Source organism: Aromatoleum diolicum (genome assembly GCF_012910955.1).
Taxonomy (GTDB): domain Bacteria; phylum Pseudomonadota; class Gammaproteobacteria; order Burkholderiales; family Rhodocyclaceae; genus Aromatoleum; species Aromatoleum diolicum.
This window is the reverse complement of the sequence record NZ_WTVQ01000024.1, coordinates 1-57,671: the sequence shown is the minus strand read 5'-3', so window position 1 is coordinate 57,671 and position 57,671 is coordinate 1. Positions and strand designations below refer to the sequence as shown.

Here is a 57,671-nt window from a genome sequence, read left to right as displayed (position 1 = left end):
GCTTGGCGGGCGCAGCGTCGCGGCCGGGCGATCGGCGACGCACTGGCCGGACTCTGCATCGCACCGCTGAGCCGCGGGCGACTGATGGCGAGCCTGCTCGTCGCGATGCTTCGCAACCGGCCGATATGAGCATTCTCGCCGAGCCGCTGCAGGTCACGGTGCTGATCTGCACTTACAACCGGGTCGAACTGTTGTCCCGGGTCATCGCGTCGCTCAATGCCGCGGAACGCCCTGCAAATGCGCACGTCCGCCTGTTCGTCGTCGCGAATGCGTGCACCGACGGCACCCATGACTATCTCGCCGGCTACCGCGAAGGCCGCGAAGGGGCCGGACTGTTGCCGCTCGACTGGATCGCCGAGCCGACGCCCGGAAAATCGCACGCGCTCAACCGCGCGTTGCCGATGCTCGACGATCCGGTGGTTGCCTTTGTCGACGACGACCATCGCGTCGACGCCGGATACCTTGCCGGATTGGTCGACGCTGCCCGCCGCTGGCCCGACGCGGATCTGATCTGCGGCCGCATCCTGCCCGACTGGGACGGCAGCGAGCCGGCCTGGGTGCATGATGAAGGCCCTTACCGCATCTATCCGCTACCGGTACCGCGCTACGATCAGGGTAAAACACCGATGCGGGTGGATATCGATGGGGGCATCCCCGGCGGGGGAAACCTCGTCGCACGCCGCGACGTCTTGCGGACGACCGGGCCGTTCCTGACCGAGTTGGGCCCCACTGGACATGATCTGGGTGGCGCCGAGGATCTCGAATGGGTCCGCCGCGCGATGCGGGGCGGGGCCGTCCTGCATTACGCCCCTCAGATCGTTCAGTATCACTACGTCGATGGCGAGCGCCTGACCCTGTCGTATCTGATGCGCAAGGGCTTTCAGCGCTCGAAATCGGTGATGCGCTTCCGCCGCACCGAAGGCGGGGTGCCGCTCTACATGTGGCGCAAGGTCGGCGCCTATGCGCTGCGCAGCGGGCTGGCGCTGCGCGCGCAGGCAACGCGCTTTTACCTGGTGCGGCTCGCATCCTCGCTCGGCGAGATGAGCGGCATGCGCGAGGCCGAGTCCCGCCGCCGCCGCCGCGCACGCCTGTCGCGCTTGCCAGCTCAAAACAGGGTGGGGCTGGCAGGCCTGGTCGGTGCCGGCGCGTTCGGCCTCGCGGGCAAGCTGGCGGACTCGCGCTTCGACGATGCAATCGTGCCCGCGGTCATCGTCGCAATCTTGCTGACGCTGGCGCTGCTGGTGAAATCGATCATCGACTTCTCGCAGGCCGGTCCGCGGATGCGCGACGAAATCATGCGCAGGTATCGATCCCACGTGCCGTTCGCAATGCTTCGACTGGGCTTCTGGACGTTTGCGGTCGGACTGTTTTTCGCCCTTCCCGGTTCGCTCCTCGCGGTGGCTGCAGCCGATGCGTTTGCGGTCCGTCATGTCCCCTGGCTCGGGGCTGCGGCCGGCGCATTCAGCCTTGCACTTGCAAGTACATATGTCGTGTGCCGGACCCTCGTCCATAACCCGGGACTGATTGTCGCCTCATGGCAGTATCGCAGCGTTCGCCTGCACCGCTTGTGGGCGCACTTGTCGGTGCGCGGACTGCAGCGCGCCACCACCCTTGGCGCCATCCTCATCGGCCTGTTCTGCTGCGCGCTCGCACTGGCGCTCGCTCGCGGCGGAGCACCGGCCATGGCCGCCGCGCTCGCGAGCGTGATCATCGGCTACGCGGGGGTCATTGTGTTCGCGCTGTGGGAACCCACGGCGCCGGTGCGGCCGGGGCCACGCAACGGCGCCCCGAACCTGCTGCTGATTGGTTCGGATACGCTGCGCGCCGACCGGGTCGGTGCGCAGCGCAACGGCCGGCCCCTGACACCGAATATCGACGCGCTCGCACAACGCGGCACCCGCTTCGGCGCCTGCTATGTGCCTTGCGCGCGCACCGCGCCGAGCCTGATCTCGATGCTGACCGGCACTTGGCCACACACCCACGGCATACGCGACAACTTCGTCTCGGACGAGGAAACCAAACTCGATCTTCCCGCCTTGCCGAGCATCCTCGGCGCACTCGGCTATCGCACCGCGGCGGTGTCGGATTGGTGCGGCGCCGACCTCGGCAAGTTCTCACTCGGCTTCGACATTCTCGATCTGCCCGACGACCAGTGGAACCTGAAATACCTCATCCGCCAGGGGCCGAAGGATATTCGCCTGTTTCTTTCTCTCTTTCTGCATAACCGCATCGGCCGGTTGCTCCTCCCCGAGTTGTATTACCTCGGCGGCGTGCCGCAAACCACTCAACTCGGCCAGCGTGCACGCCGCATGGTTTCCCGCCTCGCGGCAACCGGAGAGCCTTTCCTGCTGAACCTGTTCTATTCGACGACCCATCCGCCGTTCGCGTCCGAATACCCCTATTACTTGCGCCACGCAGATCCGGGCTACACGGGGGAATCCAAGTTCGCAATGGCGCGGCTGACCGAACCGTTCGAAATCATCCGCCGCCAGGGCGAGCCGCGCGAAGAATTCGATCTCGACCAGATTCTCGATCTCTACGACGGATGTGTCGCGCAGTTCGACGAAGAAGTCGGCAGGACGATTCGCCACCTCGAGGCGAGCGGCCTGATCGAAAATACGATCATCGTGCTGTACAGCGACCACGGCATGGAATTCTTCGAGCATGGCACCTGGGGCCAAGGGAACTCCGCACTCGGCGACTTCAGCGCACGCATCCCGTTGATCATCGCCGACCCCCGGCAACCGGGCGGGCAACGCGTGGATCAGGTCGTACGCACGATCGACCTCGTCCCGACGTTGCTCGACTTGCTCCAGGCGCCATCGGTGAAGTGCGACGGTCGTTCGGTCGTCCCCGCGATGCTCGATCCCGCATTCGACCTGAAACTGAAGGCGTTCAACGAGACCGGCATCTGGATCACACCGATGCCGGGCCTGCCGCCTGAGCACCTGAGCTATCCGGACCTGCTACAACTGCTCGACGTGCCAGACGATGCCAGCGGCACGCTGGCGATCAAGTCCGAATACCGCGACATTGTCTTGCTCGCCAAGGACCGGATGGTGCGTGACGGGCGCTGGAAGCTCGTCTACCAACCGCTGGAATCGGGCAAGCGGCTGGCGCTCTACGATGTCGAAGCGGATCCGGGATGCACTCGCGATCTTGTCGTCGATCACCCGATGGAGGTCGCGCGCTTGTGGGCGGAACTGCGCGAGTGGATGGAAAAGGACCCCGTTTTGCGACGACGCGGGCATGCGAACTGAGCGTGCTTCGCCAACGCTGCGTTCGCGGCACGGAATAGCATTACTTCAGTTCGAGCTTGACGACGTTCGACGGACGACTGAGGTTGCGGTCGCTATCCCATGAGCAGATCGCCACATAGTAGGTACCCGGCTTCAGGCTCTCGAGCGTTGGCTGGGTCGGCGCGCCAAACGCTTCGTGCGGGAGGAGTTCCCGGAAAGTGAAGGTCTCGACGCTGCCGGCCGCAGCGGGGACCGGTTCGCCCGCGACGTGCTCGGCCATCCAGAACGCATCCACCTTGTCCCATTCGGGATCCTGACGTTGCGTCGCGTCACTCTCGGCAGTGAAATTGCTGCGGTCGATGCGCGCGTCGAGTTTCACTTTTTTCTGGCGCGCGAGGATCACCGATTCAACCTGGGTAACCACCCGTTGTTTTTCTGCGGCACGCTGCGGATGATCAGTCGGTGCAAATTCGACGATCGGCTTGTCGCTGTACTTGACGAAGTAACGCGCTGCCCTGCCGGTCGGCCCGTCATCCCGCGGCGCCGTCCATTTGAGCGTGACACCGCTACGGCCAGCCTGAACGACCCGCAGATCCGTAATCGGCTCCGGCGCACTCGTGGAACGCTTGGCAACATTGTCGCGCTCCCACGCAATCACCTGTTCGAAGCGGGTATCTGACCACTTGTCGCCCGGCCCATTGACGATCGCGTCGTATCGGCGACGCATCTCGGGCCATCCGGTGTAGTGGTACAGGTATGGGAATGCCTGCAGCAGGTGATCGTGACGGCTCGGCGTTACGGTGTTCTCACTCTCCCCGAGATATTGCGACGGCATTGACGTCCAGTTGTTGATCATCCCGAGCCGAGGATAGAAGATCACATGGCGGGAGAAATAATCAGCCTGCCCCCACAGGCCATCGAGGATGCGCTCGTCGTCGTAGGTCTTGTAGGCCTCGTGCAACGCCAGCACGCCCTGCGCCTCCATCCAGGTCTGTGCGCTGGAGATCGACATCTGGCTGCTCCTGAGGAATTCGAGCATCTTCCCCATGACCTGCTCCTCGCGCTTGATGCTCGTCAGTTGCCCATGGCGGTGGCGCAGCACGGCGAGCATGCGGCGCACCTGCCAGCGCGCAAATTCGTCGAAAACCGGGCTGCCGGTGGCGTGAAAACCGGCGAGGTTGGTGTACAGCATCCACGTGTAGACGCGGGAATAGTGTCCGCGCCACAAGGCATCGGGATTCGTGTCGAAGAAGGTCGTATTGCCCAGTGGCTGCATCCGCCCCTTGAAAAGATGCACGTGCTGGAAATTGATGTCCCAGTTCACAAAGCCGTGGATGGCGTCGAGCGTGCGGCGGTCGCCGGTGAGGTAGTAGTACTCGAACAGGCGAAACAGCGCGTAATGCTCCATGTCCGGCAGGACCTTGTAGCCGTTCAGGTAGCTCCACCCGCCCGCCTGCTTCTTCTCGGGACCGCGCGGGGTCTTCACCTCCTTCTGCCGCTCGCTCTGCCACGTGTAGAACTCCTTCGGCCCGAAGCCGGAGAGGAGGTTCCACTCTTCGAGGGCGCGATCGACCGTTGCCAGGCGCTGCGCACCGTCACCGAAACGGATCACGTTGTCGCGATAGGCCCAACCAGGGTTCTGGGAGATGCTCCAGCGACCGTAGGCAAGGTTTTTTTCCAGTTCCGACAACAGGCCAGTGGCCAGGAAAGCGAGCCAGCCTGAACTCAGGCTGTCGTGATGACCGCCTGAGTTGTAGCTGCTGTTTTCCCCGTGCCTGCGGATTCCAACCCCATTGGGCGTCCAGTGGCCGTCGTTCAACTTGCTGCGGGGCATCTCCGCGCGAACTCGTGCAATCTCCAGATACCAGGTTTCGGTATCCGAATACCATGCGGGCGGCGCGTACGCGAACAAGGGATATTCGAATGCCTCGGCAACGTCCGCAACCCGCGCCGTGCGTGCGTCCGCGCGATGGAAGTAGTAAAGAACGTCATGGATATTACGGCGGCCGAAATCGAGGTCGTACTCCGGCCGGAGTCCGTCGTGCGGCTCCGTGTGACCGGGGCTGTCCGCCTGCAGCACGACCTGCACACGCCCAGGCGACAGCGCAATCGCTCGCGGCGCATGCTCCCACAGGTAACGCATGGCCACGGCCAGCCCGCGCGTGGCGTCCGAGATATCGAGGAAACGCCCGCGTTTACCCGATGCAAACAGGTTTTCGACTGAACCGTCGCGACCGATGCCGGCCTGGTATCCCCCTTCGGTGGTCACGGTGCGCCCGTGCTTGACGACGCCTTGCGCGCCCCCCTGATACAACCACGCCTGCTGGGTACCGGAAAGCGTAGTCGATCCGATGGCCGGCGCCCCCGACTCCGCCTGAACACCACCCCCGGTCACAATCGGCGTACCTTCGAGGCGAAGCGAGTGTGCAAGGCCCGCCTCACGGAACATGTGGTTGTACAGCGGCTGCTTGCGATCCGAGTTCTCGACGGCATGCTCGACCTTGACGAAGCTTTGGCCGCGGAAGAAATGCAATCGCGTCGTGTAGTTATAAATGCCCTCGCGCACGATGCCTTTGCCGGTCTTTCCGGGTAGATGGCGCCCGCGGACGAGAACCACGGTGCGCAACGGACCATGGGTCTCGACCACGACCTCGTTCGGCGGACCGGACCGATAGACGTGCTCCGCGATGTCGACCTTCTCAACGCTTTGTGTCTTGTCCCAGCCGTGCGTATTCCATGCCGAACCGGCGTTGTGCTCCATGCGACCGACCTCGCCCGAGCGCAGCCATGGACCGTCGTCCGGCTGCGCGCGAAGGATCTCGCGATCATCAATGCTCACCGACTTGAACAGCGAACCGTCTTTGGTCGAAACCTGCGCGGCCAACGGCCCGGTCTGAATGGTGATAGTGTCGCCGTCCTCGCGCAGCCTGACAGGATCGGCAATCACCTGTTCGGATCGGCGGTTCTGAAGATAGACGACGGCTTTTCCGCCTGCCGGCAGGCTGATCTGGAAATCGAGCAAGACCCAGCGAATCGACTTGTCGCGCGCCCAATGCCGACTAAGCACCTCCGCCTGGAGCGGAAGCTCCCGTCCGCTCGCGTCGACCAGGCGCAATCCGGCGACGTCCTGAACCACGCCATAAGGCAGCGGAACGCCAGTCGTGACCGGCCAATTACGCCGCTCGACACCTGAGTTGTCCTTGATCGTCAGCGGCACCGAAAATTGCCCGTCGCGCGACTCGTCCGCGCGCCCGGCCGCCTCCGGCGCCGCCGTAGCGCCGTGCCCGGAAAGCAGAACGCACAGCAGCAGTCCCGCCACAAAGCGCAACAAGGGGCTCATCGCAACCTCACACTTTTCGCAACCAGCCTATGATTTGCGGGTCCACCATCCTGCTCGAACACGAGCACAAACCCCTCCTGCCCGGCAGCCAGCGCCGGATTCGCGACCGGCAAGTCAGTCTCGTGCAGCAGCAACAGCTTCTCGGGATCATCGAGACGCCCCCCCGCCGGCGACAGACGCGAGCCCAGGATGCGGCCGCGGTAGGGCGGCTTGGCGGCCCCCGTCTCGCGGGCAGCCACGAGAAACGCACCGTCGCCGAATGCCGCAACAACCGGCCCGTCGATCTGGATACGCGTCGAGAACAGGGTCATGACCTGGCGAGGATTCCAGCTGGACGCGCGCACTTCCGGTTCAGTATTCGGATTCGCGAGGGCGGAGGCCGTCTTTGCGCCAAAAACCGCCCCGACCGATATTAGTCGGCCCCGACCGATATCGCCCCACCCGGTATACAGGGCGCTCCCCGCCAGATCGCTTGCGAATCGCCCCCCTTCCCTACCCAACGCAGCGGAGGGTGCACGCTCGATGTCCAGTACTTCAAGGTCAGGCCCGTTCAGCCGAAGACTGGCAAAGTAAAGGGTGATGGTGCCGCCCGATTCACCGAGGCTCCACTTGCGTTCGTCCTTCCACGACATCACCCAGCGATTACCGAAGCTGGCGATCGACAGATCGCCGCCGTGCAAGGTTTCGCCGCGGAATGCCAGCGCAAGCGGCGTCCCGGCCTTGCCTGACGCGCCGACGAACGCACCGTGGACCTCGTAGTAGCGACCCGCATAATGTTGCCAGACTACGAGCGCACCGGCCGGGGCGGTGGCGATTGCGGGACTCGCCTGATTCGCCCCGCCACCTGCGACGAGAAATCCGCCCTCATCGCGCACGGTTCCGTCGATACCGACACGCGCGGCATAGACGTCCCAGTCGCGACCATTGCGCAAGTCGTGCCACGCAACGATAAAGACGCCGTTCGCGAACACCACCTTCGGGCGTTCCTGGCTACCCTTTGCCACGCACACCGGAATCGGCTGCCCCAAAGGGCGCCCGAGGCCATCGAGTCGCAGCGCAAAGATGTCCGACTCCTGCTGCTCGTAGTAATTTTTCCCCTGCTGCCAGACGAGCAGGAAGTTTCCACTGCCGTCGGACACGAGTTCCGGACTCACCGCAGGTCTTGCGTCGGGGACCGGCAACACACGGAATTCCGGGGTCGCCGCGCCCTGCGCGGCGGGGGCACAAGCGAGCAAGGTGGCCACCGCCCAGGAGCAGCTCCGGGCAGTCACGGCGATCCCCGCGCGGGTTCGCGCCGCAGCCGAAAGATGCGCGTGCCGAGCAAACCATGGCCTTCGACGAACTGCGTCATCCCAGTCCAGAAATTGATCGATCCATACAGGTTGCCTTCGGCATCGCGCCCGATGAGATGACTCACCATCAGGCCCGTGAGTTCGCCTTCCGGTCGCAGACGACCACCCGCGCCGGCTTTCACGACTGCCGGACCACGACTGCGATTCGGATGCACCGAGGCAATACCCCAGCGACCGTTGTTCATCAGGGTCGCGGTTGTCCCCGTACCGTCGGCAGGCACACGCCGGATGTCGTATTCGTCGCCGCCACACACATAGACAGCGGAACCGTCAGGCTGCACGGCAAGACTACTCGGCGTATCGAAGAATGCCTCACGCGGCGGACCGTCGCCGATTGACAGGCGAGTCCGCGTTTCGACGAAACGTCCCGCCAGATGCACAGCCGCGTCGTCAGGATCGATGCGTACGACAAAGTGGGGGGTACGGGAAACGAAATACACGGAACCGCGCGAATCGGCATCGCCCATCATGACATTCAGCTTGGGCGCGACATTCGTTTTGGGTGCCATGGTGGCGGGCCAGGGCCCCACATAGCGGATAGTTCGGCCGTCCGGGCTGACCCTGAAGTAGCCTCCATCGTCGGCGACGGTTACCTGTCCGGACGTGGTGACCGCGACGGAAATAGTGCCGCGAAACATCACCTCCTGCGGCGCCGCAGTATCCCCGGGCTTCATCCGGCGTTTTCCTCCGCCGGCCCAGGTATCGACCTGCCATTTGCCATCGCGCTTGTGGAGCCTCCGGATACGCCGATTGCCACCGTCCGAAACAAACACACCATTCGGACCGCAGGCAAGATTGTGCGCGCCATAGTAGGACTTGAAGCCGAGACGAAACTGCGCCTCGTGAGCCGGGCCGTCGCGGTACCCGGGCTGCCCGGTTCCGGCGACGCGGCTGCGCATCCCCTCGGCAGTGACGACGTCGATGAACTGACCGCTGGAGAGAAACAATCTGCCCATCTGGTCTGCGCACATTGAGTGGACATCACCACCCGCCTGCGCAACCGGCCCGCCATCCGGCCCTTCACCGAGCACCTTTGTGAAATCCTCGACAACCCAACGCTCCTGCCGCCAATCGGCGACCGCAGGCGGCACGTGCAGCACGAGCGCGGCCAGCGATATTCGGTTCAACCACGTTAGCGCCGTTCGGGGCATCCATGCTCTCCGGATCTGTACCATGCGGAACTCTGTCGGCGCCCGGTGGCGAAAACGTCGAACCTCGCGGCCGGCGGCCAGCCACCACACCCCAACTATTTCGCCGGCTGATCCTTCGCGCCGTTGAACGACTCGCGCCACTTGCGCTGAATGTCTTCGGGCGGACAAAAACGACAGCCGGTCTCCGGGATCGGTGATCCACCCGGTTCCGCGATGGTGGACGTGGCCGATGTGCCTTCGGCGGTCGGGACAAGCGCCGTGCCACCGGGGGTTCCCGCATCCTGCGGCGCGGGGGCTGGAGGCAAGGTGTCGGACGGGAGCGACTCCGCTTTCCTTGCCGGTTCGGGAAACGGCTCCTTGCCGCCCAATGCGAGATACGCCTTCTTCAGCGACTGCGAACCTGGAACGTACCCCAAGCCGGCCGTTGCGACATCGAGCGCCTCCTTGCCGAGCCCGCTTTCCTTATGCATGTCGATCAGGGCGAGATACGCCGGTTCGTACTCGGGATTGAAGGCAATCGCGTCATTGAAAAGGCGGCTCGCCTCGCCCGCCTCCTTCAACTGGAGATGGACCTTGCCGAGTTCGACGTATATCTGCGGACGCATCCAGAACCGGGGTTCGGTTCCCTTGATAACGTATTTGTAATTGTTTTTTGCGAGCCCCAGGTTGTACGACCGATCCTTCGGGTCGCGTGCCTGTCGGGCCCGATTGACGAAATTCACCGCGAAGCAGTAATGATGAATGTGCAGATAGTTGCCCTTACCGAGTTGCGCCGCCGAGGCGACGTTTTTCCCACCCGACCCCTTTTCAAGTCGGTCCGCACAGAAAGGCGGCAGCATTCTGACTTCAGCCGGCGTGGGTGCGAATTGCTCTAAAGCCCACGCAAAAATGGGGCAGATGACGAGGCCCGCGATCAACAAGCGTTTCATTGCAACTCTCCTCAGCTTTCGTTCTGCCCTAGTGCCAGCGTACGCGCCGCGACGGCGTCCCAGCTCAACAAGTCGCGGGCTCGAGCAAGTCCCGCTGTTCCGAAGGCTTCGCGCCGGCCTTCATCGTGCAGGATCTCGGAAAGTGCCGCGGTCAGCGCCGCCTGCGACTCGCCATCGATGCGCAAACCCGTAATACCCTCCAGCACGGCGGAACCGGTACCACCGGCTTGGCCAGCGATAGCCATCTTGCCGCAAGCGGCCGCTTCGATGAAGACGATGCCGAAGCCCTCGGTATCGCCCGCGATATCGCGATTGGCGAGGACGAACAGATCGCACGCGTTGTACCAACGCGGCAGATCCTCGATCGGCACATGGCCGAGACGATGCACGCGACCCTCAACCCCGAACTGCCTGGCGAGGTCCGCCAGGTAGTCACCGTCCTCACCAATGCCGATGATCGCGTAATGCACGTCGAGACCGGCCGCAACGAGCTCCGGCAAACAGCGGATCACCGTATCGAAACCCTTGCGACGCTGCAGCCGCCCGACCGATAACAGCAGCTTCGCGCCCGGCCCGAGCCCCAATTGATCGCGCAAGTCCTGCGCCGGAAGACCAGGGCGGAAGCGCCGAACGTCGACGCCGGGGTGAATGACCGAAATCCGCGCCGCATCGACTCCCATGCTGGTCAGCGCGTCACGCGTAAAATCACTGTTGGCGATGACGCGGTCGGCATGGCGCAACGCGAAACACATCGCCCGGTATTTTTTCCCGTGCCCCCAACCGGTCAACTCCTCGCCGTGCGCATAGATGGCGAATGTGCGACCGGTGATGCGCGCCACCATCCAGCCCACCAGCCCCTCCGGCAATGCGCGTCCGGCGTGAATCGCATCGAAGCGATAACGCAGCGCCAGCACCAGCGACTTGATGAACAACTTGACGTACATTCCGAGCGATTCCGGCCGCAACCAGGCTACGCGTCGCAAGTCCAGGCGATGAACCGAATTCGGGTGCGTGGCATCGTACTCGGCCGCCCCCGGCACCGCCGCGGTGACGATGTGGATCTCCTTGCCTCCGAGTCGTCGGTAGACTTCATCGAACCACACGGCGGTGCCGCCCTTCGTCGGAAGGAACAGCTCGGTGATCACGAGGTAGCGCTGGCTCATCGGCGGATCCATTCGCTCAGGTTTGATCAAGTCTAACAACTCTCTGCCGCGTAAGGATGCCCAGGCCCCACTCTGTGGCACGCAGTGGCAACATCAGTCCGGTCGCCTTCAGCAGACGGGCGCTCGCAAGCTCTGCGCGCAGCCGGCAAAGCCACACCCGGATGCGGACGGGCAGGCGCCGCGCAAGCAAACGCGAGGCCGGATCCGCAAGATGGCGGGCAAGCTCCGCTGTCGACATGAAGCACAGATCAGGATGGCGCGACTGCGCTCCCCTCAGTGCGCTTTCGAGCTCCTCGAGCGCCATGCGCACACGATCGGGCCCGTCGATGAAACTTTCACGATGCGTCTCCAGTAGCGTCGGCCGCGCCTGAGCCGAGCGCCTCGCGACAGCCTGCCACACTCGCTCGGCACGGTGACCACGAATTGGTTCGAAATAGTCGTTCCGCACGACGTATGTCATGCCCCCCGCGCCGCGTTGCCCGTTACGGATGCGTCGTGTCGCGGCGGCCAGCCCCCCGCCCTCGCGCCGCTGCTCGAAGCGACAACCGGGCGTGACGACACAGCGCACGCCGCTCGCCGCCCACGCCCGTTCGACGGTCTCGTCCCAAACGAAGGTGTTCGGCACGGCAACCTCGGGCGCCTCGCCGAAGATCCGCCGGAATAGCTCGGTCTCCTCGCGCACGGCGCGTTCAATATCGTCAGAAGGCAGTGCACGACTCGGCAAGCGCGCTGCATCGACCCACCGGCTCTGTATCTCCGCAGGCAGCGTTTCGCTGCGCATCAGCGGGTCACCGAGCCAGGCACGTAGCGCATCGTCTTCGCGCAGACGCGCGATCAACACTTGTGGCCAGAAATGCTCCAGGCCGTGCCGCTGTAGCGCGAACACCCCGGCGACGCAGCCGCCACGGATGGCATCGACGACAGGAGTGAACTCGGTTTCGGCAAGCGTGCGCCGCGTGTACTCCGCCCCGCCCGACGCCAGGATCGCCGCCGCGTCCGGAATGCCGAGCACGACCCCGAGCGTCATTACCGCAGGATGTCCGTCACGGTCGCGTATGCGCGCGAGGATGCCGGTGATCTCCCGCAGAATTCGCGCATCCTCTGCGGGGCCGGGCCCCCAGTCGTCGCTCTCGACGATCAGGACGGGACGCTCGATCATCGGCTCGCGCCACAATTCGTGCAACAAACGACCGTGCCTCGCGACAAGCAGCGCAACAGCGAGAACCAGCCACAGCATCAGCAGGAGCACGACGAACGTCACGTGCGACACCTCGGTTTCAGACCGCAGGAAGTGGTCCGCAAGCACACGTCGGAACATAGAGACCACCCGTACGCCATAGCGTGTCCCGCGCCACGCTGCAATCGTGTCTCATAAGCTAAGATTGTCCGAACGCCGATCGACTCAAGGGATGCGAAGCAATGAATACACACCGAATCCTGTGCGGATGGGTAAACCTCGGCAGCGCCCACGACATGTCCCCCGGCGCACTGGACATGATGCTCGCTGCCGAGGGCATCACCGAACCGGCCCATCTCCTGGATCTGCCTGGTGCGAGCCGTATCGCGGCGGGTCCGACTGCAAGCTCGCTGGCCCACGACACGCACGCCCGCTGCGCCGCAGCCGTGCTCGGTCGACCGCGCTGGAGCCATCCGGCAACGGCGGAGATTGCGCGCCAGGAAGGTCAGGCTGCGGCGGCGATCGCGCGGTATCGGGAAGCCGGGGATCGGATGCTGGAAGACCTGCAGGGAAACTTCGCGCTGGTATTGATCGACTTTGCGAACGGACGGGCGTTGTTGGCGGTGGACCGCACCGGCATCGAGCGCATGTGTTTCGCAAAAGTCGGGGCGTTGCTGGTTTTCTCGACCAGCGCACGTGCGGTCGCACGCCACCCCGATGTTGATGCGTCGACAAGCCGCCAGGCGCTTTATGAATACCTTTACTGTCACATGGTACCGAGCCCGGATACGGTGTTCGCCGGCGTCGAAAAGCTGCTTCCGGCGCAACAGCTGGTCGCAACCGCCCACGATTCTGCTCGAAGCCACTACTGGGCGCTGCGCTTCGATCCGGCTATCGATGCAGATAACCACTCGCAGGAAGAACGCTTCAGGGAATTGCTGCGGCAGGCCGTGCGGCGACAGGTCGATGCGCAGCCAAGCGGCGCCTTTCTGTCGGGAGGAACGGACAGTTCCACGGTGACCGGCCTGCTCGGGGAAGTCAGCGGCCGCCCCCCCCGCACGTTTTCGATCGGCTTCGATGCCGACGGCTTCGACGAACTTGAGTTCGCACGCATCACTGCGCGCCATTTTGGCGCCGAAGCAAACGAGTTCTACGTGACGCCGGAGCATGTCGCCGAGGCTGCGCCAATGATCGCAACCGCGTACGACGAACCATTCGGTAACGCATCGGCGGTACCGACCTATTTTTGCGCCCGGCTCGCACAGGAGCGTGGCATTGCCGTGATGCTCGCGGGCGATGGAGGCGACGAATTCTTTGGTGGCAATGTACGCTACGCCAAGCAGGGCGTGTTCGAACGCTACTACGGGCTCGCGCCGGTGCTGCGCAAGATTATTGAACCGGTCGTACTCAATTTTCCCTACGCCGCGTCCGTCATGCCGCTGCGCAAGGCACAGAGCTATGTGCGACAGGCCAGGATCCCTTTGCCTGATCGCCTCGAAACATACAATTTCCTGTACCGGGATCCGCTGCCGGAGATTTTCGAACGCGAGTTCCTCTCCGCGGTCGATACCGAACGACCGCTCGCCCTGATGCGCGAAGCGTATTTGCGAGCGGCGTCGCAGGAGCCGGTCGACCGGATGATGCATCTTGACCACAAGATCACACTTGCCGACAGCGATCTGCGCAAGGTCGGCCGGATGTGCGAACTGGCTGGCGTCGATGTGCGCTACCCATTCCTCGACGAGGATCTCGTGACTTTCTCGGGAACGCTGCGCGTCGCACAGAAGGTGCGGGGCAATGCCTTGCGGGTGTTCTTCAAGCATGCACTGAGGGATCTTCTTCCTGCAGAAACAATCGCAAAGTCGAAGCACGGTTTCGGCCTGCCCTTTGGCCTCTGGCTCGGCACCAACACGGCGCTGCAAACGCAGGCAAGTCAGGCGCTTGCGAGCCTCGGGGAACGGGGCATCGTGCGTCCCGACTATCTGCGACGCCTTTGGCGCGAGCATTCGTCGAATCACGCCACGTATTACGGAGTCATGATCTGGGTGCTCACCCAGCTCGAACTTTGGCTGCAACAGAATGATCGTGCCGGGAGGCGATAGGCGCCGGATGCCGGGGCGCGCCATGCAGCGGTGACGCCCCCTCGACCCCCCTCTTCGTCACATCCCCAAGCAGGCCTTCCCTGCGCAGAATCGCTTTCGCGACTACTATGATCAGCACCAGGTTGTAGTAATAATCGAAATACGCCATCCCGAGAAATGCGCCGGCCGAGAAATACGCGATCAGGCTGACCTGAACCATTACCGCCAGGTCACCCATCCATGCACGCTCAGGCACCTTCCTCACCGCGCGCGCGATTGTCCCCGCACTCCGCCAGGTCATTACGGCAATCAACAGGAACAGGCCGAGACCCAAGAATCCGTGCTCGCCCATAACCTCGAAAAAGACACTGTGAACATCGCGCACATTCGTCGGGTCCGGCGCGTAAATCGCAAACATCCCGCGCTGGAAAGTTTCGAATCCGCCGCCGAGCGGGCGATCTTTCGCAAGGTTGAATGCCATCCACCATGCATTAACGCGCCCAATCGCGGATTGATCCTGTTCATAGGACTGAATCGTGTGCATCCGCTCGTACCAGGCTTCGGGCATGACCTGCACGACTGCGAACACGGACGCCGCGGCAAGCAGCGCCACAAGGACTTTCTGCCGGGACTTCAACCAGAACATCAGCCCCATTGCGCCCATACCGAGCAACGCGCCACGTGACTGGGTTCCGATTGCTGCCAGGGCGGTCAGGACCGTCATGACGTAGAGCGGGCTGCGCAGCCACCACAGGGATACGCTGCGCGCAAGAAAATAGAGTAGCGGCACGGTCATCGCCAGCGCCAGACCGATCTCGTTGTTGCCCCCGATGAAGGTTCCGGGCGGCCCCTGCACGCGATGAACGCCACCGTGCAGGATCGTGAAAATGCCACCCTTGACGCCATAGAAAGCCAGCGACAGGGCAATCGTCCATACGAGCACCTTCAGACGCTCAGGGGTCTTGATCAGCATCATTGCGACAAAGATCATCAACTGGATCTTGATGACTTTTTCGAACTGCACCCACGCCAGTCCTGGATACACGGCGAAGATCGTCGTGATAAGCATCCATCCGACGAACAGCGCCAGCACCACCGACTCGCGCTCCCACGGAATGCGTTTGTCCTCCTTCGAGAACAGCATCGCCACGAGCGTGGTGACCGCCACGATATAGGCAAACGGCATCGTCGTACTGAAGCCCCATGCCATGCGATGCGGATTCATGAAGCCCAGCCACGTCCAGACGATAATTCCGATCCACGGCCGGCGCAGGATGAGCGGCAGTGTCGCAAACACGACGAAGGTGACCGCTATGTCACGCATGCGAGCCCTCCGCCGCTAGTGACGCGACTCTGCACGTAGCGATACTTGCCGGATTTTTCCGGCGCGATCTCCGTTCGCAGCTCCACGTCGATGCTGACACCCGGACCAAGTCGCGCCGCCAGACCCCGCTGGATTCTCGCTACCGTCTCCGGCCCATAGCCGGGACCGGGCACCACTTCGACACGGGTCAGATCCAGGCTTTCCTGAACGATCCGGAATGCCGCCACCTCGGGCAGATCACGCACGACATAGATCAAGGCCAGCCCGTGCATCACGGTGCCGTCGTGCGCAACCACAAAATCCGTACTGCGCCCCTGGATGTCCCTCAATAGCGGAAGGCCGCGACCGCAGGCGCATGGAGACGGGTCAAGCGCGCCAATGTCGCCGGTTCGATAACGGATGAACGGGAATTCGCCGGTCGCGAGATGGGTCACCACGATTTCGCCCGTATGTCCGATCGGTACCGCTGCGCCTTGCGCATCCACGATCTCGACGATGACATCTTCGGCCGTCAGGTGCATGCCACCCGCAGGGCATTCATGGGCGATGAAACCTGCATCGCGGGCGCCGTAGCCGTTGGCGACGCGGCAGGCAAAGACGCGTTCGATGTCACTGCGCTGCTCCTCGTAAAGCCGTTCCGAGGTACAGAAGGCAACGCGGACACCAAGATCATCCATGCGCACCCCGCGCGCCTCGGCGTGACGGGCGATGCACGAGAGCGCCGAGGGATAGCCGAAAAGCATGCGCGGGCGGCGCCTGCGGATGCGCGCGAGAAACTCGTCCAGCCGGGGTTCCGACATCTCGAACGCCGGCAGCAGTTCGGTGCGCAGCAGGGCGTCGCGCCAGGCGCGAACGCGGTCCTGTGCCCCCAACTCGATCGGCGAGCCCCACACGACGATTTCCGGGTCGCCGAGATCGACGCCCCACCAGCGCGTTGCGCGCCATTTGGCCGCCACGTCGTGACTCACCCGCTCGTTGCCGATGAAGAAGACGAGGGGCTCTCCACTGGATCCGCCGGTATTGAAACGCTTCAGCCCACGCGCGGTGTCGCATTTCATGGCTTCGAGGTTGTCACGGATGTCCGCCTTTGCGAGAAGCGGCAAGGCGGACAGATCCGAGAGACTAGCGATCGCGCGAGCATCGAAGCCGTGGTCTGCGAACAACTTGCGGTAATACGGGACCGCTTCGCCGGCATGGCGCAGCAACGCCTGCAACCGCGTCAGCTGCAGCCGCTCGATGCGTGCGCGGTCCCACCACTGGCTTTGCTCGAGCATCTTCCACACGCGCATGGTAGCGTGGCCCTTCGCCCATTCGTGAAGGGGAAAGATGACTTTCGAGACCAGCCGCGTGTACGCATCCATCATCGCCTCACCCCTGTACGGCAATTCCCGCACTGCATGCCTCAAAACGCCGTGCAAGCCCTTCGCACAACTCCGCAACGGGCTCTTCAATCTCCGACAGCGGTCGATGCCGGATCGAAGTCGAGAATACGCCACGCGTAATGTCACGGGTAAACGGGATCTCAAGGAATTCGAATATCGAGCGACACTCCGTTTCCGGGTTCTGGACCAGACTCTCGTATGCGATCAACCTGACGCGGGCGTCATGGTCAAGGCCCTGCTCAAAGAACAGCGTGTTGCGAAAATACCAGATGAGCGCCGCGGCCGATGCTTCACTCATCCCCGGATGCCAGAGCTTGCCGACCATCAGGTGCGTCGCCTCCGACATGCCCGCGGCACGCCAGTCGTTTACGGTGCGATCGGCAACGATGCGCTGGACCTGTCGGGTAAAATTCCCGAACGAAGCAAGTGCGGAACGCACGGCATCACGGTAATCCCGCACGATCCAAAGTGTTTTTGCGGGCGCAAACTCATCCATCAGGCCGTGCAACTGCTCCAGCTCGCACAAAGCCTTGATGACGAAAGCCGGAGCGCGCGAATGGCTGATGAGCTCACGAATCGTCGCGCGATCGCGCATGCGGTAATTGTCGAAGGCGCGCGGATCGCGTTCGTGATAAACGTCGGTGAGGAAACTCCGCTCGAGCCGGTCCATCAGCATGTTGGTCCCGGACCGCTGCATGCCCGCGACAAAGACAACCTGCCACGGCGAATTCTGCTGCATCCACTGGTAGGCGAACTTGGACACCAGCAGCATCTTGTACGCCAGCCGCTCCCGAACGTAGCCGATACGGTCTTGTTCACCCACCAGACGATCCCTCCAGTTCAACATCCCGAGTGCCGGGGGGCTCGACTTGCACCAGGGCCGCAAACTCGCCGGTAAGTTCGGCGACACGCTTGGACCACTCGTTGTCGCATGCATACGCGCGCAGCAAGCCGCGGTCCCACGTTCTTTTCAATGCGTCCTCGATCGCCTGCTGAAGGGCGGGCGGATCGCCAAACGGGACCACGACTCCCAACTCGGGGCGGCAAACCACCTCACGATTGCCGCCCACATCGGTGGTGACCACGGGCAGTCCGCAGGCCATTGCTTCGAGAAACACGTTTGCCCAGCCCTCGTTCCGGGTTGCCAAGACGAAAACGTCCGCCGCGGACAAGGGCACCTTCAGCTCGTCCGGTGCCAGCACGCCGAGGAAGCGCACCACATGTTCAAGACCCAAGGCCTTCACCTGCTGTTCCAGGGTTGTGCGCCAGTCCCCTTCGGCGCTCGCCCCTCCCACGATCAGAAACACGAGCCCCGGAAACTCTCGCGCCAATGCCGGCAACAGCTCGATCACGCGGTGAAAGCCCTTGCGTTCAGTCAGCCCACCTACCGAAACCAGCACGGGGACCTGATCGGGCAAACCCAGCGCGGCACGCGCTTGAGCGCGTGGAAGCGGATAAAACCTCAGTGTATCGACGCCATTGCCGATCACTCGCACTTTTGTGGGCGCAAGACCCATTTGTACGGCCAGCGAGCGCAGTGACTCGGACACGGCGAAGACCCTGGTCGCATCGCCCAGCGCGCGCGCGAGCCGGGACTTGAGAGCCGGGGTACGCGAATGTCTCGGTTCGGTACCCCGCAAGGTGATGGCCACGGGGGTTCGGAACCATCGCCCCAGCAGGGTTGCAGCATATCCGTCCGGATATCCGAAGTGCGCGTCAATGACATCCATTCGCCCGGATCGCTTGAGGCTTCGCATCACGCGAAAACTGCCAAGCGCGAGGAACAAGCCGTCGAGTCGCTTGCACACCCCGGGAACACTCAGGAATTTCGGGTGAATGACGTCAATGCCACTCTGCTTCTCCCGAAAGGGCACCGTGGGCCGGAAATGCGGACGCCACAGGCGGATCAGCGACTGGCATGGAAACCACGGCACTGGCGCAACCACCGTCATCGGCAGAGTCTGCCCGACGCGAAACATGCGCTCACGGATGAACAGCCCTGCGCCGGGCTGGGCAGCATTCGGGAAAAGCGTGGAGAACACGACGATTTTCGGTCTCCCTCCACCCATCTCAGTGCTCCATCGCCCGAGCAAGCGCGGCGTCGAGTTCCGAGCCCATTTCAAGGGCAAATCTTTCGAGTGTCGCGATGACTTTCGCGCGCTCATCGGTGCGAACGGGTGCATAGATCATGACCACTGCCGAGTCGTCGCCGCCACCGCGCAGTCGCGAAGCCGCCTGATACAACTTGGCCACATAATCGCTGCTGGTCCAGCGCCCATCGACCCAGTACCAGTGCCACACTAGCAGGCGACTGGATGCATCGAAGACTTCCGTGTCGCGCACGGTCACCGACTGCTCACCGAGGCGTGCCGTATGTTCGCCGTAAGCCGCCATGCGCCACTGCTTGTCCTTGTACTTGAGCACACGATTCGCCGAATTGATGAGCTCCTCACCTGGGCGCTGGTTGCGGTAATAGCCGACATACAAACCCACCGGTGCGCCGCCACCATCCCACACCTCGCGCAGTTCGCCGCGCATGCCCGAATAATGCGGTTTCCACTCCGGCACGCGTTCCGCTGCAACCCTGTGCCACGTCGCACCCGCCTGCAATCCGGGCAGGTTCACCGGGCCGTGCTGCCCCTGCGCGTTGAGCGTGCGGAGCAGCGGGGGCCACAGCATCGGGATCGCAAGGGCCACTGCGAGCATTGCAAGCACGACCCGCAACGACGGCATGCTGGCGCGCGTTGCCAGCCCCCGGGACACCGCGGGGGACTCCGGAACGAGGTCCTCGCGCCAGCGACCACCCACCCAGAACAGCGCGAGCATCACCAGCCCGAAAAACACCCAGCCATAGATCAGATGATCCACACCGGCAGCAAGCCGGTTATCGCTCAGATGAGCGAGCATCACAATCCCGTACGCGCGCAGCCAGTTCGCAAGAATTGGCAACGCCACCGACAAGGCCACGAAAATCAGCCGCTTGCGCAGCGAACGATAGGTCAGATGGGCGTACAGGCTCCCCACGACCACCGAGGCGATCAGGTAGCGCACTCCACTACAGCCCTCGACCACCGCCCAGTTCCCGGATGGGATCACCAGGCTGCGGCCCTCGGCATAGACCGGCACCCCCGACAGCCGCAACCCCCATATGACGAAATCGGTCGTGCGATCCATCATCGTCGGGAACAGGAACTCGCCAAACGGCACCAGGAAGAACAGGAATCCCAACGGAAACGCCAGCGCCCGGGCGACCTGCGTCCCCATCACCGCCCACACCAGCGCAATCACCATACCGACCAGCGCAAACTGCGAAACGCTCGCAACGCCTGCCAGTTCGCCCAGCAACCAGGCGAACCCGGCGACGCCCATGATGAGCATGCCGAGCAGCGATGGGGCGACCGGCACGTTGCGCAACTGCTCGCGGTTTCGCCAGATCAGCCAGATGGAGATCGGTGCGACGAGAAAACCATGCGCATAGGTATCCGAGCGGTTCCAGATTTCCACCAGCGATGCGACGGTATCGCGATACCACCACAGCATGCCCACCAGCGCCACCGCCAGCACGACCAGGTGCTGCGCTGCGCCACGGCCGGAAACGGTGCCGCCGGCTTGTCGAACGCCATCGGCCCGGAACGGGACTTCGTGCTCGGGAGCACTCATGCGATACCTGCCAGTCTGTTGTAAGGGATTCGATAAGCCGCAACGCTGGTGCGCCAGTTGCGCTCGGCTTCGACAAAACGCCGCCCGGCGGCGCGATAATCACCCCACTGTCCGCGCTGCGCGAGCATTCCACCGACCGCCTCGCTCAGCGCCGCGGCGCTGCCGGCGCGGAACAGTCGCCCGGTTTCGCCGTCGCGCACCAGTTCCTTGTGCCCCCCGACGTCGGACGCGACGAACACCCGCCCCTGCGCCATCGCTTCAAGCGGCTTGAGCGGTGTCACGAGTTCAGTCAGGCGCATCGAGTGGCGCGGATAAGCCAGCAGGTCGATCAAGTCGTAATAGCGGCTGACCTCGCCGTGCGGCACCCGTCCGGTAAAGATCACGCGTTCGGCGATCCCCAACCGCGCCGCCTGCGCTTTCAGATTCGCCTCCTGCGGACCACCGCCCACCAGCAGCACGCGCAAGTCCGGCTGTCGTGCAAGCAAGGCCGGCACCGCATCGAGCAGCAGATCCAGCCCCTCGTAGGCGTAGAAGGAGCCGACGAAACCAATCACCGTCTTGCCTTCCAGACCGAGGCGGGCCTTGAGCGCCGCATCCGGCTCGCCCGAGAGCTGGAAGGACTCGATATCCACCGCATTCGGGATCACAGTCACTCGTTCAGCCGGAATTCCGCGCGACACGATGTCGGCACGCAGGCCCTCGCAGATCGTGAACACATGGTCGACACGCCTCAGCGCCCAGGTTTCCAGCGCATGGGTCAGGCGGTAGCGCAGGCTATGCTCGCGCGTGGTGCCATGATCCACGGCGGCGTCCTCCCAGAACGCCCGGATCTCGTACACCACGGGTATTCCCAGCCGTCGCCCCGCACGCAGGGCCGGCAGCACGTTGAGTACCGGCGAATGGGCGTGAATCAGGTCCGGTCGCAGCTTGGCGGCAACCTCGCCGATGCGTGCCTCCAAGGCCTGCATCAGTGCCACTTCGCGAATCACCGGCGTTTCGGCCGCAATGGCAGGGGTGCGGAAAAAGTGCAGCCCATCGACGTCCTCTTCGGCCGCGGCCACCTTGCCCTGCTTCGGGGACGTCACATGAAAGGTTTCCCAGCCGAGCGCGCGCTGCTCGCGCAGAATCGCCGCCGAGCGGAAGGTGTAGCCGCTGTGCAGCGGGATGGAGTGATCGAATACGTGCAGGATGCGCATGATTCAGACCGCCACCCGTACCGGTTCGACCCGCTCGGCCAGTGCGCCGCTGTTGCGCACGAAGGACTCGAACATCATCAGCGTCCACAGGGGGGCGCTGTAATCGCGCACGCCCGACTGATGCGCATCGACCAGATGGCGCAGCGTGTCGGTGTTGAACAGGCCGGTAGCCGCAAGCGTTTCGCCGAGCATGGCCTCGCGGACACGCGCCTTCAGCGGGCCACGGAACCAGCGCGCCAACGGCACGGAAAACCCCATCTTGGGGCGGTACAACACCTCGCTCGGCAACATCGGTTCCATCGCCTTCTTGAACAGATACTTGCCTTCTCGCCCTTTTACCTTCAGCCCGGACGGCAGCGTAGCCAGCCATTCGACCAGCGGATGATCCATCAGCGGCTCGCGCACTTCGAGCGAGTGCGCCATGCTCGCGCGGTCCACCTTGGTGTTGATGTCGCCGACAAGATAGGTCTTCAGGTCGAGATACTGGACCAGCGCCAACGGATCGTCGGTCCCGGCGGTGCCGGCGTGGCGACGAAACACCTCCAGCGCGCTGTAGCCACCCAGTTGCGCCTTGAAGGCACTCGAATACAGCTGCCGGCGCAGGTCGTCGCGCAGAATCGACACCGAGTGGAAATAGGCCTGCACCGAATCGCGCGCCAGCGCCTGGAAAGTGGTCTTCGCGCGCAGCACCCGCGGCGCCCAGTCTGCCTTCGGATACAGGCGCCCGAGCATGCCGAACATCGGCCGGCGCACGCCCAGCGGCAGGCTCGCACGCAGCTTCTCTTCCATCATGTGCAGGCGATAGCGTCGATACCCGCCAAAACTCTCGTCGCCGCCGTCGCCCGACAGCGCCACGGTCACCTTCTTGCGCGCCAGCTGACAGACCCGGTAAGTGGGAATCGCGGAGCTGTCGGCATACGGTTCGTCGTACAGGTCCGCCAGCGTGTCGATCAGGTCGAAGTCATCGGACTGGACGATTTCGACGTAATGGTTCGTGCGATAGCGGTCCGCAACCTGCTGCGCAAAGGCGGATTCGTTGAAGGCCGGATCATCGAACGCGATCGAGCAGGTATTCACGGGCTCGTTCGACAGGCCCGCCATGGTCGCGACCACGGCGCTCGAATCGACGCCACCGGAAAGGAAGGCGCCCAGCGGCACGTCCGCGATCATGCGCAAGCGCACTGATTCGCGCAGCCGCTCGCTCAGTTCGGCGGTAGCGTCTGCGAGGCTGAGCGGGTTGTCGAGCGTGAATCGCACGTCCCAGTAGCTTTTCGGCGCTGGCACTGGCTCGCCGCGCCGGATCGTCAGCGTTTCGGCCGGCCCGAGCTTTTTCGCGCCACTGAAGATCGTGCGCGGCTCGGCGACATAGCCCAAGGCAAAATACTCCTCCACCGCGTACGGGTCGATGCTCCGGTCCAGCGCCGGATGCTGCATCAGCACCTTGAGTTCGGAGCCGAACGCAAACGTGCCGTCGGGCAGCAGCGCATAGTGCAGCGGTTTCACCCCCAGGCGGTCACGCGCGAGAAACAGCGTGTCGCGGTTACGATCCCACAGCACAAACGCGAACATGCCGCGAAAACGTCGCACGCAGTCCTCGCCCCATTCTTCCCAGGCATGGACGATGACCTCGGTGTCGCTGCGGGTGTGGAAACGGTGGCCGCATTGCTCCAGCTCGGGAACCAGTTCCTGATAGTTGTAGATCTCGCCGTTAAACACCACGGCAACCGAACCGTCTTCATTGAACAGCGGCTGTTGGCCGGTCGACAGGTCGATGATCGACAAGCGCCGGTGCGCCAACGCCACGCCCGGTTCGAAATGCACGCCTCCCTCGTCCGGCCCGCGGTGGTGCTGGATGTCGTTCATGCGTTGCACGAGATCGCGCGAAAACTCGCGCTTGTCGCGGGTGTGGAACAGTCCGGCAATTCCGCACATCGGCGCTTCCCCTTCAGTCAGGTTGCGGGCGCAGGGCGCCCCGCCGCATCAAGCAAGGACTCATACAGGCCGCCATAGCGGGCGACCATGCCGTCGATACTGAATTCCCCCTCCGCGCGCTGCCGCCCCGCCCGGCCATGCGCCCGTGCAAGTTCGCCATCGGCCAGATAGTGCGCCAGCGCATCGGCCAGCGCGGCACTGTCCTCCGCCGGCACCAGCATCCCCGTTTCGCCGTCCACGACCAGCTCCGGATTGCCCCCCACGCGTGTGGCGATCACCGGCAAGCCGCAGGCCATCGCCTCCAGGATGGTGTTGGAGATCCCTTCCGCCCGCGAAGGCAGCACGAAGATGTCCATCGCCCGCATCGCCTCCGGCACATCACGTCGTTCGCCCGTCAACCATACCCGCTCACCGATCCGGTTACGCGCAATTTCGTGCTCCACCGCATCCCGCAAGGGCCCATCGCCGACAATCATCAGGCGCAGCTGCTGTGTCCGCTCCGGCTCGCGCTCTACCAGCAGCGCAAACGCCCGCACCAGATTCAGCGGATCCTTGATCGCCTGCAGCCGCCCCGCCGTCCCGATCACGCGCAGCCCGGCTTCCCGAAACGGCGAATCGGACGGGACTTCGCGCGCGCCGTGCGCCGGCCGGAAGCGCACCGTATCGACCCCGTTGCAGATACGCACGACCCGTCCCGGCACGACTCCGACGTACGAGGTCAAATATGACTGCAGATGATTGGACAGCGCTATGTACTGGGTCACGAATGGACGATACAGGCGGCGCATGATACGAAACCGGCGACGCGTGCCATCAGGGTCGGACACATCCCAGCCATGCTCGCCATGCACCCGCACCGGCACGCCGGCCGCCCACGCGGGCACTACGGCTTCCAGTGCGGCAAGGTTGCGCGTATGCACGATTGCGGGACGCAATTGGCAAAACAGCCGATACAGCGCGGGATAAAGCTTGAAGCCATGCCCCGGCGGCTTGTGCAGCGAGAAGAAATGCACGTCATCATGCAGCACCCGCGCGCAGAACTCCGGCACGCATTCGGTCAGTGCGACGACGGCATGGCGAAAGCGGCTTGGCGGCAGATGATTGATCAGATTCACCACGCCGTTTTCCAGCCCGCCGACCTCGAACCGGTACACCACATGCACCACCAACGGACGCGGATCGTCATCAGCCCATTCACGCACTCTGAGCGGCACCGGGGCCTGATCCGCCGATGTTCCCAGCAACACGTCCAGCCGCGTCAAGTGCGCTTCCCAGCTGTACGCTGCGAGTACGCACGCGCGCGCCGCATGCCCCATCCGCTTGCGCCGCGGCGCATGCCCGAGCAAGGCCGAAATGCGCCCGGCAAACGCCTCGGCACCCTCGGCAGTGTCGAAATCGACCCCTGCCGTTCCCGCAAGACCGACCGCCGCGGGCGCCGAAACAACCACCGGCCGGCCCATCGCCATCGCTTCCAGCACCTTGTTCTGGATCCCGCGCGCCACCCTCAGCGGCGCCGCAAGCACGTCGGCGTGCGCCAGCCAGGGGCGCACATCGGGCACGCTGCCGGTGACCACCACCCCGGAACCCGCCAGCGCGAGCACCGCGGGCGACGGATTCATGCCAACGATATAGAAACGCACGTCCGGACGCACACTGCGGATCGCGGGAAGAATCGCCTGCACGAACCAGGTCACCGCATCGACGTTCGGCCAGTAATCCATTGCGCCGGTAAACGCCACCACCGGCCCACCGTCCGGATACGGATCGGGATATGCCTGCTCGGGAGAAAAGAATGCCGCATCGACCCCGTTCGGCATCGCCCAAACACGGCTCGCCGCTTCCGGCGCCAGTTGCCGGAACAATCCCGCTTCAGCCTCGGTCACGAACAGGCTCGCATCGGCGACCCCCGCCATCTTCCGCTCGAACACGAGCAGCCTCTCGCCTTCCCGCCGGTACAACCACGACATCGGCCAGCGCCGCTTGACGGCATACTCCAACCACTTCGCCGAATCCACATCGCAAAAATCCGCGATGCGTCTTTCCAGCCCTTGCACGTCCAGGTACTGCGCCATCGGCCCCGAAAAGGCCACCGCATGGCGGACCCCATGCAAACGCACGATCCCGCGCACCCAAGCCCGCAGGCCGGCATCGCGGTAATACGGCAGGCTCAGGGCCTCGCCGCTCAACAAGCCCGTCAGACTCGCAATCCGGGCCCAACGCGGCGCCAGATCCACCGCATGCACCTCGGCGCACCATTCACGCAGGCACTCCACATGTGCCCGATCCTCCGGATGATCGACAAAGGTGCCCAGATACACCCGATAAGAGCGGGCCAGATGGCGCAGGATGTTGAACGATCGTACCTTGTCGCCCTTGTTCGGCGGATACGGAATGCGATGCACCAGATAGAGCAGTGCCGGCCGGTTATCCATCGTCATCCGAGATTGCGCACGATATGCGGCCCCAAGGCGTTCGCCACCCGAAGCGGCAGCCTGCGCCACAGCGCGATGAAGGCACGGTATTTCGGATTCATGGGATTGTTCTGCGGCACCGCATCGCGCTTGTACAGGCGGTACTCGTACGACAGCGGTGTCGGCTCGAAACCCCAGTTCTTCTTGAAACCATACGGCCCCGTCCCGACCTTGCTACGGCCGAAGTCGAACAGGCGATAACCACGCGCGCACGCGCGCCGCATCAATTCCCAGTATTTGAAGTCGTTGGCGGCAAGATCGCGCGCCACCACCGCATCACCCGCGTAATACGGCAACACTTCGTCGCGGAAATAGAAACTCAGAACACTCGACACGGCCGTTCCATCCGTGTCGGTGACTGTCAGCACTTCACAGTCGCCGCCGAAGGCCTGCATCAGCCGCTCGAAGAACGCCTTCGGCAATGCCGGTGTGCCATGGCGCAGCACATTGCCGGCATACAGCGCGAAAAAGCGCTCGACGTCGGCATCGATCTCGCTCGCCAGCCCGTTCCTGATCGCCTTGCGCACCATCGCACGCTGCTTGCGCGGAATCGCCAGCAGGTTCGCCTCATCGTCGGGCAGAATTTCCTTGCGGAAAGTCACGTAGAGATCCTGCCGCGGCCAGTCCGCATGGCGCACACCCAGATTGCGAAACTCGAGATGCTGCACCCCCAGTCGTCGCGCCAGCGCCTCCGCCTCCGCCTCCAGCGGCGCAACGGCATCCGCCGCGCCGGCAATCCCGCCGTACACGCAGAACGGCAGCGAGGTCAGCGCATGTCCGAACAAGCGGCTATTGACTTCCGCCAGCGGCAGCACCGCGACGATCTCCCCCGCGCGCTCGGCGAACAGAAAAAAGGTCCGGTGTCGGAACACGTCACGAATGATGTCCCGCCACGCAGAAAGATGGAAAAACGTCGCGTCGGGACAGGCGCGCACGAACGCATCCCATCGCACCCGGTCAGCCTCGCCGAGTTGTTTCACGAGCAAAGGCGGTCTATCCATCAACTTTGCTCCCGTATGCGGACTCAGTCGGCGGCGCCGAAAACGTGGTCCGCTCGGCCCCAGACAAAATCGCGCAGCAGGCACCGCAGGCGCCCCTCGGTCCGCGCGAGATTCACGTAATGGCGAAAGCGCGTCCTGGCCGTCGCATCGCGCACGCGCGGCTGTTCAGGATCGACCTCCCACGGATGAAAATAGAAGATTGCCGCCCGACCATCGGCGCGATTCACCCGTCCGATCTGCCAGCGCGAGACCGCATACGGCAACAGGCGGAAATAGCCGCCGCCGCCCGCCGGCCAGTTACGCCCCAGCCAGCGCATCGTCGTGACCGGCACCTCCAGCAACCCGCTCTCCAACCGATACGGAAAGCGCGGCGCATCGGGCATCCCGTAATGATCGTGACGCACCGGATACACGCTGGAACTGTATACATAGCCCGCCTGAGCGATGCAGTCGTGTGCCCAGAGATTGCCCTTTCCGATCGAAAAGCTGGGCGCGCGGTAACCGATGATGCGCTGCCCGGCAATATCCTCCAGCACCGCCTTCGCCAGCACGATATCCGCGAGAAAGAGTTCACGCGATTGCGTGCTGGCACGCTCGTGGCCATAACCGTGGCTGGCAATCTCGTGCCCGGACTCCGCAATGCGTCGCACCAGTTGAGGGTAACGCTCTGCGATCCAGCCCAACGTGAAGAAGGTTGCCGTCGCTCCATGTTCGTCGAGCAAGCCGAGAATCAGGTCCACATTGCGCTCGACCCGGCACGGCACCTGTTCCCAATCACTGCGCGGAAAATGCGGCGCCAACGCGGAAACCTGGAAGTAATCTTCCACATCGATGGTCAGCGCGTTGACGATCAGTTTGCTCATCGCACGGCCCTTATCCCTCGTGCGCCGTCAACCAGCTACCGAGGTGGGCAGCGATGCGCTCCGCGGCACGTCCGTCCCAGTATTCCGGTATCCGCCCACGCTTGCCGCCTCCGGCAAGAACGGCTTCCGCCGCTGCACGCAATGCATCCGGGTCAACACCGACCAGCGTATTGGTGCCCTGCTCAACAGTGATCGGCCGCTCGGTGTTCTCACGTATCGTCAGGCAGGGCACACCAAGCGCGGTTGTTTCTTCCTGAATCCCGCCCGAATCGGTCAGCACCATGCTCGCGCTCGCCATCAGGCCGAGCATTTCCAGATAGCCCTGCGGCGGCAGGATGATAAAACCCGGCAGGTCCAGCCGATCCTGCATGCCGAAACAGTCGAGGTTGTTGCGCGTGCGCGGGTGCAGCGCAAACACCAGCGGCAGCCGCACACTGATATCGCGCAGTGCGTCGATGATCGGCCCCAGCGTCTGCGGGTGATCGACGTTCGACGGCCGATGCAGCGTCACCACGCCATAACCACCGGCAATACGCTCCGGCCCGTAACCTGCGGCGGCCAGCAACTCCACCGGCGGTGGCGCCTTCGGCAAGTTTGCGAGCAGGCTGTCGATCATCACATTGCCGACAAAAACCGCACGCTCGGCGGGAATGCCCTCGCGTGCCAGATTCGCATGCGCGCTGCGTTCGGTCGTGTATAGGATGTCCGAAATCTGGTCAGTCAGAATGCGGTTGATCTCTTCGGGCATGCGGCGGTCATTGCTGCGCAAGCCCGATTCCACATGCACCACCGGCACATCGCGTTTGGCCGCCACCAAGGCACAGGCCAGCGTCGAATTCACATCCCCGACCACCAGCACCGCGCGCGCACCGTGGGCGTCGATCACCGGCTCGAAGCGCTTCATCACCTCGGCCGTCTGCACCGCGTGACTGCCCGAGCCGACCTCCAGATTCACGTTCGGACGCGGCAAAGCAAGATCCGCAAACAGCCGGTCGTTCATCGCCGCATCGTAGTGCTGACCGGTGTGCACCAGCAGCGTGCGCAGCGACGGCTGATGGGCCGCGAGCGCACGCATGATCGGCGCCATCTTCATGTAGTTGGGGCGCGCCCCGACCACGCAGATTACCGGCGCATCACCACGCGTTTCAGTGCTCATGGGGGCTGTCCCCGGCAGCATCGTCACGGCGTACCGCCTGCAACAACTGGTTGAGCACGTCCAGCGTTGCCGCCATCGACTGCTCCAGCCCCGCGATTCGCGCCTCGATGCGCCGCACGTCGAAGTTTGCAGCCATGCCGGCGACCTGATCGGCGAGCTTGTCCGAAACATGCAGGCGATGCGGGTCGATTGCACCGAGGGCAAGCCCCGCCGGCGCATGCCCACTACCGTTCGCACCCGCTTTCACGCCGGAGGCACGCGTCGCCGGCGTCGCGAACTCCTCCTTCAACTCCGCCACCACCTCCTGCACATCGGCTTCGCCGATCGTATGCCGGTCAGCGAGGAACGCCGCCAGCATCAAGCGGTCGCAGAGTGTGTTGATGCGCCGCGGCACTCCGCCCGAGTGCGTGTAGATCACACCGAAAACGTCAGCATCGAAGGCCGGATCGGCCTGCCAGCCCACATGGTGCAGACGGTGTTCAATGTACGCGCGCGTTTCCGCCGCATCCATCGGCCCCAGGTGATAAGACGCGATCACGCGCTGACGCAGCTGCTGCATCTGCGGACTCTGCATGATCTCGCGGAATTCCGGCTGCCCGACCAGAAAGCTCTGCAGCAGGGCGTGGTCTTCCAGCTGAAAATTCGACAGCATGCGCAGCTCCTCGACCGCCAGCGGACTCAGATTCTGCGCTTCATCGACGATCAGCAGCGCGCGCTTGCCCGCCGCCGCCAGCGACACGAAGAAAGTTTCCAAGGCGAGCAGGAGTCCCGCCTTGTCGAGCGATCGGCAGGGAACACCGAATGCCGCGGCGACCATCCGCAGGATGTCGTTCTCATCAACCTGGGTGCTTACCAGATTTGCCGCCACCACTTTCTCTGGATCAAGACGCTCCAGCAGGCTGCGCACCAATGTCGTCTTCCCCGCCCCGATTTCACCGGTAACGACGATGAAACCCTCATTCTGATGCAAGCCGTATTCGAGATACGCCATCGCCCGGCGATGCCCCCGGCTGCCATAAAAGAAAGCCGGGTCGGGATTCAGCTGAAACGGTTTCGCGCGAAGCTTGAAAAAGGATTCGTACATTCCATACCCGGTCAGAAACTAATTCCCAGATTGGCCATCAGCACATTCTCGGAGAAATCACTCTCGCCGTCCGATCGCTGATGTGAAAAACGCAACCCACCCGACGTATTTGGCCCGAACTGCCTGGTGACCCCGACACTGAAGAGACTCCGCTCGGTCGCCGCGCTCGCACCGCCCGAGCCTTCGGCCCGCGAACGCAACACACTGGCATTAAGCGTCATATGCTGCGAAAGGCGGTGACTCAGTGTCATCGTCATCGATCGCGTCTTCACGGTTTCAAAGCGCGCAAAATCGTCGCTCGCATCGGTCGCCAACGCTGAGCCCAGCCTACTGCGCTCAGATTGCTGCAATACGATCGTCAGCACGTTGCGTACCCCCAGCAGCGACACGCTGCCGTTGAAATTGCGCGAAACCAGGTGCACGTTCGTCAAGACACCAAGACGCTGGCCGATGGGTGGATAGCCAAGCAGAAAGCGTACGAAGGCCTCACGCTGGATCGGATCCGGAAGCACTTGTGCAAGTGCATCGTAAAGGCCGCGAAATTCCGGATCGCTGAACACGTCAAACCCTTGAGCCTGCATCGATGAAGAAATATCGCGCGACAAGGACAGATTCCAAAGTGACGACGAACGGCGATGGCTGAACTGAACATCGTAGCCTCGCCCAAAAATGCGCTTCTCCGTGGTGGCCGAAATGGTCGTTCGCTCGGTCGGATTCCAATCAAACCCGCCACCGACGATCGTGCTTTTGTCGCCCGAACTCTCTTCGTAATCGTTCGACTCGTAACCGACGATCCCCCGCAAGCGGAACTGCGGTGTCACTGTCGCATACAGCGTTGCACGCGCGTTTTCTTCGGACACCGCCTTGTTGCTGCTGACATCACCGTAGTCGTTGTCGGACCGGCGGTAATCGAGGCCCCAACCGATGCGTCCGAACTGAACCGGATTGGACAGTTGCGCGTGCCCATCGCCTTCGCGGCGACGGCCAAGCCCGCCGCTACCAGTCATCCAGCGGCTCATGTAACTAAGCATGCCGCGGGTCTCAGCCCCCAGGGTGAAGTGCAGGCGCGGACCAACACCGAACGTACGCGTTTCATTTGCATTTTCAGTGTCAAATGGATCGCCAACGAGTCTGCCGCTCAGTTGTGAACGGTTGTTTCGGGTGACCGCGGCGTCCATATCGACGAACAACATGCGCTCCACGGCCTCGATCTCACCGCGTCCATGCAGCGACAGGAACGTATCGTTGCGATCAGATTCGCTAAAATGCGCCACGTTACGCAAACGCGCATTCAGGCTACCGTTGAAGCGGCCGCTCTCACGCAGGATCGAGATGCCAGGGGATACCTCCGCTATAAAATCCCCACCATTACCATCTCTCCCTGAGCCGTCCTTGTAGCTCAATCGCGCATCGATCTGGGGTCGCACCAGCACGGTCTGCGCTTGCGCGGTACCCAGCAGGGCAACGGCTCCCGCAAGCACCAGCGCTCTGGCTGTTGTCACTGAGCGAGTTCCTCGCACCACATCAGATCGCCGCTTCGGGCGGGGAATCGGAGCGTGCATCGGCACCGTAACCATATCCGTAACCGTATCCGTAACCATAGAGGCTGCCCCGACCGCCTTCGCTCGCCTTGTTCAGCAGCAGCAGCTTTACCGGACAAGACTCGATTGTCGCCAATGCCTGTTTCACCGCACCATGCGTGGTTCGGCCCGACTCGACGACCACAACCACCTGGCCCATATGCGTCGCCAGCACGCGTGCCTCGGTCGTCGCCAGCAAGGGCGGCGAATCGAACACAATGATGCGTTCAGCGTAGCGGGTGGCCATTTCCTCCAGCATGCGGTTCATCGCATCCGACGCGATCAGCTCCGTCGCCCGCTGGTGTGCCATCCCGGCCGGAAGAATCGACAGCTTTTCAATATTGGTGCGCAACATGACTTCCGACAGATCGGAAACATCGCCGACCAACACATCCATCAGGCCTTTCTCTGGCGCCAGTCCGAGGCGCTGCAGTATCGACGGACGGGAAAAGTCGGCATCGACCAGCAGCACCGTGTGATCGAGCTCCATCGCGATACTCATCGCGAGGTTGATTGCGGTGAACGACTTCCCCTCACCGGGCAGCGCACTGGTGACCATGATCAGGTTGGCGCTTTCGATCGCCGCTGCCCCTTTGCCCTGGGTGTTGCGAATCAACGGCCGCTTGATCACGCGAAACTCCTCGGCGATGGCGGAACGCGGCTGATTCGGCGTAACCATGCCGAACTGCGTCAGCCGGGCAAGATCCACCCTTACCTCGCGACCGCCAGCCGCCGCCACGCGCGGCCCGTCGAGCGTTTCGGGCGTCGCGGCGGAGCGCGCCGTGACAGCCGGCGCAGCCGTATCCGGAGTCGACACATCGCCATCGGGCTCAAGCCGATCGACGCGCGCACCCCCATCGCGGGGGGCAAGCGCTCCGCTTGCACCGGGGGCACCCTGCGTCGGCGCCGCTTCGGCCCGTTTGAGCTGGTCAAGCCGCTCGACTGCCTTTTCAATGAGACTCATGGATCGAACTCTCCCGATGCGCCTAACCCTGCAACCACTTGAGCAACAAAGTCATCGCGCCCACGGCAGCCGCGAAACTCGCGACGCCGCCCCCAAATGCGAGCAAACCACGCCGCTCGGCCCTTGCCCCGGAAGGATCCGGCAACATCGACACCGCACCGAGCACCGGCAGACCGGTCACCTCGCGCAGGCCTCGTGCATCAACAAAAGCCGGACGAAGCTTGGCCAGCAGGAAGGTCAGCGCACCGCCGGCTAATAACGCCACCAGCCCCGCAAGTGGCATCAGCAACAGCCTGTTGGGCGCCGCGGGCAGGGTCGGAAGGCTCGGCGGATCGATCACACGGAATTCCGTAATCCCGCCCTGGGCACTCATCTCGACCGACATGCTTGCCGACTCACGCCGCTGCACCAATGATTCGTAATTCCGCTTGTGAATCTCGTAATCACGGTTCAACTGGGTCTGTTCAACCTCAATCTTTGGCAGCAACTCAGCCTGCGAACGCAAATGTGCCAGACGCGAATTCAGCTCGGCCACCCGTGCGCGCAAGGAAGCAGCCCGCGCCTCTGCCTCGGAGAGCGCGATCTTCAATTGCTGGAACACCGGATTGGCGTTCGGCACACCGGGCTGGCTGCCGGCCGTCCCGCGCATCGACTCGATATCCTTCTTTTTCTGGGCTTCGAGCTCGGCAATCACCCGCCGCGTCCCGACAACGTCCGGATGCTCGTTCGTGTAGCGCAGCAGCAGGCCGTCGAGGGTCTTTTTCAGGGTGTCGATCCGCCCATCAATTTCGGGCAATGGAACGCTCGCGGGATTCGGCGAATCAGGAGTGAGCATCGGATTTTCGGCGGTCAGCTGATGCTCGATCGAATTACGCGAGTTCTCCGCCTCCTTCAGCTCCAGTTCCGCATCAGTCAGCCGGGTTGTCGCCTCCGCGATCTGCGAGACGTAATCGCGTCCACCATCGCCCAGCAGCGCCATGTTGCGTAGGCGGAAATCCTTGAGACGATTCTCGGCCTCGGCCAGCTTTTGCTCGTAATTGGTAATCTGCTCGTCAATGAACCGCCGCGCCGAGCTCGAATCCTGCTGCTTGCCTACCAGCCCGGACTCCACGAACAGCGACACGAGGGCCTGGACAGTACGCTGCGCCTGTTCCGGATGATCATCGCGATAAGCCAGCGTAAACAGGTTGTCGCGACCCGTGCTGCGAATCTGCAGACCATTTGTCAGTCCCGCGATCAAGGCCTCGCGCTGCTGGGGCGTTCTCGCACGGAGATCGAGATCGGCCATGGTTATCAGCTTCTCGACATTCGGGCGGGTAATCAATGTGCGGCTCAGGATCGCCACCTGCTGGTCGATGTTCGGCTGAACCGCCAGCCCGGACATCAGCGGGCGCAGCACCGACTGGGTATCGACAAAGATGCGCGCCGTCGATTCGTAGCGGTCCGGCATCGCATAAACGATAAACCCACCAATGACCCCGACCAGCCAGGTGAAGGCCAAACCCCACCATCGGAAGCGCCACATTCCCCGCAGATAACCGAAAATCTGGGTCAGAAGTTCTTCCATGAGTCTACCTGTGTGACATCGCGCTCAACGGCTCGGCCTACCGGCACCGAACCGCAACGCAGGTTTGAATCCGGGAATCAGAACCAGCTCTGCGGAATGATCAACACATCTCCCGGACGCATTTCCACGTTCGCAGACACATCGCCGCGCTTGATGAGATCCTTGAGGCGAACGCTGTATTGCTTGTTGCCCTCACCCGTACGCAGGATCGAGGCGGCATTGCCGTCGGCGAACTCGGTCACGCCACCAACCGCAATCATCACGTCGAGCAAGGTCATTTTCTGAACGTAGGGCAGCGTCTGGGGCTTCGCTGCCTCGCCCACCACACGCACCTGCTCGCTGTACGGGCCGATGAAGCTGGTGACGATTACCGTAACCACCGGCTCCCGGATGAACTTCCCGAGCGCCTTCTCGATGTCGCGCGCCAGCGTCGACGCATCCTTGCCCAGCGCCGGCAGATCCTCGACCAAAGGCGTCGTGATCTTGCCATCCGGACGCACCGGAACCGACATCGACAACTCGGGGTTCCGCCACACCACGATATTCACGCTGTCGCCCGGGCCGATCACGTAGTTGTACTCGGCGTCCGCAGCCGCAGGCGGTGCCGGCGGATAAGAAGATGTTGCGCAACCGGACAACACGCCCAGTGCGATCACCATTCCGAACAGGCGGCGAATGCCCGCCCAAGCCCTAGATCTGCTGTCCATCATGGCTGACTGCCTCCCTTTGTCGATCGGCACGAATGATGCCCGCTTATCGTTTTGCCCATGCTAAGCGACTTCATCATAAGCGGTGAAGGGAAAATTACACAACCGCTTACAGTGGGGCAGCGCTGTTCTCGTTAAAGTCATTCGGGAAAATCGCCATGCACGGACCAAGCCTAAGTGCGCCGGCATCCGACAGAATCTCACCTGGAGGTACCTCCGCATAATGAACAGCGTAGCCTGCCACGAAGAGTTCCGAGCGACAGAAATGTCACACAAGGCCGCACACAAGCATACAAAGGCCGGCCGCAATCACCCCGCCATCGATCCGGGGTTTGCCGTTACACGAAACGGATTTCATATCAGGGTCTCGCCCAGCGACGGCCCGGTACGCCGCAATGTAGACCAACTGATCCAGCGCATGTACGCGTCACGCGGTCTGAGCACTTCCCAACCGATTGCGCCCCCCTCACCCCCGCCTACACTCCAGACTACCCTTATCGCCTCCCAGGGTGACCGGGTGTTCGGGACGCTTACGGTAGGGGTGGATACCGGAGCCGGCCTTCTCGCCGACACCCTTTACCGCCCGCAGATCGATGTCGCCCGCGGGCAAGGGGCGCGCGTCTGCGAAGTGACGCGCCTTGCCATGGATCCGGAACTCAACTCCCAGGAAGCTTTGGGTGCAATCTTCCACCTCGGGTTCATCATTGCACGATTCATCCATGGCATGACAGACCTTTTCGCGGAAGTGCATCCGAGGCACGTCCCCTATTACCGACGCATGCTCGGTTATCGCGTGGCGGGGCCAAACCTGATCTGCCCACGCGTCGGAGCCCCGGCCGTGCTGATGCACCTGCCGCTATCCCACGCGGAACAAGAGACGCTGCGGCACGGCGGCAACAAGCACAGCCGGGACCGCAGTCTGTACCAACGATTTTTTTCGCCGGTCGAACAGGGCCAGATTCTGCGACAACTCAATCTGGAAGCAGCCTGACTGACGCGGGGGGCCATTGAAACGCTCCCCACGGCCGGCTGCAGTTGCTTTTTGGTCATCGTATGAGGCTGCAAGACCGGCAGCGCAAACACTTCCTTTTCCATCGCGACCGGGAGCACCCCGGAAAATCGTGACCTGAACCTGATCGAATCGGCACGTCCGTTACGCACTTGGGCGCTCAAACGAAACGGGCGCCGAAGCGCCCGTCAGGTTCAAACCGTCAGTAAACGATCAGAAGTTGTGACGCAGGCCGACACCGAAGGAGGTGTTGTCGAGCCCCGCCGCCGAACCACTGAGGAAGCTGTACGCACCGCCGCCATCATAGGCGCCGCCGAAGTCGGTCGACACTTTCTGCTTGTCGTTGTCCACCTTGGTCCACAGCGCATAGACCTTGGTGCGCTTCGACAGGTTGTAGTTGTATGCCAGAGTCAGCTGCTTGGCACCGGTATCGTTGGTGCTGCTCCAGTCGCGGGCGACACCATAGTTCAGGTGCACTTCGTTGGCGCCGAAAGGCACCATCACCGCCACGCGGTAGTGGTTGCGGGTGTGCGAACCGGTCAGGCCCGTCTGAGCCTCCAGGCCGCCGTTATCCGACTTGTTGCGCTCCCACAGACCACCGACAACGACCGACTTGAAGTCATACAGTGCGGACAGGATGAGCGCGTTGTCCTTGCTGTCGCCGCCGGCGAAGTTGTAGAACTTCTTCGTCTCGCCAAAGCCGAAGCCGACATGCAGCGGACCATTGTCGTACGTGCCGGTGAGGGAGTAATGATAGGGCTTGTCGTTGCGCGTGGCAGTCTCGGTTCCCTGCTCGTTAACCAGCGAGTAATGTGCCTCCACGACGAAGCCGCCGAAGCTCGGGCTCGCGTAGGTGATCGAATTGCGATTGCGGAAGTTTTCCGGATCATAAGCCGGGACCCACAGGAACATGTCCGACGAATTGCCGGTATCGTGGTTGTGCAGGCTGATGTAGTCGTGCGTTGCGTAGTACAGGGGGCTGGTGATGTTGCCCAGCTTGACGGTGCCCAGATTGCCCTTCAGACCCACCCAGGTGTCACGGCCGGCCAGCGTGCCGCCGCCGGCGTCGGAGTTGAAGCCACTCTCCATCTGGAAGATCGCGGCGAGGCCGCTACCCAGATCCTCGTTGCCGCGAAAACCGATACGCGAATTGTTATTGACGAGCTGGGTAACGCGCGAACTGCCCTGCACCTTGGTGCTTTCCAGCGAGGTGTTAAGGCGGCCGTAGATGGTTACGTTGCTCTGCGCCTGCACGGAACCGGCGACACCGATGGCGGCCAGCGCGACTGCCAGCGTCTTGACGTTCAACATTGAGTGACTCCCCACTTGTAATGGATTGATTATCTGGCGCCCTGCAGCCTTGTCCGACGCAGGGATCTGCAAAGATCCCGCGCACACTGCAGTAGCGCGCGACGATTATAGGTGCGCCGCCAGTACGCCAGGCAAGGACTAAAACGTCCTTGTCACCGAACTGTCGCACGCGCGCAACATCTATCAGGGGAAGCCCTTGGCCGTAGCTCCGGACCACCTCGACGGCAGTCAAAAAAAACGCCGGGCGGATCAGCCTCGACCCCACCGGGTGAACGAAAAAACGGGCGCCGAAGCGCCCGTTTTGATCAATCCCGGAAAACCGGAATTAGAACGAGTGACGCAGGCCGACGCCGAAGCCGTTCGGATCCTGACCGTCGCCAACCAGACCGTTCGAGCCCAGACCGCTCAGATAGAAGTCGGCAGCCGAATTACTCTCGTTGTTGATGCGGGTGTAGTACGCCTTGACCATCGTGCGCTTGCTCAGAGCATAGGTGTAACCCAGCGTCCATTGAGCGAACTCGGTGTTGTCGCAACCGTCGTTGTCGCACGCATCGCCCTTCAGCTCTTGCGAACGAGCGTACTGCAGGTACACAGCCTGGTTGCCGCCGAATTTCTGCTCAACACCGACCATCCACGCATTGCGCTTGACGTCGGTATCAAGACCCAGAGCAGACGACTCGAACTCATACTTGGCGCGGTCATACAGGGCCGAAATCGACGTGTTGCTCGGGAAGGTGTACTTCGCGGCGATACGCGCGTTCTTCAGCTCATCGCTGACGCCGGTCGCAATACCCGACAGACCGGAAGCCAGCGGATCCTTCATCAGCGCGTAGCCAGCCGAGACGTACAGCGGGCCGTTCTCGTAGGCAGCAGCCAGCTGGTAGGCGTTCGAGTTGACGCTTTCGCCAGCGTTCTGATCAGCCGACCGGCGATTCTCACCAGCCGAGTAGGCCAGCTGAGCGATGAAACCGCTGAAGCCCGGGGTCGTGTACATGACCGAGTTGTTGATGCGCTCGTCGAGGCCGGTCTTGATGCCACCGATCGTGCCGTAGGTGGCAGCGGTGAAGCCGATGCCGGTCGCGCCCGGGTTGAAGTCAACCTTGGCGCCCGCGGTGCGCATGATCGTGGTCAGCTTGCCGAGTTGCAGCGTACCGAAACCGCCTTTCAGACCGACGAAGGTGTCACGCGTAGCCAGCCCGCTGGTGTTGCTCGAACCGTCAGCCTGGAAGGCGCTTTCCATCTGGAAGATGGCGCTCAGGCCATTGCCCAGATCTTCGGTGCCACGGAAGCCGATCAGCGAGCTGTTCGAGGTCACGCGGGTGCGACGCTTGATTTCGGCTGCGTCACCACCGCTCGCCTTGACCGACTCCACGGTCGCATCAACGACACCGTACACGGTGACGTTGGTCTGGGCGAAAACCGGAGCCGAAACCAGACCAGCAACGGCCAGGGCGATCAGTTTCTTTTGCATATGTTTCTCCTCTAATTTGAAGCTGAAGCCGTGGTCACAACCCCGGCCCGACTTACCTCTCAAGCGAGAAGTTGTGACGATTGTGCAAAACCTGTCCGCTGCGGCGCAAGGACGGCGCGACAGGAACAGCGCAAATGGATAAAAGATGTTGCATGGGCGCAACAAGCATGAAAAGCGGCCGCTGCCTGAACGCCGTGGGCATTCCCGAGAATTCCGCCAAACCCCTTGTCCCGCGCGGGTCGCCGTGTACTCGGCCGGCGTTACGGGCTCACAGCCAAGGCGGAGCCTAGGGCGGCGACATACTCGCAGCTTCTACCGGGGAACTCTCGCACACCATTAGCACTCTCAAGCCGCGAGTGCTAAAATCACGCGCATGGAGGGGCCCCGAACATGAATCAAGCCTTGTCGTTTCCGGTACCGTCGGCTGTCGGCAGTATCGATCAGTATATTCAGTCGGTGAATCGCATTCCGCTGCTCACGGAAGTTGAGGAGGTGGAATTGGCGACGCGGCTGCGCGACGATGGCGATGTGGAAGCAGCACGCAGGCTGGTGATGTCGCATCTGCGGCTGGTGGTGGCGATTGCCCGGGGATACCTGGGGTATGGCCTGCCGCATGCGGATCTGATCCAGGAAGGCAATATCGGCCTGATGAAGGCAGTGAAGCGCTTTGACCCGACGCGAGGCGTGCGGCTGGTGTCGTTTGCGATCCACTGGATCAAGGCCGAGATTCACGAGTACGTGCTGAAGAACTGGCGGCTGGTGAAGGTTGCGACAACGAAGGCGCAACGCAAGCTGTTCTTCAATCTGCGCAGTCTGAAGCAGGACACCGGCACGTTGAGCCACGACGAGGTGCAGTCGGTGGCGCTGCAGCTGGGCGTAAAACCGGAAGAAGTGGTCGAGATGGAAACGCGTCTGACCGGGCGCGACATTCCGCTGGAAGGCGACAACGATGACGAGGACGAGCGTTTTGCGCCAATCGCCTACTTGCCCGACCCGCACGCGGAACCGTCGGAAGTGCTGGAGCGCACGCAGCTTGCACACCTGCAGGATGTGGGTCTGCACAACGCGCTCGCGAGTCTTGACGAGCGCAGCCGCTGTATCGTGCAGCGGCGCTGGCTGACCGAGGGTGACAGTGCGACGCTGCACGAGCTGGCCGCCGAGTATGGGGTGTCGGCAGAGCGCATCCGCCAGATCGAGGCGAAGGCCATGCAGAAGATGCGGGGGCTGCTGGCGGCTTGAAAGCGCTTCCGACCTGCTCACCCGAACGGCAGCGCTGAGCTGCCGTTTTTATTTTCCGGCCAGCAGGGCGCGAATGTCCGCGACGATATTTTCCGCGGATTCGGCGTGCTTGACGTACAGGCGCACGCGCCCCGCGGGATCGAACACGTAGGTGCCGGTGGAGTGGTCGACGGTGTAGTTGGGACCGGACGTGTCGCCGCTTTTCTGGAAGAAGACGCGGAAGTCCTTGGCGACGGCGGAGGTCTGGGCCGCGTCGCCGTGAAGGCCGAGGAAGCGCGAATCGAAAGCCGGAACGTACTGCGCAAGCAATGATTGCGTATCGCGCTCGGGATCGACGGTGACGAACAGCACTTGCACGCGCTCGGCGTCGGGACCGAGCTGGCGCAGGACATCGGCCATGGTCGCGAGATTCGACGGACACACGTCCGGGCACTGGGTGTAGCCGAAAAACAGGGTGACGACCTTGCCACGGAAGTCGGCCAGGGTGCGCGGCGTGCCGTGGTGATCGGTGAGCGTCAGGCTCTTGCCGTACTCGGCGCCGGTAATGTCGGTGCCGCGGAAGGTGGTGGCAGCGGGGTCGGTGCAGGCGGCGAGTGTGAGCGTGGCGGCGAGGATCAGGGTGCGGAGCATCTTTGCGGGGAGACTGCGGAGGTGAAACGGCGTAGGTCGGAGCGAAATGGAGTGGATCGGTCGGCCGGGAAATCAGAAACGGAGGTAATGATCCACCAGCAGCGCCGCGAAGAGCAAGAAGAGGTACAGGATGGAGAAGCGGAAGGTGCGCCGCGCGTAGGCGTCGCTGTAGTCGGTGTAGAGGCGCCAGGCATGGCGCAGGAAGGCGGCGCCGAGGGCGACGGCGGCGGCGAGATAGAGGGCTCCGCTCATGCGCGTAGCGAAGGGCAACAGCGTGACGCCGAACAGGATGCATGTATATAGCAGCACCGACAGGCGGGTGAATTCGGGGCCGTGGGTGACCGGCAGCATCGGCAGACCGGCGCGGGCATAGTCGGCGCTGCGGTAAAGCGCGAGCGACCAGAAGTGCGGGGGGGTCCACGCGAAGATGATGAGGAAAAGCAGCAGCGCGTCGGCGCTGACTTCCCCGGTGACCGCGGCCCAGCCGAGGACCGGCGGCATCGCACCGGAGGCTCCGCCGATGACGATGTTTTGCGGCGTGCGCGGCTTGAGGAAGATGGTGTAGACGACGGCATAGCCGACAAAGGTGGCGAGCGTGAGCCACATCGTGAGCGGGTTGACGAGCTGGTGCAGCAGCGTGAGGCCGAGCCCGCCGAGTGCACCGGCGAAGGCGAGGGTTTCAGCGGGGCCGAGTTCGCCGCGTGGCAGCGGACGGCCGCTGGTGCGCGTCATGCGGGCGTCGATGCGGGCTTCGATGAGGCAGTTCATCGCCGCGGCGGCGCCGGCGACGCAGGCGATGCCGAGTGTTGCGGCGAGCACCGTGGCGGGCGAAGGAAGGCCGTCGGGGACCGCGAGGAACATGCCGATGATGGCGCAGAACACGATGAGGGTGTTGACGCGCGGTTTGGTGAGCACGTAGAAGGCGTGCAGGCGCCGGCTGGCGCCGTGGCGGTCAGGCGTAAGAGTTTTCGCGGCCGGCATGCCCTGCCCTCCTCTGCGTCGTCTTGACGGAAACCTGATTCCCGCGCAGGCGATAGTTGATCCAGACCATCACTCCCACCAGTACGGCGGCACCGGCGTTGTGCGCGACGGCGAGCGGCAGCGGGAGACTGAAGGCGACGTTGGCCACACCTAGTGCGATTTGCAGCGCCAGAGCGGCGGCGAGCGCGAGGCCGCTGCGCCGGGTATGGTGGCGGCGCAGGAGGGCACCGGCGAGCGCGAGCAGCACCGCGCCTGCCAGCAGCGCGCCAAGGCGGTGCGACCAGTGGATTGCGGTGAGCGCGGCGAGCGGCAGATTTTCGCCATCGGCAGTCATGCCGAGCTCGCGGACGACGTGGAAGGCGTTGGCGTAGTCGGCGGCGGGCCACAGGCTGCCGTGGCAGGCGGGAAAATCGGTGCAGGCAAGTGCGGCGTAGTTGGTACTGGTCCAGCCACCGAGTGCAATCTGGGCGGCGAGCAGGATGAGGGCGGTACGCGCGACACTGATGAGTCCGCGCGAGGCGTCGAGTCGCGCGATGCCGTGCGCACGCAGCGCGAGCCATGCGAGGAGTGCAAGCGTGGTGAGGCCGCCGAGGAGGTGGGCCGTGACGATGGCCGGTTTGAGCAGCAGGGTGACGGTCCATTTGCCGAGCAGACCCTGGAAGATGACGAGTCCGACGAGCGCCGTTGCGACCCGCGGGGCGGCGCCGGGGTCGGCGCGTCGGCGCCAGGCCAGGACGGCGACGGCGATGATGATGAAACCAAGACCCGCGGCGAGGTAGCGGTGGATCATCTCTTTCCACGCTTTCGGCAGGCTCACGGGGCCTTGCGGGTCAGCGGCGTGGGTCTGGAGGATTTCGTCGGCGGCGTGAAGGGGGCTGAGCTGGCCGTAGCAGCCGGGCCAGTCGGGGCAGCCGAGGCCGGCATCGGACAGTCGCACGTAGGCGCCGAAGACCACGACGAGGGTGGTGAGCGCGAGGGCGAGCAGGATGAGGCGGCGGTAGGCGGTCATCGGGTGGCTCGTTCGCATGCTGCAACGACGGAATTCGCGGGAGACTGCCCGCCCGATACGGGGGAAGTCCCGCGCCTCGTTGGACGCGTGGCGGACGCCTCGGCGCGGGACTTCCCCCGTATCGGCCTGCCGTGTGCCGGACGCGCCATGTGGGTGATCGCCAAAGCTGTCATTTCCCTTATCCGCGCCCCAGCGCCGAGTATTTCAACAGGCGCTGCAGGTCCTTGATGACGCGGCGCGGGTCGGCTTTTTCGGGGAAGCGCATCATGACGTTGCCAAGCGGGTCGACCAGATAGACATGGCGGCCGGCGGCGGCATCGGGCAGTTGTTGGAGCCACACGGCGCTTGCGCGGGCAAGGCGCAGGCCGTTGTGGTGCGCGAGCAGGTCGGACGCAGGATCTACCGGATCGGCGACGAGCCACAGTCGGGCGACGCGTTCCATGTCCTGGCCCTGAGCGAGTCGCGACTGGCGCATGAGGTAGAGCGCCTGCTCGCAGACGAGGTCGCACGCGCCGGGGCCGGCGAACAGCAGGGTCCAGTGGCCGTAGAACTCGCGGCGATGAAACTCGGGCTGGCCCGCGACACCCGTCAAGGGCTGCGCCGGTAAGGCCGCGGGGGGGATGAGTTCGCCGTAGTTCACGCGGCCATCGGGTTGCCACAGGTAGTACGTGAGGTAGGAGGCGACCACGGGCAGCGCGCATATCAGCGCGAGGATGACGAGCGTGCGGCGGCCGCTGGGGGTGCGCCGAACGGCGTCGGGGTCGCTGGCGGAGCCCTTGCGGGTGACTGCTTCAGTGATGAGTGCGCTTGTCACGTTGAATGCTCCGGAAGGCGTTCCATACGTACCAGAGGGTCAGTGCCGTGGCGAGCAGGGCCAGGGCGTACCACTGTACGGCGTAGCCGCGATGGCGCTCGATGCCGGCGTCGGGCTGGGGCCAATCGCGGATCAGGCCGTCGACGGCGGCACTGGTCTGTTGCAGGTAGAAGTCCGCGACCGCAGCCTGCGACGCGGCGCGGTAGCGCTGCAAGTCGAGGTTCTGCCAGACGATGCCGGCGGGGGCGGCCGCTTCGGCGCCGAGCGTGAAGGGCTTGTCGGCGGGATGACGGACGCGGCCGGTGACGGTGACCGGGCCGTCCGGGGTGGTGATTTCCGGCAGGCGGGCGCGGTCGGGGCTGGCGGGAACCCAGCCGCGATTGACCAGCACGCGGACGCCCGGCTCGGTGAGTTGCAGCGGCGTGATGACGTGGTAGCCGGCACGCCCGCCATGGACCCGGTTGTCGAGCAGGATGCTGCCAGCGACGTGCCATTGGCCGCGCAATTCGACGGTCTGCCATTCGGCTGGAGATTCGGCCGGAGAGCCGGTGCCGAGGGCCTGCGGCTGGCTGCGCGCGGGGGCGAGGTATTCGGCTTGCAACGCGGTCTTTTCCGCGGCACGGCGCGTCTGCCAGTGGCCGAGCTGCAGCGCCAGCAACGCGAGCGTCACGCCCGCGATGAGGGGAACGGCGCGCAGACGCCGTCTCCGGGGTGGGTTCATCGCAGTGGCGGTGAGCGCACTCACAGCAGATACACCACGACGAAGAGCATCAGCCAGACGACGTCGACGAAGTGCCAGTACCATGCGGCGGCTTCGAAGCCGAAGTGGCTGTCCGGGCGGAAGTGGCCGGCGAGCGCGCGGAACAGCATGACCGTGAGCATTATGGCGCCGACGGTGACGTGCAGGCCGTGGAAGCCGGTGAGCAGGTAGAAGGTGGAGCCGTAGATGCCGGTATCGAGGCGCAGGTTGAGTTCGGCATAGGCGTGGCGGTATTCGTAGATCTGCAGGCTGAGGAAGAGGAGCCCGAGCAGGATGGTGATCAGCAGACCGAGCTTGAGCTGGCCGCGCTTTTCCTTGACCAGGCTGTGGTGCGCCCAGGTGAGCGTCGCGCCGGAAGTCAGCAGAATCAACGTATTGATCGCGGGAATGCCCCAGGCTTCCATCGGCGTGAAGGGATCGGGCTTGTCCGGCCCGGCGGTGGGCCAGCCACCGGCGAAGCCCTGCCACAGCAGTTCCGCCGTGTCGCCGGTGGCGAGCCACGGCACGCTAAGGACGCGGGCGTAGAACAGGGCGCCGAAGAAGGCGGCGAAGAACATCACCTCGGAGAAGATGAACCAGCCCATCGACCAGCGGAAGGAGCGGTCGACTTTCTTGCCGTACTTGCCGCCCTCGGATTCGCGCACGACCTGCCCGAACCAGCCGAACAGCATGTAGACGAGCACCGCGATGCCGAGGAAAAACAGCCACGGTCCGGCGGCAACACCGTTGAGCCACATCGCGGCACCGCCGCCGAACAGCAGCAGCGCGAGCGAGCCGAAGATCGGATAGGTGGAAGGTTCGGGTACGAAATACTTGTCGAAGGTGTGCGTCATGTTCGGCCTCCCCCTCTTTGTTTATGAGCTGACCACGAAGCGCACGACAGCGACGATGGTCAGCACGAATATCAGTCCGCCCAGCAGGCCGGCTACGACGACGGCACGCGGGTCGAGCGAGCGGGCGTCGCGGTCATAATCATGGCGCCGCCGTATGCCGATGAAGGACCACAGGACCGCGCGCAGGGTTGCGGCGAAACCGGCACGGGGCGGCGCTGCTCCTTGGTCGTGTGCAGGCAGTTGGGTTTCGTCATTGGGCCGGGGCGAACTCATGATGCTGCCCCGGCGCGTCGGCCGGCGGCGTCGTCCGCGATGCGACGGCCGGCGACTTCGAAGAAGGTGTAGGACAGCGTGATCGTCGTGACGTCGGCGGGCAGGGCGGGATCCACGACGAAGGCCACCGGCATGGTGCGCTTTTCACCGGCGGCAAGAGTCTGCTTGGAAAAACAGAAGCATTCCAGCTTGCGGAAGAATTGCCCCGCGAGTTGCGGACCGTAGCTCGGCACGGCCTGGCCGGTGACCGGTTCGTTACGGGTATTCGATACTTCGTAGACGACAGTGACGAGTTCACCGGGATGAACCTTGACGTGGGTCTGCAGCGGGCGGAAGCGCCACGGCAGGTCGTGGGTGTTGGCGTCGAACTGGACGGTGATGGTGCGCGTGATGTCCACCTGGGTGTTGGCGACGGTGTCGGGCTTGAGCAGGTTGTTGATGCCGGTGACTTCGCAGATCTTTTCGTAAAACGGCACGAGCAGGAAACCGAAGCCGAACATGACCACGGCCGCTATCCCCAGGCGCACCAGCAGGCGGCGGTTTTCGGCGGCGACCGGGGTTGGGTGGCTCACAGCGCGACCCCCTTGAACTTGACGACGGCCGCGACGAAGAACAACAGCGCGACGACCGCCAGCACCAAGCCGGTGCGACGGTTCGCGGCACGGCGGGAGGGGGCGTCGCCGTGGGTCATGGCCTGTTCAATGGCGGGATTGGCGTCCGGGGCTGCGATCCGCGCCGGACGGGGTGTCTGCTCCGCTGGCTGCGGAACGCGCCCTGCGGGCTCAGACAGTCCTCGCCTGCTGCGCAGACACCCCGTCCGGCGCTCGCATTGGCATGGTCTTCAAGCCTGTTCATTTGAACACCGGCGCTTCTTCGAAGGTATGGTGCGGAGCGGGCGACGGCACGGTCCACTCCAGCCCCTCCGCCCCCTCCCAGGATCTTGCCGCGGCCTTTTCGCCGCCACGCACGCACTTCACGACGGCCACCAGGAAGATCAGCTGCGACAAGCCGAAGCCGAAAGCACCGATCGAGGCCATCATGTTGAAGTCGGCGAACTGCAGCGCGTAGTCGGGAATGCGGCGCGGCATGCCGGCCAGCCCGAGGAAGTGCATCGGGAAGAAGGTGATGTTGAAGAACACGATCGAACACCAGAAGTGCAGCTTGCCGATGCGTTCGTCGGGCATGTGGCCGGTCCACTTGGGCAGCCAGTAATAGGCGCCGGCGAAGAGCGCGAAGAGGCTGCCGGCGACGAGCACGTAGTGGAAATGGGCAACGACGTAGTAGGTGTCCTGCACCTGGATGTCGATCGGCGCGATGGCGCAGATGAGGCCGGTGAAGCCGCCCATCGTGAACACGAAGATGAAGCCCACGGCCCACAACATCGGCGTTTCGAAGGTCAGCGAGCCGCGCCACATGGTCGCGATCCAGTTGAACACCTTCACGCCGGTCGGCACGGCAATGAGCATCGTCGCGTACATGAAGAAGAGTTGCCCGACCGCCGGCATGCCGGTGGTGAACATGTGGTGCGCCCACACGCTGAAGGACAGGATCGCGATCGACGAGGTGGCATAGACCATCGACGCGTAGCCGAACAGCGGCTTCCTCGCGAAGGTGGGAATGATCTGGCTGACGATGCCGAAGGCCGGGAGGATCATGATGTAGACCTCCGGGTGGCCGAAAAACCAGAAGATGTGCTGGTACATCACCGGGTCGCCGCCGCCCGCGGCGCTGAAGAAGCTGGTACCGAAGTGGCGGTCGGTCAGCACCATGGTGACCGCGCCGGCGAGCACCGGCATCACGGCGATCAGCAGGTAGGCGGTGATGAGCCACGTCCAGCAGAACAGCGGCATCTTCATCATCGTCATGCCGGGCGCACGCATGTTGAGGATGGTGACGACGATGTTGATCGCACCCATGATGGAACTGACGCCCATGATGTGAATGGCGAAGATCGCCATGTCCATGCCCATGCCCATCTGCACGGACAGCGGCGCGTAGAGCGTCCAGCCCGCGGCAGTGGCGCCGCCGGGAACGAAGAAGGAGCCGATCAGCAGCACCGCGGCAACGGGCAGCAGCCAGAAGCTCCAGTTGTTCATGCGCGCGAAGGCCATGTCGCTGGCGCCGATCATCAGCGGGATCTGCCAGTTCGCGAAGCCGACGAAGGCCGGCATGATCGCGCCGAACACCATCACGAGGCCGTGCATGGTCGTGAGCTGGTTGAAGAATTCCGGCTGCACGACCTGCAGGCCGGGCTGGAACAGCTCGGCCCGGATCGTCAGCGCCATCACGCCCCCGGAGAGGAACATGATGAAGCTGAAAATCAGGTACATCGTGCCGATGTCCTTGTGGTTGGTCGTCGTGATCCAGCGCATCAGGCCGGTGGGGCCGTGATGGGCGTCGTGCAGGTGATCGGGCATTACCGCCGCCATGCTGCCTCCTTGCCGAGTGAATCGCTAAACCGCTTCAGTTCCCCTTGGCCGCCGCGATTTGCGACGGCTGGATGGCTTCGCCGGTCTTGTTGCTCCAGGTGTTGCGGGTGTAGGTGATGACGGCCGCGATGTCTGCGTCGGACAACAGCGCACCGAAGGCGGCCATCGGCGTCCCGGGGCGGCCCTTAAGCACGACGTCGATCTGCGCCTTCGGGTCGCCGCGGACGATGGCGGCGCCGTCGAGCGGCGGGAAGGCGGGCGGCAGGCCCTTGCCGTCGGCCTGGTGGCAGGCGACGCAGTTCGCGGCGAAAACCTTCTCGCCGCGCTCGACCAGTTCCGCCAGCGCCCATTCGCGCGTGCTGTCGCCCGCCGCCGCGGCCATCGCCGCCTGCTGCTCCGCAACCCACTGGCTGTAGGCTTGCGGCGACACCACGTGGACTTCGATCGGCATGTAGCCGTGATCGCGTCCGCACAGTTCGGCGCAGTTGCCGCGGTAGATGCCTTCCTTGTCGGCGCGGAACCAGGCGTCGCGGATGAAGCCGGGAATCGCGTCCTGCTTGACGCCGAAGGCTGGCACCCACCAGGAGTGGATGACGTCGCTGGCGGTGGTGAGCACGCGAATCTTCTTGCCCACCGGCACTACCACCGGCTTATCGACTTCGATCAGATAGTGCTCGCCCTTGGCAGCCTGCCCGTCCATCTGCGTGCGCGGCGTGGACAGGTTCGACACCAGGCGGATGCCCTGCCCTTCGCCCTGCAAGTAGTCATAGCCCCATTTCCACTGATAGCCGGTGGCCTTGATGGTGATGTCGGGATCTCTGGTGTCCTTCATCTCGAGCACCGTCTTGGTGGCCGGCCAGGCCATGCCGAGCAGGATGAACACCGGGATGACCGTCCAGGCAATCTCGACCGAGGTGTTTTCGTGAAAGTTGGCGGCTACCGCGCCCTGCGATTTGCGGTGCTTGAACACCGCCCAGAACATCACGCCGAACACCGCGATGAAGATCACCAGACAGATCAGCAACATCAGCGTGTGCATGTCGTAGATCTGAGCGGCCACACCGGTGACCGGGGACTGCAGGTTGTAGCGGCTTTGGGCCAGAACGGCCGGGGAAGCGAACACCAAGGATGCGGCGACTGCATGACGACCGGCAAGACTCATGTCCCAACCCCCATCCAATGCGGCGGCTCCCGTGAGCCCTATTTAAGCGATTTCGAATTGATCATGCCATAGTGAAATCCGCATCCGCAAGACAGCTTTTTGCGTTTTATCAATATATTGCAGCGCAATATGTGCTAACTGCGGGCAAATTCACGGCATCGGGGTGAAGGTTGGGGTTTTCCCCGAGAGGCGCGTGCTGCGCCGCATTCGGCCCGCTGAACGATTCGCAGACGTCATTCCGTGGCGGAGAGGCGACGCCGCAGCGCGCGCATGACGACGCCGAGCCCGGGCAATTTTGCGTACAGCTCCTCGGCGGCATCCCAGTAATCGCGGTGCACGATGACCCGCGCGGAATTGTCGAACTGGATATGGCTCACGCCGCGGATCTCGATCCGTCGATCGCGGCGGCGAAAACGGAACACCCACCCGAGCATCGCCTGCCGGCCATCGGCGATGCGGGCAGTGACCTCGAAGCACGGATCGTCGAGGTGAGCGAACATGTGGCGGAAGATGCATTCGATCGCCGCGATGCCTTGCACCTCGTTGAACGGGTCCTTGAAGCAGGCGTCGGTGGCGTAGAAGTCGCCGAGGCGGGCGAGCGACTGCGGCGTGAGCGTTTCGTAGAAGTGCGCGAGGGCGGTGACGGCGTCGTGCATCAAAGCCCCGTAGCGCGGCGGATCGCCGGGAAATACAGGTGATAGGGCAGCAGCCGCAGGAATTTCATGAGGCAGGTGAAACGCCGCGGAAAATGGATTTCGAAGGCGCCGCGCGCCAGCCCCGCGACGATCGCGTCGGCGGCCTCGTCGGGCTGAATCAGCGCCGGCATGCGGAAATCGTTCTGCGCGGTCAGCGGGGTGGCGACGAAGCCGGGACTGACGAGGAACACCGAGATGCCGCGCGGCGCGAGATCGAGGTATAGCGATTCGGCAAGATTGATCAGCGCGGCCTTCGACGGGCCGTAGGCGGCAGCCCGCGGCAGGCCGCCATAGCCGGCGACGCTGCCAACGATGACGAGCGCGCCGCTGCCCTGCTCCAGCAGCTGCGGCACCACTGCGGCGACCCCGTCCATCACGCCGAGAAGATTGGTGTCGAGGGTGTGGCGCAGCAAGTCGGGCGTCAGCTCCCACGCGCGCATGGGGGCGTAGGTGCCGGCATTGAGCACCACCACGTCGACGCCGCCCCACAGCGCGAGGATCTCGTCGCGCACGCGCGGATAGTCCTGCGGCTGTGTGACATCCATCGGCACTACGTGCGCGCCGGGACACTGGGCGGCAAGCGCATCGAGCTTCTCGCGCCCGCGCGCCGACAGCGCGAGCCGCGCGCCCTGCTCCGCCAGGCGCCGTGCAAGCGCCGCGCCGATGCCGGTGGACGCCCCCACCAGCCAGACGCGACGACACTGCCAGTCGCGGACCGGCGTGTTGAGTGGTCTGCCGAAGGCCATCACGCGCCCCGCTTCGTGAAGGACAGGGTGACCTCCCCGAGCCGGAAGCCGAACTTGCGCATCACCGAGCGATTGAGCATCACCTTGTCGTCGATCAGAAACATCCAGTCGTCGAAGTCGACGTGATACACCTTGCCATCGACCGGCAACATCAGCACATAACGCCAGCGCAGTGCATTGCCGGAGGCCTCGCCGCGCGCCTCGCCGACCACGTCGTCGGCGCGCCCGCTGTAGCGTTGGGCGTCATGTCGCGTCAGGGTCCATACGCGACGCTGGGTGCTGCCGTCGGAATAGGTGAAACGCTCGTCGAGCGTGCCGACATCGCCCTGCCAGCGTGCGTCGATCACGACATGGAAGCGCTTCACGACCTCGCCGGAACGGTCCTGGAACATGCCGTGTGCGTCGAGCGTGCCGTTGAAGTAGCTGCGCAGGTCGAGTTGCGGTTTCTCTGCGGCATATTTCCGCACTTCGACGCCGGCGCAGCCCCCCAATCCCACGAATCCCACGAATCCCACGAATCCGGCCAGCAGCATTGCGAATTTGCTCATTTCAGACTTCCTTCAAAATCGAGTTCATACCGGCAGCGCCACAGCAAGGCCGCGGCGAAGAGTTTCAGCGCCACCGGCAAGAGCGCATACACGGCCGACAGCGCCACGAGGCCGTTCTTACCCGCCGCGCCGGGCACGTAGCCGAATGCGTCGAGCAGCGGCAGCGCCAGGCCGGCGGCGAGGGCCAGATTGGCCTTGGCGACGAAGTTCCACCAGCCGAACCATGCGCCGGCACGCGGCTCGCCGACTGCAGCATCGCGCGCCAGAAGATCGGCGAGCATCGCCGTCGGCAGCGCCAGATCCGCCCCCAGCGCGGCCCCCGACAGCACACAGATCACCGCGAACGCCGCCACATCGGAGGCGCCCAGCGTCCACGCCCAGACGAACACGCCCGTGGCGAGCAACATGCTGAAGAGCCACGCGCGCAGCTTGCCGAGCGCACGCGCGAGTCGCACCCACAGCGGCATGCTCGCCGCTCCGGCAGCGAAATACAGCACAAGGAACAGGCCGGAATAGGCACCCGCAAGCAGCACATCGGAAATGAAGAACAGCACGGTCGACGCGGGAATCGCTGCGGCGATCCCGTTGGCCGCGAACGCCCGCAGCAGCAGCACGAAGGGCCGGTGCGCCAGCGCCCCGCGCAGCGACGTCAGCATCGACGCGCCGCTGTCGCGCGGCGGCAAGCCGGCGGGCGCGCCGATCAGCGTCCAGCCGGCACCGAAAACGAGTACCAGCGGAAATGACCATGCGAGCAGCGCGAGGCCCACGCGTTCATCACCGCCAAGCAGCGACGGCAGGGCCGCCGCCATCACCACGCCACCCAGCGCGAAAGCTTCGCGGCTGGCGACGACGCGAGTGCGCGCATCCGGGGTGTCCGCCAGCTCGGCGCCCCAGGCGCTGTAATTGATGCTCGCCACCGAATAGCCGAGCGTGACGACGAATACCAGCGTGGCGAGCCAGCCGGCGCCGGCGCCGTTCGGCGGCGCCAGCAAGCCGAGCAAGCCGAAAGCCAGCAGCGGCAGCGATGCGACGATCCAGGCCCGCCGCGCGGCGAAGCGATCGCTCGCCCAGCCGATCAGCGGATCGATCAGCGCATCGAGCACGCGCGCGCCGAGCAGCACCGCCCCGACCAGCGCCAGTGGCAGGCCGAGTCCGTCGGCGTACAGTCTGGGCACATGCACGTAGATCGGCAGCGCGGCAAAGGCCAACGGCATGCCGAAGGCGCCATAGGCGAGCACCGTGGCACGCTCAACCTTCACGACCGTCTCCGAGCAGGCGAGTGCGCAGCGCCGGTTCGCGCGTGCGGGCGTCGAGCCAGATGGCGAAGAATGCGGCCGCAAATGCCACGTCGCGCACTTCCGTCGTCAGCCGGCCACGGTGGTAGAACGCGGCACCGGCGCCCGGCCGATGCACGCCGACAATCACGTCCCCCGCGCTCACTGCCGGAAACGCACGCTCCAGATCGACCTGCCAGCGTGCGAGTTGTGCAGCGTCGGCCACGCCGAGCCGGCGCATTTCGTCGATACTGGTCTCCACCAGTCGCGCCGACGGGATATCCCGCGCATAGCGGATTTCCAGCGCGAACGGGCGGTCGTCGCGCCAGCGGCCGTCGCCGCGCACCCATAGCGCCGCCTCATAGATGCGCAGGCCGAACCAGCGCATCTCGCCGCGGCCGAGTTGGCGCCAGTCCGCGGCTTCGCTCGCCAGCACGTCGGGCATGCCCGAGGCGAGAGCGGTCGGCAACGGGAGCATCACGGCCGTCAACAGCACCAGCGCACATCGCCAGAGGCGTGTCCCTAAATACCCCCGACAGCCGTTCATGGCTTCACCGATGCGCGAATTCGAAGTGATGCACATCGACATCCCCGGCCAGGAATCCCGCCTCGCAATAGGCGAGGTAGAAGCGCCACATGCGGATGAAACGGTCGGAGAATCCCTGTGCCCGCACGTCCGCCAGACGCTCGGTGAAATTCCGTTGCCAGTGCGCCAGCGTGCGCCCGTAGTCGGCGCCGAAGGCGAAGTCGCCGGTCTGCTGCAGGCCGGCCGCTTCGGCATGCGTACACAGCGCGGACGGCGACGGCAGCATGCCGCCGGGGAAGATGTAGCGCTGGATAAAGTCGGTGCCGCGGCGGTAGCGGCCGAACAGCGCATCGGCGATGGTGATCGCCTGGATCACGCAACGCCCGCCCGGTTTCAGCCGCGCTGCGAGCTGGCGGAAATACACCGGCCAGAAGCGCTCGCCCACCGCCTCGATCATCTCGATCGACACGATGTGGTCGTACTGGCCGCGCACGTCGCGGTAATCACACAGTTCGAAGCTGGCACGCCCGTCGAAACCGCCGCGCTGGGCCCGCGCGCGGGCAAACTCCAGTTGCGCTGGCGACAGCGTCAGCCCCAGCACCGTGCAGCCGAACTCCTGCACCGCGACCTCGGCAAAGCCGCCCCAGCCGCAGCCGACCTCGAGGATCGTCTGTCCCGGACGCGCGTCGAGCCGTTCGAGGATGCGCCGGTACTTGCGCCGCTGCGCGGCCTCCAGCGAATCGTCGGCGGACGCAAACAGCGCGGCCGAATAACTCATCGTCGGATCCAGCCACAGCGCGTAGAAGTCATTGCCGAGGTCGTAATGCGCCTCGATGTTGCGCCGCGAACCGCGCCGCGTATTGGCGCGCAACGCGTTCCACAACCGGTAACCCGCGAGTTGCAGGAAACGGCCATACACCGCCGCCCCGAGGCGTTCGCGGTTGTGCGCGAGCAGACCCAGCAGCGCGCTCAGGTCGTCGGTCTCCCACAAGCCGTCCATATACGCCTCGCCGAGCCCGATGTCGCCACGCCCCAGCACCGCATCGAAGGTCGCGAGATCGCGCACGCGCCAGTGCGCGACCAGCCGACCATGCCCCACCCGCAGCGTGTCGCCCGCCGGCAGTTCGACAGCCAGGGCGCCGCCCTGCAACTCACCCAGCAGCCCCATCACCAGCCGGGCGCCGCGGGGCATGCGCGACAGGGCGCGCGGGGCAAGCGGCTCGATGGCCTGTTCGATCATGTTCATCGTGTCGTTTCCTCAAGGGGCGGCAGGGGTTTGCGGAAGAAGCCCACTTTTTTCGTCCATAGCCGCAGGGCCTGCCAGTGAATGCGGGTGACGACGCCCAGCGTCATGAAGGGATAGCGCAGCAGCCAGCGCGCCATCGCCGGTCCGTCGAGCGTCCGCGCCACGCCACCGACCGATGTGCTCAACTGGCGCACGTCGCCATCCCAGTAGTCGATGATCGCCACATGCGTCGACGCCTGCCCGGCGAAGCGGAAACGGTATTCACCGCGTACCGGAAAGAATGGCGACACGTGAAACACCTTGCGCGCGACCAGTTCGTCGCCCGGCGCGATCGGTCGCAGATCGTCGTGATGCACGAGGTAGTTGTGGTGCTCGCCGAAGGTGTTATTCACCTCCGCCAGCACCACGCGCAGTGCGCCGTTGCGGTCGTGGCAGAACCAGAAACTGACCGGATTGAAGACGAAGCCGAACACGCGCGGCATGGTCTGCAACACGACCTCACCATCCGCGACATGCGCCAGCCCGTGCCGTGCAAGCAATTCGCGCAGCCACCGCAGCAAGGCCGAGCCGTCGCGCGGGCCGTGGTCGGCGGTGCGGAAGCTGAACACGTTGGCGCGATCGATCCCCAGCAGGGGCACCGACAGCTCGCCGAGGCGTGACAGGGGCAGCCGCAGGAAGGCCACCGGATAGGTAAAGCGGTTGTCGGCCGGCGCGTGGCGGCGATGGAACACCGCGCCGAAACACACGACTGCGGCCAGCGGCGATGGTTGCGTATTCATGCGCCGACCCGCTGCGACGAGCGTGCCGCGCCACCCCACGGAATGCTGCCACCGAGCCGCTCGACCACATCAAGCGCGGATTTCAGCCCATCCTCGTGAAAGCCGTAGCCGGTCCACGCGCCCACGAACCAGCAATGACGCACGCCCTGGATCTCGGGCAAGCACGCCTGTGCCGCGATTGCGGCGCGATCGAACACCGGATGCGCATAGTCGAAGCGCGCCAGAGTCTTCTCCGGCGCCGGCTCATGAAACGGGTTCAGCGACACGACCAACGGGGTCTCGAAGGGCAAAGGCTGCAACCGGTTGATCAGATAACTGACCGACACCGGCCGCTCGCCCCCCTCGTCCCCCACTGCCGGCGCGCCAGACAGATAATTCCACGCCGACCATACCGCCTTGCGCCGCGGCAGCAGCCGCTCATCGGTATGCAGCACCGCGCGGTTGGCCTGGTAGCGCACAGCGGAGAGGATCTCGCGCTCGGCGGCACTGGCCCCGTCACCGAGAATCGCCAGCGCCTGATCGCTGTGGCAGGCGAAAACGACCTCATCGAAGTGCTCCACGCGCTCGCCGGCATGGACCCATGCCCCCCCGCTGTCGCGGAACACATCGCGCACCGGCGTGTTCAGGCGCACGTCGTCGAGCTGCGCGAGAATGCGCCGCACATACTCGCGACCGCCACCGCGCACCGTCATCCACTGCGGCCGGTCGAAGACCTGCAGCAGGCCGTGGTTGTGGCAAAAGCGCGCAAAGGTCGCCAGCGGATAGTCGAGCATCGTGCGTGTCGGGCACGACCAGATCGCCGCCGCCATCGGCAACAGGTACCAGTCGCGGAACTCGCTGCTGTAGCCCCCTGCGGCGAGGAAATCGCCCAGGCTCGCGGCGGACTCGGCACCGTCCAGGACCAGTTGCGTCGTCTCGCGGTTAAAGCGCGCAATGTCCGACAACATGCGCCAGAAACCCGGCCGCAGCAGGTTACGCCGCTGTGCGAAGACCGACTGCAGATCCGATCCCGCCCATTCCAGCGCCGGCGCCTCGAGGCTCACCGCGAACGACATCTCCGATTCGACCGCGTCGACACCGAGCAGAGCGAACATCGCTACCAGATTCGGATAGGTGCGCCGGTTGAACACCAGGAATCCGGTATCCACCGGATGCGTCACCCCGTCGACCGTGACATCCACCGTATTGGTGTGCCCGCCCGCATAGGCGCCAGCTTCGAAAACCGTCACCTCGGCCTCGCGTGACATCAACCAGGCTGTCGCCAGCCCGGAGATCCCCGCCCCGATCACCGCGATGCGCCGCCCCTCGCCATCCGGCCCGCGCCCGATCTCCCGCATCTTCATGCCGCGCTCCTCAGCGTCCGACCGCTTGCGCATCACGCCACGCGCCAACATCCCCGCGGTGCGCAAAGAGCATCAGATCCAGCGCATCGATATCGCGTTTGTCCTGGACAGCGTGTGATTTCTGTTCAAGTGGCGCGGCATTCGCAGGCTGGCTCCATGCCACACGGCCGCCGCCCCACAACAGGCCCGCGAAGAGCACCAGCAGGCTCGCACCAAGCGCCCTGCGGGACATCAAAGGCTTCGTTTTCGTCATCGTATTTGTCCTGGACAATTCGCATCAACGACCCTAAGATAGGATCAATCAAAAACGAAGTCAAGTATTTGTCCACGACAAAATGAACAAAACAGAAACCCTCGACACCCACCTCGGTATCGCCGCGGTCGAACGCGACACGGGCCTGCCCAAGGACACCCTGCGCGTGTGGGAACGTCGCTACGGCTTTCCGCAGCCGTCGCGCGACGCCCACGGCGAGCGGCTCTACCCGCGCGAGCAGGTGGACAAGCTGCGCCTGATCCGGCGCCTGCTCGACCAAGGCAAACGACCATCGAAAATCGTCACCGCCTCCACCGACGAGCTCACCCGCATGCTCGGCGAGGAGCGCAACGACATCACCAACGCCGCACCGGGCGCAGCGCAGGAAGCCCTGCTGCCGCTACTGCGCGGCCACAACAGCCCCGAAGTCCGTGCCGTCCTGCAACAGATCCTGCTCAAGCAGGGCTTGCAGCGTTTTGTCGCCGACACCGTAGCGCCGCTCAACGTCGCGGTCGGCGACGCCTGGCTGCGCGGCGAGATCGACGTACCGGGCGAACACCTGTACACCGAGCAGATCCATAACCTGCTGCGCAGCGCCATCGGTGCGCGCACCGGCCCCCTCGGCCACCCGCGCATCCTGCTCACCACCTTTCCCAACGAACAGCATTCGCTCGGACTGCTGATGGTCGAAGCGATGCTCACGCCCGAAGGCGCGCATTGCGTCTCGCTCGGCACGCAGACGCCGCTGGCCGACATCTGCAATACCGCCGCGGCGGGCAGCTTCGACATCGTCGCCCTGTCCTTCAGCGCCGCCTTCCCCGCGCGCCAGGCCGTCGACAGCCTCAACGAACTGCGCCGACTCCTGCCGCCACGGATCGCCGTGTGGGCGGGCGGCGCGGCCATGCGCGGACAAGAGCGCAAGCTGCCGGACGTGCGCGTCCTCGCGTCGCTCGATCAGACTGTCGAAGCACTGGCCGAGTGGCGCCGGGCGCATGCCTGAACGCCGCGACGCCCCCCCGCC

At 64.1% G+C, this 57,671-nt stretch carries 50 protein-coding genes (1 of these 50 running past the window's edge); 6 read left to right on the top strand and 44 right to left on the bottom strand.

Translation table 11 applies throughout. From position 1 onward, the window contains the following. Both GPA25_RS14660 and GPA25_RS14655 read left to right on the top strand, forming a co-directional pair. On the top strand, window positions 1-129 hold the end of the coding sequence (locus tag GPA25_RS14660; RefSeq protein ID WP_169261152.1) for a glycosyltransferase family 2 protein. It extends 768 nt beyond the left edge of the window; the window shows 129 of its 897 coding nt (coding positions 769-897); its start codon lies beyond the left edge, outside the window; it ends in the stop codon at window positions 127-129. Then, window positions 126-3,260, top strand: coding sequence for a sulfatase-like hydrolase/transferase (locus tag GPA25_RS14655; protein WP_169261151.1), 3,135 nt, complete (start codon window positions 126-128; stop codon window positions 3,258-3,260). Before GPA25_RS14660 ends, GPA25_RS14655 begins: the two co-directional genes overlap by 4 nt. A 40-nt stretch (window positions 3,261-3,300) precedes the next feature. On the opposite strand, the gene GPA25_RS14650 is transcribed toward GPA25_RS14655, so the two are convergent. From GPA25_RS14650 to GPA25_RS14625, 6 genes are all read right to left on the bottom strand, one after another. Further along, window positions 3,301-6,579: a fibronectin type III domain-containing protein gene (locus GPA25_RS14650; RefSeq protein WP_169261150.1), complete on the bottom strand. Its 3,279-nt coding sequence runs from the start codon at window positions 6,577-6,579 to the stop codon at window positions 3,301-3,303. Then, on the bottom strand, window positions 6,576-7,850 hold the full coding sequence (locus GPA25_RS14645; RefSeq protein ID WP_169261149.1) for a hypothetical protein: 1,275 nt from the start codon (window positions 7,848-7,850) through the stop codon (window positions 6,576-6,578). The genes GPA25_RS14650 and GPA25_RS14645 overlap by 4 nt, the downstream gene beginning before the upstream one ends. Next, window positions 7,847-9,082 (bottom strand): NHL repeat-containing protein, encoded by a 1,236-nt coding sequence (locus GPA25_RS14640; RefSeq protein WP_169261148.1) that lies wholly within the window; start codon window positions 9,080-9,082, stop codon window positions 7,847-7,849. Before GPA25_RS14640 ends, GPA25_RS14645 begins: the two co-directional genes overlap by 4 nt. A 95-nt stretch (window positions 9,083-9,177) precedes the next feature. After that, complete coding sequence (locus tag GPA25_RS14635; protein ID WP_169261147.1) at window positions 9,178-9,999, bottom strand: tetratricopeptide repeat protein; 822 nt, start codon at window positions 9,997-9,999, stop codon at window positions 9,178-9,180. Window positions 10,000-10,022: 23 nt separating this feature from the next. Beyond that, window positions 10,023-11,174 (bottom strand): glycosyltransferase family 4 protein, encoded by a 1,152-nt coding sequence (locus GPA25_RS14630; protein ID WP_169261146.1) that lies wholly within the window; start codon window positions 11,172-11,174, stop codon window positions 10,023-10,025. Window positions 11,175-11,190: 16 nt separating this feature from the next. Then, window positions 11,191-12,492 (bottom strand): hypothetical protein, encoded by a 1,302-nt coding sequence (locus GPA25_RS14625; protein WP_169261145.1) that lies wholly within the window; start codon window positions 12,490-12,492, stop codon window positions 11,191-11,193. Window positions 12,493-12,593: 101 nt separating this feature from the next. On the opposite strand from GPA25_RS14625, the gene GPA25_RS14620 reads away from it, so the two are divergent. Then, entirely contained in the window at window positions 12,594-14,453 is a 1,860-nt protein-coding gene (locus GPA25_RS14620) for an asparagine synthetase B family protein (RefSeq protein ID WP_169261144.1), read from the top strand. Here the strand turns inward: GPA25_RS14620 and GPA25_RS14615 are convergent. From GPA25_RS14615 to GPA25_RS14540, 16 genes are all read right to left on the bottom strand, one after another. Then, window positions 14,401-15,756: a putative O-glycosylation ligase, exosortase A system-associated gene (locus GPA25_RS14615; RefSeq protein ID WP_169261143.1), complete on the bottom strand. Its 1,356-nt coding sequence runs from the start codon at window positions 15,754-15,756 to the stop codon at window positions 14,401-14,403. The two genes, GPA25_RS14620 and GPA25_RS14615, sit on opposite strands and share 53 nt — an antisense overlap. Beyond that, on the bottom strand, window positions 15,744-17,120 hold the full coding sequence (locus tag GPA25_RS14610) for a phenylacetate--CoA ligase family protein (protein WP_169261142.1): 1,377 nt from the start codon (window positions 17,118-17,120) through the stop codon (window positions 15,744-15,746). The genes GPA25_RS14615 and GPA25_RS14610 overlap by 13 nt, the downstream gene beginning before the upstream one ends. A 4-nt stretch (window positions 17,121-17,124) precedes the next feature. Then, window positions 17,125-17,910: a sulfotransferase gene (locus tag GPA25_RS14605; protein ID WP_246265702.1), complete on the bottom strand. Its 786-nt coding sequence runs from the start codon at window positions 17,908-17,910 to the stop codon at window positions 17,125-17,127. 43 nt (window positions 17,911-17,953) lie between these two features. After that, window positions 17,954-19,090: a glycosyltransferase gene (locus tag GPA25_RS14600; protein ID WP_246265701.1), complete on the bottom strand. Its 1,137-nt coding sequence runs from the start codon at window positions 19,088-19,090 to the stop codon at window positions 17,954-17,956. A 118-nt stretch (window positions 19,091-19,208) separates the two neighbouring features. Then, on the bottom strand, window positions 19,209-20,798 hold the full coding sequence (gene xrtA / locus GPA25_RS14595) for an exosortase A (protein ID WP_169261140.1): 1,590 nt from the start codon (window positions 20,796-20,798) through the stop codon (window positions 19,209-19,211). Continuing rightward, window positions 20,795-21,994 carry a TIGR04063 family PEP-CTERM/XrtA system glycosyltransferase gene (locus GPA25_RS14590; RefSeq protein ID WP_169261139.1) on the bottom strand — a complete coding sequence of 400 codons (1,200 nt, stop codon included), beginning with the start codon at window positions 21,992-21,994 and terminating at the stop codon, window positions 20,795-20,797. Before GPA25_RS14590 ends, xrtA begins: the two co-directional genes overlap by 4 nt. Before the next feature lie 3 nt (window positions 21,995-21,997). Then, entirely contained in the window at window positions 21,998-23,926 is a 1,929-nt protein-coding gene (locus tag GPA25_RS14585; RefSeq protein ID WP_169261138.1) for an XrtA/PEP-CTERM system amidotransferase, read from the bottom strand. Between the two features lie 17 nt (window positions 23,927-23,943). After that, window positions 23,944-26,364, bottom strand: a complete 2,421-nt coding sequence (locus tag GPA25_RS24305) for a TIGR03087 family PEP-CTERM/XrtA system glycosyltransferase (RefSeq protein ID WP_343034939.1) — start codon at window positions 26,362-26,364, stop codon at window positions 23,944-23,946. After that, window positions 26,361-27,398 (bottom strand): FemAB family XrtA/PEP-CTERM system-associated protein, encoded by a 1,038-nt coding sequence (locus tag GPA25_RS14575; protein ID WP_169261137.1) that lies wholly within the window; start codon window positions 27,396-27,398, stop codon window positions 26,361-26,363. The genes GPA25_RS24305 and GPA25_RS14575 overlap by 4 nt, the downstream gene beginning before the upstream one ends. Window positions 27,399-27,421: 23 nt before the next feature. Continuing rightward, the gene (locus GPA25_RS14570) at window positions 27,422-28,261 is read right to left on the bottom strand and encodes an XrtA system polysaccharide deacetylase (RefSeq protein ID WP_169261136.1); all 840 of its coding nucleotides are present in this window, start codon (window positions 28,259-28,261) and stop codon (window positions 27,422-27,424) included. 10 nt (window positions 28,262-28,271) lie between these two features. Further along, window positions 28,272-29,417 (bottom strand): non-hydrolyzing UDP-N-acetylglucosamine 2-epimerase, encoded by a 1,146-nt coding sequence (gene wecB, locus GPA25_RS14565; RefSeq protein WP_169261135.1) that lies wholly within the window; start codon window positions 29,415-29,417, stop codon window positions 28,272-28,274. Beyond that, entirely contained in the window at window positions 29,407-30,501 is a 1,095-nt protein-coding gene (locus GPA25_RS14560) for an XrtA/PEP-CTERM system-associated ATPase (RefSeq protein WP_169261134.1), read from the bottom strand. The genes wecB and GPA25_RS14560 overlap by 11 nt, the downstream gene beginning before the upstream one ends. An 11-nt stretch (window positions 30,502-30,512) precedes the next feature. Then, on the bottom strand, window positions 30,513-32,003 hold the full coding sequence (locus GPA25_RS14555; protein ID WP_169261133.1) for a TIGR03016 family PEP-CTERM system-associated outer membrane protein: 1,491 nt from the start codon (window positions 32,001-32,003) through the stop codon (window positions 30,513-30,515). Window positions 32,004-32,025: 22 nt separating this feature from the next. Continuing rightward, window positions 32,026-33,045 carry an XrtA-associated tyrosine autokinase gene (locus GPA25_RS14550; protein WP_169261132.1) on the bottom strand — a complete coding sequence of 340 codons (1,020 nt, stop codon included), beginning with the start codon at window positions 33,043-33,045 and terminating at the stop codon, window positions 32,026-32,028. 22 nt (window positions 33,046-33,067) lie between these two features. Beyond that, entirely contained in the window at window positions 33,068-34,612 is a 1,545-nt protein-coding gene (locus tag GPA25_RS14545) for an XrtA system polysaccharide chain length determinant (RefSeq protein ID WP_169261131.1), read from the bottom strand. A gap of 77 nt (window positions 34,613-34,689) precedes the next feature. Beyond that, entirely contained in the window at window positions 34,690-35,271 is a 582-nt protein-coding gene (locus GPA25_RS14540) for an XrtA/PEP-CTERM system exopolysaccharide export protein (protein WP_169261168.1), read from the bottom strand. Between the two features lie 271 nt (window positions 35,272-35,542). Here GPA25_RS14540 and GPA25_RS14535 point away from each other — a divergent pair, with 271 nt between their 5' ends. Beyond that, window positions 35,543-36,310 (top strand): N-acyl amino acid synthase FeeM domain-containing protein, encoded by a 768-nt coding sequence (locus GPA25_RS14535; RefSeq protein ID WP_169261130.1) that lies wholly within the window; start codon window positions 35,543-35,545, stop codon window positions 36,308-36,310. Window positions 36,311-36,541: 231 nt separating this feature from the next. Here the strand turns inward: GPA25_RS14535 and GPA25_RS14530 are convergent, their stop codons facing one another. Continuing rightward, a complete protein-coding gene (locus GPA25_RS14530) occupies window positions 36,542-37,639 on the bottom strand; it encodes a porin (RefSeq protein WP_169261129.1) in 1,098 nt (365 codons plus the stop codon). Window positions 37,640-37,964: 325 nt separating this feature from the next. After that, a complete protein-coding gene (locus tag GPA25_RS14525; protein ID WP_169261128.1) occupies window positions 37,965-39,110 on the bottom strand; it encodes a porin in 1,146 nt (381 codons plus the stop codon). 390 nt (window positions 39,111-39,500) lie between these two features. Between GPA25_RS14525 and rpoH the strand changes: the two genes are divergently transcribed. Further along, a complete protein-coding gene (rpoH, locus tag GPA25_RS14520) occupies window positions 39,501-40,349 on the top strand; it encodes an RNA polymerase sigma factor RpoH (RefSeq protein WP_169261127.1) in 849 nt (282 codons plus the stop codon). Window positions 40,350-40,397: 48 nt separating this feature from the next. Here rpoH and GPA25_RS14515 read toward each other — a convergent pair whose 3' ends face one another. The 20 genes from GPA25_RS14515 to GPA25_RS14425 form a co-directional block, all read right to left on the bottom strand. After that, window positions 40,398-40,979, bottom strand: a complete 582-nt coding sequence (locus tag GPA25_RS14515) for an SCO family protein (RefSeq protein WP_169261126.1) — start codon at window positions 40,977-40,979, stop codon at window positions 40,398-40,400. A 72-nt stretch (window positions 40,980-41,051) separates the two neighbouring features. Next, on the bottom strand, window positions 41,052-41,960 hold the full coding sequence (gene cyoE / locus GPA25_RS14510) for a heme o synthase (protein WP_169261125.1): 909 nt from the start codon (window positions 41,958-41,960) through the stop codon (window positions 41,052-41,054). Continuing rightward, window positions 41,932-42,969 carry a COX15/CtaA family protein gene (locus GPA25_RS14505; protein WP_169261124.1) on the bottom strand — a complete coding sequence of 346 codons (1,038 nt, stop codon included), beginning with the start codon at window positions 42,967-42,969 and terminating at the stop codon, window positions 41,932-41,934. The genes cyoE and GPA25_RS14505 overlap by 29 nt, the downstream gene beginning before the upstream one ends. A 178-nt stretch (window positions 42,970-43,147) precedes the next feature. Beyond that, window positions 43,148-43,783, bottom strand: coding sequence for an SCO family protein (locus GPA25_RS14500; protein ID WP_343034938.1), 636 nt, complete (start codon window positions 43,781-43,783; stop codon window positions 43,148-43,150). Then, window positions 43,761-44,528, bottom strand: a complete 768-nt coding sequence (locus tag GPA25_RS14495) for an SURF1 family protein (RefSeq protein ID WP_343034937.1) — start codon at window positions 44,526-44,528, stop codon at window positions 43,761-43,763. Before GPA25_RS14495 ends, GPA25_RS14500 begins: the two co-directional genes overlap by 23 nt. Continuing rightward, window positions 44,525-45,376 carry a cytochrome c oxidase subunit 3 gene (locus GPA25_RS14490; protein ID WP_169261123.1) on the bottom strand — a complete coding sequence of 284 codons (852 nt, stop codon included), beginning with the start codon at window positions 45,374-45,376 and terminating at the stop codon, window positions 44,525-44,527. Before GPA25_RS14490 ends, GPA25_RS14495 begins: the two co-directional genes overlap by 4 nt. Window positions 45,377-45,397: 21 nt before the next feature. Next, complete coding sequence (locus tag GPA25_RS14485) at window positions 45,398-45,649, bottom strand: DUF2970 domain-containing protein (RefSeq protein ID WP_169261122.1); 252 nt, start codon at window positions 45,647-45,649, stop codon at window positions 45,398-45,400. Continuing rightward, window positions 45,646-46,221 carry a cytochrome c oxidase assembly protein gene (locus GPA25_RS14480; RefSeq protein ID WP_169261121.1) on the bottom strand — a complete coding sequence of 192 codons (576 nt, stop codon included), beginning with the start codon at window positions 46,219-46,221 and terminating at the stop codon, window positions 45,646-45,648. The genes GPA25_RS14485 and GPA25_RS14480 overlap by 4 nt, the downstream gene beginning before the upstream one ends. Continuing rightward, a complete protein-coding gene (locus GPA25_RS23840; RefSeq protein WP_211163131.1) occupies window positions 46,218-46,340 on the bottom strand; it encodes a cytochrome oxidase small assembly protein in 123 nt (40 codons plus the stop codon). Before GPA25_RS23840 ends, GPA25_RS14480 begins: the two co-directional genes overlap by 4 nt. Before the next feature lie 160 nt (window positions 46,341-46,500). Then, window positions 46,501-48,078: a cytochrome c oxidase subunit I gene (ctaD, locus tag GPA25_RS14475; RefSeq protein ID WP_169261120.1), complete on the bottom strand. Its 1,578-nt coding sequence runs from the start codon at window positions 48,076-48,078 to the stop codon at window positions 46,501-46,503. A gap of 34 nt (window positions 48,079-48,112) precedes the next feature. Then, window positions 48,113-49,240, bottom strand: a complete 1,128-nt coding sequence (gene coxB, locus GPA25_RS14470; protein ID WP_169261119.1) for a cytochrome c oxidase subunit II — start codon at window positions 49,238-49,240, stop codon at window positions 48,113-48,115. 233 nt (window positions 49,241-49,473) lie between these two features. Beyond that, window positions 49,474-49,896 (bottom strand): nuclear transport factor 2 family protein, encoded by a 423-nt coding sequence (locus tag GPA25_RS14465; protein ID WP_169261118.1) that lies wholly within the window; start codon window positions 49,894-49,896, stop codon window positions 49,474-49,476. Continuing rightward, complete coding sequence (locus GPA25_RS14460) at window positions 49,896-50,681, bottom strand: SDR family NAD(P)-dependent oxidoreductase (RefSeq protein ID WP_169261117.1); 786 nt, start codon at window positions 50,679-50,681, stop codon at window positions 49,896-49,898. Before GPA25_RS14460 ends, GPA25_RS14465 begins: the two co-directional genes overlap by 1 nt. After that, the gene (locus tag GPA25_RS14455) at window positions 50,681-51,229 is read right to left on the bottom strand and encodes a DUF3833 domain-containing protein (protein WP_246265700.1); all 549 of its coding nucleotides are present in this window, start codon (window positions 51,227-51,229) and stop codon (window positions 50,681-50,683) included. The genes GPA25_RS14460 and GPA25_RS14455 overlap by 1 nt, the downstream gene beginning before the upstream one ends. Beyond that, entirely contained in the window at window positions 51,226-52,488 is a 1,263-nt protein-coding gene (locus GPA25_RS14450) for an MFS transporter (protein WP_343034935.1), read from the bottom strand. Before GPA25_RS14450 ends, GPA25_RS14455 begins: the two co-directional genes overlap by 4 nt. Next, entirely contained in the window at window positions 52,478-52,999 is a 522-nt protein-coding gene (locus tag GPA25_RS14445) for a chalcone isomerase family protein (RefSeq protein WP_343034934.1), read from the bottom strand. The genes GPA25_RS14450 and GPA25_RS14445 overlap by 11 nt, the downstream gene beginning before the upstream one ends. 55 nt (window positions 53,000-53,054) lie before the next feature. Continuing rightward, entirely contained in the window at window positions 53,055-54,275 is a 1,221-nt protein-coding gene (locus GPA25_RS14440; RefSeq protein ID WP_169261116.1) for an SAM-dependent methyltransferase, read from the bottom strand. Then, window positions 54,272-55,054, bottom strand: a complete 783-nt coding sequence (locus GPA25_RS14435) for a DUF1365 domain-containing protein (RefSeq protein WP_211163130.1) — start codon at window positions 55,052-55,054, stop codon at window positions 54,272-54,274. The genes GPA25_RS14440 and GPA25_RS14435 overlap by 4 nt, the downstream gene beginning before the upstream one ends. Beyond that, window positions 55,051-56,397, bottom strand: a complete 1,347-nt coding sequence (locus tag GPA25_RS14430; protein WP_169261115.1) for an NAD(P)/FAD-dependent oxidoreductase — start codon at window positions 56,395-56,397, stop codon at window positions 55,051-55,053. Before GPA25_RS14430 ends, GPA25_RS14435 begins: the two co-directional genes overlap by 4 nt. A 10-nt stretch (window positions 56,398-56,407) precedes the next feature. Then, window positions 56,408-56,650: a hypothetical protein gene (locus GPA25_RS14425; RefSeq protein ID WP_169261114.1), complete on the bottom strand. Its 243-nt coding sequence runs from the start codon at window positions 56,648-56,650 to the stop codon at window positions 56,408-56,410. An 82-nt stretch (window positions 56,651-56,732) separates the two neighbouring features. Here GPA25_RS14425 and GPA25_RS14420 point away from each other — a divergent pair, with 82 nt between their 5' ends. Further along, complete coding sequence (locus GPA25_RS14420; protein WP_169261113.1) at window positions 56,733-57,650, top strand: MerR family transcriptional regulator; 918 nt, start codon at window positions 56,733-56,735, stop codon at window positions 57,648-57,650. The last annotated feature ends 21 nt before the right edge of the window (window positions 57,651-57,671 follow it).

Coding starts and splice junctions, on each gene's coding strand:
- coxB (WP_169261119.1), bottom strand. CDS start 49,240: ATGAGTCTTGCCGGTCGTCATGCAGTCGCCGCATCCTTGGTGTTCGCT.
- GPA25_RS14570 (WP_169261136.1), bottom strand. CDS start 28,261: ATGAGCAAACTGATCGTCAACGCGCTGACCATCGATGTGGAAGATTAC.
- GPA25_RS14600 (WP_246265701.1), bottom strand. CDS start 19,090: ATGACGGTGGTTGCGCCAGTGCCGTGGTTTCCATGCCAGTCGCTGATC.
- GPA25_RS14550 (WP_169261132.1), bottom strand. CDS start 33,045: ATGAGTCTCATTGAAAAGGCAGTCGAGCGGCTTGACCAGCTCAAACGG.
- GPA25_RS14610 (WP_169261142.1), bottom strand. CDS start 17,120: ATGATGGATGCGTACACGCGGCTGGTCTCGAAAGTCATCTTTCCCCTT.
- GPA25_RS14615 (WP_169261143.1), bottom strand. CDS start 15,756: ATGCGTGACATAGCGGTCACCTTCGTCGTGTTTGCGACACTGCCGCTC.
- GPA25_RS14455 (WP_246265700.1), bottom strand. CDS start 51,229: ATGAGCAAATTCGCAATGCTGCTGGCCGGATTCGTGGGATTCGTGGGA.
- GPA25_RS14425 (WP_169261114.1), bottom strand. CDS start 56,650: ATGACGAAAACGAAGCCTTTGATGTCCCGCAGGGCGCTTGGTGCGAGC.
- GPA25_RS14540 (WP_169261168.1), bottom strand. CDS start 35,271: ATGGTGATCGCACTGGGCGTGTTGTCCGGTTGCGCAACATCTTCTTAT.
- GPA25_RS14640 (WP_169261148.1), bottom strand. CDS start 9,082: ATGCCCCGAACGGCGCTAACGTGGTTGAACCGAATATCGCTGGCCGCG.
- cyoE (WP_169261125.1), bottom strand. CDS start 41,960: ATGCCGGCCGCGAAAACTCTTACGCCTGACCGCCACGGCGCCAGCCGG.
- GPA25_RS14590 (WP_169261139.1), bottom strand. CDS start 21,994: ATGCGCATCCTGCACGTATTCGATCACTCCATCCCGCTGCACAGCGGC.
- GPA25_RS14490 (WP_169261123.1), bottom strand. CDS start 45,376: ATGACGCACACCTTCGACAAGTATTTCGTACCCGAACCTTCCACCTAT.
- GPA25_RS14420 (WP_169261113.1), top strand. CDS start 56,733: ATGAACAAAACAGAAACCCTCGACACCCACCTCGGTATCGCCGCGGTC.
- GPA25_RS14535 (WP_169261130.1), top strand. CDS start 35,543: ATGAACAGCGTAGCCTGCCACGAAGAGTTCCGAGCGACAGAAATGTCA.
- GPA25_RS14620 (WP_169261144.1), top strand. CDS start 12,594: ATGAATACACACCGAATCCTGTGCGGATGGGTAAACCTCGGCAGCGCC.
- rpoH (WP_169261127.1), top strand. CDS start 39,501: ATGAATCAAGCCTTGTCGTTTCCGGTACCGTCGGCTGTCGGCAGTATC.
- GPA25_RS14575 (WP_169261137.1), bottom strand. CDS start 27,398: ATGGATAGACCGCCTTTGCTCGTGAAACAACTCGGCGAGGCTGACCGG.
- GPA25_RS14435 (WP_211163130.1), bottom strand. CDS start 55,054: ATGAATACGCAACCATCGCCGCTGGCCGCAGTCGTGTGTTTCGGCGCG.
- GPA25_RS24305 (WP_343034939.1), bottom strand. CDS start 26,364: ATGACGATGGATAACCGGCCGGCACTGCTCTATCTGGTGCATCGCATT.
- GPA25_RS14655 (WP_169261151.1), top strand. CDS start 126: ATGAGCATTCTCGCCGAGCCGCTGCAGGTCACGGTGCTGATCTGCACT.
- GPA25_RS14545 (WP_169261131.1), bottom strand. CDS start 34,612: ATGGAAGAACTTCTGACCCAGATTTTCGGTTATCTGCGGGGAATGTGG.
- wecB (WP_169261135.1), bottom strand. CDS start 29,417: ATGAGCACTGAAACGCGTGGTGATGCGCCGGTAATCTGCGTGGTCGGG.
- GPA25_RS14585 (WP_169261138.1), bottom strand. CDS start 23,926: ATGTGCGGAATTGCCGGACTGTTCCACACCCGCGACAAGCGCGAGTTT.
- GPA25_RS14430 (WP_169261115.1), bottom strand. CDS start 56,397: ATGAAGATGCGGGAGATCGGGCGCGGGCCGGATGGCGAGGGGCGGCGC.
- GPA25_RS14650 (WP_169261150.1), bottom strand. CDS start 6,579: ATGAGCCCCTTGTTGCGCTTTGTGGCGGGACTGCTGCTGTGCGTTCTG.
- GPA25_RS23840 (WP_211163131.1), bottom strand. CDS start 46,340: ATGACCCACGGCGACGCCCCCTCCCGCCGTGCCGCGAACCGTCGCACC.
- GPA25_RS14530 (WP_169261129.1), bottom strand. CDS start 37,639: ATGTTGAACGTCAAGACGCTGGCAGTCGCGCTGGCCGCCATCGGTGTC.
- ctaD (WP_169261120.1), bottom strand. CDS start 48,078: ATGGCGGCGGTAATGCCCGATCACCTGCACGACGCCCATCACGGCCCC.
- GPA25_RS14605 (WP_246265702.1), bottom strand. CDS start 17,910: ATGCTGCTGGTGTCCAAGTTCGCCTACCAGTGGATGCAGCAGAATTCG.
- GPA25_RS14560 (WP_169261134.1), bottom strand. CDS start 30,501: ATGTACGAATCCTTTTTCAAGCTTCGCGCGAAACCGTTTCAGCTGAAT.
- GPA25_RS14460 (WP_169261117.1), bottom strand. CDS start 50,681: ATGGCCTTCGGCAGACCACTCAACACGCCGGTCCGCGACTGGCAGTGT.
- GPA25_RS14440 (WP_169261116.1), bottom strand. CDS start 54,275: ATGAACATGATCGAACAGGCCATCGAGCCGCTTGCCCCGCGCGCCCTG.
- GPA25_RS14525 (WP_169261128.1), bottom strand. CDS start 39,110: ATGCAAAAGAAACTGATCGCCCTGGCCGTTGCTGGTCTGGTTTCGGCT.
- GPA25_RS14515 (WP_169261126.1), bottom strand. CDS start 40,979: ATGCTCCGCACCCTGATCCTCGCCGCCACGCTCACACTCGCCGCCTGC.
- xrtA (WP_169261140.1), bottom strand. CDS start 20,798: ATGAGTGCTCCCGAGCACGAAGTCCCGTTCCGGGCCGATGGCGTTCGA.
- GPA25_RS14625 (WP_169261145.1), bottom strand. CDS start 12,492: ATGTTCCGACGTGTGCTTGCGGACCACTTCCTGCGGTCTGAAACCGAG.
- GPA25_RS14505 (WP_169261124.1), bottom strand. CDS start 42,969: ATGACCGCCTACCGCCGCCTCATCCTGCTCGCCCTCGCGCTCACCACC.
- GPA25_RS14465 (WP_169261118.1), bottom strand. CDS start 49,896: ATGCACGACGCCGTCACCGCCCTCGCGCACTTCTACGAAACGCTCACG.
- GPA25_RS14485 (WP_169261122.1), bottom strand. CDS start 45,649: ATGAGTTCGCCCCGGCCCAATGACGAAACCCAACTGCCTGCACACGAC.
- GPA25_RS14630 (WP_169261146.1), bottom strand. CDS start 11,174: ATGAGCCAGCGCTACCTCGTGATCACCGAGCTGTTCCTTCCGACGAAG.